Genomic DNA, 57,671 nt, shown 5'->3' on the forward strand with positions numbered 1-57,671 from the left:
ATTCGATTTTTTCGCCTCTACTTCGAGGAGATCCACTTTTTTGGCATACCCCTCTTTGAGCATCTCTTCGGTCGTTGTCTCTAAAGTAGCAATGTTTTTTTGGATAACTTTGAGTTTTTGGATTGAGTGTTCGAGCAGTGCCATATCGTAATAGCTTTTACGGGTTTCATAGATTTTCTCTGCGGTTACATTGGCTGTATCGAGTTGTTTGATTTTCTCCATTTCAGTAGCAATCTTGGAATAACTACTTAACTTCCCACCCGTATAGAGGGGAACCATATAAGTGAGTTTGCTTTGGAAATAGTTTTGGTAACCGGGGTAATTGAGGTTGTTCGGAGGAGTGACATAGTCTGGTGATCCAGCCATAAAATTGTTCATGAACTCTTGTGCTCCGAAGTCACCGAAATTGGCTTCGCGTGAACTGAGTTTAAATCCAAATACGTTGCCGGCATCATTGGATCGGACAACATTTTCGGTAAAATCGAGCGAACCGAAATTATATCCTTGGGCAAGAGAGACATCATTAGAAGCATTTTTTGCCTCTAATGACGAAGCTTTAATCTCCAAATTTTGTTCTTTGAGAAGCGTTATAGCCTCATCCAGCGAGAGGGAAGAACCACTAAGATTGAGAGCACCGAGGAGGAGTGTAAGAGCAAGACTTTGCGTGGGAGATGCCATTCGTAAAGACCATCCTTGTGATATATTTATGATACTTATATTTTAAATAAGGGCGATTATACAATTTATAAGTTTAAAAAATACAAAAAGGTTATCTAGGCAGTAAGACAATACCATAAAAGTGTGTCAGTTTGAAATTCAAAGGGAATTCGGGTAAAATTCACCCAAATAAAGTTTTTCATTAAAAAGGTTTCCTGATGGCAACAATCGGTATGGGTGATATTAAAAAGGGTGTACGTCTTGAGATTGACGGTAATCCGTTTAAAGTGGTAGAGTTTCAACACGTTAAACCGGGTAAAGGTGCGGCGTTCGTCCGTTGTAAAGTAAAAAGTTTTAAAAACGGTAAAGTTATCGAAAAAACTGTTCATGCGGGTGATAAATTCGAAGTACCGAATATGGCACACAAAACCATGCAATTTTTGTATGACGATGGCGAAATGCTTCAGTTTATGGACAACGAGAGCTATGAGCAATTAGGTCTTACCTACGATCAATGTGAAGATGCGATGAAATGGATCAAAGACGGTACTAACGTACAAATGATTTTTCATAACAACGAAGCAATCAGCGTAGATGCTCCTGAAATTATGGAACTTAAAATCGTTGAAACACCGCCAAACTTCAAAGGTGATACTTCAAGTGCTTCTAAAAAACCGGCTACTCTTGAAACCGGCGCAGTGGTACAAGTCCCTTACCACGTCCTCGAAGGTGATATGATCAAAGTAAACACTGTTGATGGTGAATACTTGGAAAAAGTGAAATAATTCACACTCATTCCCCCGTTCGCCCTGAGCTAGTCGAAGGGCAACATCTCCTGTTTTTCTTTCAAAATGACATATTTTTCATTGCTTTTGGTTTTTTGCGTATAATTAATCATATTTAATTGTCACAAGTTGAAAAAGTTGCAAAAGTAAGTAGGAATGCTTATTTAATCTCACTTTGTCATTCCCTCGAAGGCGGGAATCCAGCTAGACTCCCGCCTTCGAGGGAGTGACGGAATATGAAATTATATTTGCCTCATTACTTATCAAACCATTTTCGTGATCTCACGAAAATGGTATAAAAGAAACTTCAATGAACGAAGTTCCTGCTTGTCCCCAGATAGAAATGATGACACCTAACTTATTCTTAGTGTCAACAACAGTGTCACCGTAAATGCACTGATAGAGACAAGGTAATAGATAGAAACAAAACGAAAAAGTTGGATGTTCCCTAAAAAGAAAACCAATCCCATCTTGGCGATGCTGTTAGAAAGTACCGCGATGAGGATAGCGTAATGGGCGATAGAGGGGGATAAACCATTTTTCGCGAGTGATGATAGCGACAAGATAATGGCATCAACATCCGCTACTCCGGAAACTGCGGCAACAGCATAAACTCCAGAACCTCCGAGGTAACGATTGGCTAGTGCTATAAGAGCGAGAGTCGCGCCAAATAATAACCCCATAAGAAGTGCTTCTTTGAGATCAAACGGATTTTTTAGTTCTATGTTTTGGGGGATATTTTCTCGTTTGGAGGTGAGGTAAAGGTAGCCGATGTATCCGTATCCAAAAACCGATCCCATAATTATCGGGAGTATAAGGGGGTGTATGAGATCGGGGTTGATGACCCATATTTCAATACCGATACGGATTAACATCAAAGAGGAGGCGAGGGAGATACCGATGGCAAAATTTTTGGTTAAAAATCCATTTTCGTGAACCCGTCGCGCCATACTCATCGCAACGGCAGTGGAGGATACCAGTCCGCCGAAGAGTCCTGCTACGCCGATACCGTGAGTGGAGCCCAAAAGGCGGATGGTAATGTAGCCGAAAAACGAGATTCCTGCTACGAGTACCACCATCAACCAAATTCGATAAAGGTTAAATAATCCCATAGGATCAATGGCTTTATCCGGTAAGATGGGGAGGATGACAAAGGTCATGACGAGAAATAAAATTGCCGCACCTAAATCTTGTTTTGTAATCGTTTGTTGGTACACTTGAATCGTCTCTTTTAGATTGAGAATCGACAAGACGACAATAGCGATAAAGACGGGAAAGATAGGGGGGACAATGTTGAGCATTGCGCCAATGATAAAGGTGACGAGGGCGGCAAATTCGGTAGTAGAACCTTTTTCTGAGACGGAAATACTGTTGACAATATAAGCGGCGATGAGCAAGAGTCCCAAGAGCAGTGACGCAATCAAAAAGAAATAGGGATAAAAGGGTGTTAGCCACGAGGATAAAAATCCAAAAAGGGCAATCATTGAGAAGGTTCGAGCCCCTCCAAAATCTTGGTTTTTATGGGAATAAATCGTGTGCATTTCCCGCTGTAGACCTATAAGAAAGCCTAGTACTAAAGATAGTGCGCTGTTTTGAATAAATAACGGATCCATAAATCCTCCTCACCGCTTGGCTCGTGTACGGGTATTATTATAGCACTTGATTTAGAATATACGATTGCGGATTGAACGACCGCTTTTATCGAAGGGAAATCGATAAAACCAAAGTATTTTAAGGTTTCAATAACGCATTATGTATTACGCTATTAGTAACCCCATTATGAGCGAGAGTGCACTATGAGCAATGCGATTGCCTTACCATCTAACCGTCTTATCCGTTTTGAATCGTTTGAAAAATATTTCGGTGATCGGATATTTAAAAATTTTCTCCTTTTTAGTTACATTGGTCTTTTTTTGGCTCTTGTTTATATCCCATTTGACTATAAAATGTATGGTGCGACAAATGAATTTTTATATGTTCTTGGAGGGAGGCTTACGGCGGTATTTTTTGCGATTATGGTCATTATCGCTGTAGCCCATCCGTATTTTGAGAATCGTCGTATCGAAGCGATTACAACATTTGGAACGATGGGCTTTAGTTCTGTTGCACTAACTTATCTGTTGTTTGGAAACCCTGTCCATTTTGTTGGTTATTCATGGATGTTTTATCTCACTGCGACGATGATGCTCGCCCCTTTGGTTACTAAAAAACTCTATTTTATAATGGAAAGTTTTCAGATTTTATTTGTCCTATTGGTTATGGGATGGATCGGCAAAGGTGATGATGAGATAGTTACGTATCTCTTTTTTTCGATCCCTCTTGCAGGCTATGTTTTTGCTGTTGTCATTCTTAACCGTAAAAACGGGGTTGAGGCATACAAAAACGCTTATGAAAATCACATTCTTATGTCGCTGGATGGGCTTTCTAATCTTTTGAATCGTCGAACATGGTATGAAGTCTCCAGTCGGCACTGGGACGATGATAAGGGGGTATCGTTTATTATGCTTGATATTGACCATTTTAAACGTGTGAATGATACCTATGGACATGAGTGTGGTGATCGTGTTATCGAGACGGTGTCGGGAGTATTGCTTGATCAGACCAGAGAACAAGATCTCGTAGGGCGACTAGGAGGGGAAGAATTTGGGGTGATACTACCGCAAACCGATCTGAACGAAGCGACAAGGATTGCGGAGAGGATACGCCAAAAAATTGAAGAAACACCAATCACGTATAATGATGAAATAATTCGGGTTACAGCCAGTATTGGCATTATCGAAAACAGTGAACACATTAATGACTTTAATACACTAGTGAGTCTTGGAGATAAACATCTTTACAGTGCAAAAGAGCAGGGACGTAATCGAATTTGTTATTAGTTGAGTGTACAATAGCGCAATAAAATTACTAAAAATTATAGGAAATAAGGATTTTTTATGCCACGTGTTCTAGTGCCGATAGCGACAGGTTTTGAAGAGATTGAGGCGGTAAGTATTATCGATGTATTGCGTCGTGCGGGTATCGATGTGATTATGGGGGCTTTGGATGAGACGTTAGCGGTTCAAGGTGCTCACGGTATCACGATGCTTTGTGATGGTTTGGTAGGTGAGATTGGGGTAGATGAGATTGATATGATAGTTCTCCCCGGCGGATGGGGAGCTACTAAAACTCTTGCACATGATGTGAATGTTCAAAATCTCCTGAAAGCGATGGATAATATGGGGAAAAATATCGGTGCGATATGCGCTGCTCCCTATGCTCTTGAGGCTGCCGGAGTTCTCAAAGAGGGGTACACCTGCTATCCGAGTATCGAAAATAAAATCACTACTGGGGGATTTAGAGGGGATGAAAACGCGGTTGTCGAAAGCGGTAATATTATCACTTCACGCGGGCCGGGAAGTGCAATTTGTTTTGCACTCACTCTCGTTAAGCGATTAACCGATAGAGCAACGTATGAAGCATTAAAAACAGACTTGTTGGCGGAGTGTTGTGATCGTTAAATCTACACTATGGTAGTTGTGGTGATTAAAACTCGCTATAATACGGCTATTAAAACGGAAAAATCCGTTAAGCCGCTCACTATATGCACTCTCTTTTCCCGCACAGTTTGTCTGCTTAAACCAAAGGAACCTTATCAATGTTATTTAGCGATTTAAACCTCTCAGCTCCGATTTTAAAAGCGGTACACGAAGAGGGATATACCACCCCGACCCCTGTTCAGGCACAAGCCATCCCTTATATCTTGGAGGGGCGTGATATGCTCGCCGGTGCTCAAACGGGTACCGGAAAAACGGCTGGATTTACCCTGCCGATGTTGGAGATACTCTCCCGTAAAGTCCATAACCCAAAAGCACCCCGCAATGTGCGCGTGTTGATTTTGACCCCAACCCGTGAACTTGCGGCGCAAGTGGGTGAGAGTGTAAAAACGTACGGGAAACACCTGAAATTTAAAAGTTCGATTATCTTCGGTGGTGTCGGTATGCAACCGCAAGTTGCCGCATTGCGTCAAGGGGTGGATATCGTTATCGCTACTCCGGGACGTTTACTCGATCATATGTCTCAGGGGACGGTTGATTTGCGTCATGTTGAGATGCTGATTCTCGATGAAGCGGATCGTATGCTCGATATGGGATTTATCAAAGATATCCGCCGTGTAATCTCGATATTGCCACAAAAACGACAAAACCTCCTCTTTTCTGCAACCTATAGCGATGAGATTAAAACATTATGCGAATCGATTTTGCGTAATCCTGCCGTCGTCGAAGTAGCGCGTCGCAATACGTCGAGTGAACTGGTAACGCAACGGGTCATTTTGGTCGATTGTGCCCGTAAAAGTGCTCTGTTCGGTCATTTGGTCAAAGAGAACAAATGGGAGCAAGTATTGGTCTTTACACGTACCAAACATCAAGCCAATAAGCTCTCCGATTATCTCCAAAAAATCGGTGTCTCTGCTGCCGCAATCCATGGAAATAAAAGCCAAGCTGCCCGTACCAAAGCGTTGTCGGATTTCAAATCAGGGGCGGTTAAAATCCTCGTGGCGACCGATATTGCAGCTCGTGGACTCGATATCGATCAGCTCCCTCATGTCGTTAATCTCGAACTCCCTAATATCCCTGAAGATTATGTCCACCGAATAGGGCGTACCGGGCGTGCGGGTAATGAGGGGGAAGCAATTTCTCTCGTGTGTGTCGATGAATATGATTATCTCAAAGGGATTGAGAAATTAATCAACCGTAAACTGGATCGTGATATTATTGCAGGGTTTGAGCCTGATCCATCTATCCCTGCTATGCCGATTCTTCAAGGACGTGGCGGCGGTGGAAATAGCCGTGGAAACAGCCCTCGTCCTAGTGGTGGAGGAGGATCATCAAAGCCTCAAGGACAAAAACGTGAGGGGTCAACAAAGCGAAATGAATCCCACTCTCGTGAGGGGAAAAACAACAATCAGCGACGAGAAGATCGAGGTCGCAATAGATAAATAGTAGGGAGTGTAATGGTTGAATCTGTTTTAAAAAAATTGGGACAAACCGATAATTGTGTTTTGGATGATGTATTTGTCCAAGCGGTAAGTGAAGTGCTCACTTCGCTAGAACTGACGATACGAAGCGACTCTCGTTATGAACAATTTGCGATTATAGAACGACTCGTTACCCCTGATCGAATTATTCAGTTTAAAGTGCAATGGCTTGATGATCATAACAATGTTCATGTCAATAATGGCTATCGTGTGCAGTTTAATAACTCTCTTGGACCCTATAAAGGGGGATTGCGTTTTCACCCCAGCGTAACAGTAGATGTACTCAAATTTTTAGCGTTTGAACAGATTTTCAAAAATTCACTCACAGGTCTTCCTATCGGTGGAGCTAAGGGGGGATCTGATTTTGATCCCAAAGGGAAGAGCGATTTTGAGATTATGAAATTTTGTCACGCATTTATGCGTGAACTTCACCCCTATATTGGTGCTCGTATCGATGTCCCTGCGGGGGATATTGGGGTAGGTAGCCGTGAAATCGGTTATCTCTTTGGTGAGTATAAACATATCACCCGTAACTATGACGGTGTTCTTAGCGGCAAACCTTATGCATTTGGCGGTTCGCTCATGCGTCCTCAAGCGACGGGATACGGTGTTGTCTATTTCGCCCGTGAGATGCTAAAAGAGGAGCTTCAAGAGTCATTAGAAGAGAAAGTCTGTACCGTAAGCGGTGCGGGAAATGTTGCCATCCATACGATAGAGAAGCTTCAGCAATTAGGGGCGATTGTGGTGACGTGCAGTGACAGTGATGGAACGATTTATGACCCAAAAGGGATTGATTTAGCACTTTTGCGTCATCTTAAAGATGAGGGGAGACGCCTCTCGTTAGTAGAGTATATTAATACCCATCCTCATGCACTCTATACTCCCAAAACAGAGTATCCCGATGGTGGACATACGGTTTGGCATATCCCCTGTTTTGCCGCTTTCCCGTGTGCAACCCAAAACGAGTTAACCCTTATCGATGCTCAAAAATTGGTTGAAAACGGATGCGTTGCGGTGGTAGAGGGGGCAAATATGCCGACACTCCCCGATGCAATAGAGCTGTTTTTGCGCGAAGGGGTCCTTTTTTCACCGGGAAAAGCCTCCAATGCCGGAGGGGTTGCGGTAAGTGAGTTTGAGATGAGCCAAAATGCTTCGATGGAGAAATGGGAGTTTGAAAAAGTAGATCGTAAACTCGATGAGCTGATGCGTCAAATCTACAAACGTGTTTCACTTACGGCAAAAGAGTACGGTGTTGAGCGAAACTTTGTCGATGGGGCAAATATCGCCGCATTTAAACGCCTCTCAGAGGCGATGATTTTGGAAGGAGTATAGGTGTGTTAACGATGAGTTAACATTTCTTTACCTTCAACGCACTACAATTGCATTATATTTTTCACATAGGTACCCCATGAACAAACTACACTCACTTTTGAGCTCCATGAAAACGATGGCAGCTCTTATGCTAATCTTTGCTGTATCGATCGGATACGCTACCTTTATAGAAAACGATTATGGTACGATGAGTGCCAAAGCCGATATCTACAATGCCCGTTGGTTTGAGATATTGATGGCTCTTTTGGCGATTAATCTTGTATTAAACATCGTCAAATTTAATATGGCACGTAAAGGAAAATGGCTTGTATTTTTATTTCACGTTGCTTTTTTAGTTATTTTAGTCGGTGCCGCGGTAACTCGCTACATGGGATATGAGGGGGTCATGCACATTCGCGAGGGTGAAAGCAGTGATTTTATTATGAGCGCTGAGCCGTATGTGAGCTTTGAGGTTGAAAAAGGGGGAAAAACGGCAACATTTAAAGAACCTCTTTTCCTCTCAAAACGCTCATCTAACCATTTTAATCGAACATTAGCATTTGAGAATGAAAAAATCGATGTCAAGCTGGATAACTATATGGGGGATGCCAGTTTTGAACCAGTAGCTGATCCCAAAGGTTCTCCGATATTAAAAATGATGATTACCACAAGTGGCGGTGGAGAACCGGTGATTCTCAAAGAGGGGGATTCATTTGAGGCAAATGATGTGGTTATCGATTTTGGTTCACACAAAAAATTTGATAAACCGGTGGTTTCACTCAGTGTTGTAGAGGGCAAAGTGGTGATGAACCATACCATCGATTTTAACACGTTGAGTATGGATACTCAGCAAACGGGTGTAGCGCACGCTGGGTCAACCGAGCTCGCGACCAGAACACTTTTCCAAACCTCACAAAGTGGATTCGTATTGCGTGAATTTGTCCCTAAAGGGGTGATGAAGCTGGTCTCTGCCCCTACCAAAGGGGCAAAAGGGCCTATGATGAAGATGGCGGGCGGAAAAGATGCCCTTACCCTTAATCTCTCAAATGGTGAACAAAAAGAGTCTGTTACCGTTATGGGTAGTACAGGAGAAGCGGGAGAAGCAAAAGCTGTCCGTTTGGGCGATACACTTATTAAAGTATCCTACGGCTCTATCGAGCGAAAGTTACCGTTTAGCATTTCTTTGAATGATTTTCAATTAGAGCGTTATCCGGGTTCTATGTCACCGGCATCGTATGCAAGTAAAGTGACTCTTATCGATCAAAGTGCAGGAGTTAATATGCCGTTTCGTATCTATATGAACCATATTTTAGATTACAAAGGATTCCGTTTTTTCCAATCCTCTTATGACCAAGATGAGATGGGAACGGTGTTATCGGTTAACAATGATCCGGGGACGATTATCACCTACATCGGTTATATCCTTTTATCCATCGGTATGTTCGGGGTGTTGATTGTTAAAAACGGTCGTTTTAACGGCTTGAGTGAAAAACTCAAAAAACTTGATGCTCAAAAAGCAGTTGCATCATTAGCACTTGCCGTATTGATGGTAAGCGGAGTAAATCTACATGCTGCCGATGATGAGAACCCTGTCATCAAAATGGCAAAAAGTTTTGATGCAGCTCATGCAGAGAAATTCGGTCATTTGGTAATCCAAGATACCAGTGGGCGGATGAAGCCGATGGATACCCTCTCTAATGAGATTGTAGCAAAGCTGAGTCGTAGTAATGAAATATTAGGACTTACACCTAATCAGGTAATTTTAGGGATGATGCTTCGTCCTGATGCATGGCGTGAGATTGCGATGATCCGTACCGGCGACAAAGAGGTTAATAAACTTCTTGGACTTTCACCAGAGACCAAAACAGCGGCTTTTTCACAGTTTTTCCAAGCACCCGATGAGATGACTGGATATAAGCTTGCTCAGTTGGTTGATGAAGCGACTCGAAAAGCTCCGGGAAAACGGGATAAATTTGATAAAACACTGTTACAAGTAGATGAACGTGTCAATGTAGCCTATATGGTTTATACAGGTACATTAATGCGTATGTGGCCACGCCCGAATGATGTGAATCATAAATGGGATGCAACGATTGAAGCGTTACAAACACTTCCTCCAAAAGAGTCAGAAATGGTTCGTATGATGGCAGTGAGCTATTTTGGTTCCGTAGATGCAGCGCTTAAAAGTGGAAATTGGAGTGAAGCGGATAAAGCGCTCGGTTTGATTGAAAAATATCAGCGTTTTGCAGGAGCAAGTGTCTATCCAAGCGAAAGTAAACTGAATATTGAGATTTTTTACAATAAAACTAATATTTTTGAGCAATTATGGCCGCTCTATTTTCTGATAGGGTTTATCTTGCTTGTATTGTCGTTTGTCAAAATTTTAAAACCTGATTTTAAATTAGCATTTTACAGCAATGCGACATTAGGACTTTTGATCCTCTTTTTTATTGCGCATACCGCAGGTTTGGCAATGCGTTGGTACATCTCAGGACACGCACCGTGGTCAAATGGTTATGAGTCGATGATCTACATCGGATGGGCGACTGTATTGGCTGGTTTTATCTTCTCTCGTAAATCGGCGATTACCCTCGCCGCGACGGGGATTATGACGGGGCTTATCCTTTTTGTTGCTCATCTTAATTGGATGGATCCGCAAGTGACCAATCTCGTTCCGGTTCTTCAATCGTACTGGCTTAGTATCCACGTCTCGATGATTACGGCGAGTTACGGCTTCTTGGGACTTGGTGCATTGCTTGGGATGATTACACTCATCCTCTTTATTATGAAAAACAGTGCTAATGAAGGGCGTTTAAACCTCGCGATCAAAGAGCTTAATGCGATCAATGAGATGAGTCTCCTTATCGGTTTGGTTCTTCTCACTGTCGGGAATTTCTTGGGCGGTGTTTGGGCAAATGAGAGTTGGGGACGTTACTGGGGATGGGATCCAAAAGAGACATGGGCTTTGGTAACGATCCTCGTCTATGCCGTCGTAGTTCATTTGCGGATGATCAAAGGGGCATACAGCGATTACATCTTTAGTGTCGTATCGCTTTTAGCATTTACGGCAGTTCTTATGACCTATTTCGGAGTAAACTATTATCTCGCAGGTATGCACTCGTATGCGAAAGGTGATCCTGTACCTGTACCTGATTTTGTACCGTGGAGTTACGCTGTCGTCGCTATTGTCATCGCGATGGCATATCCGAAACGCTCTACCAATTAATGCAGTAACTGATGTTAAGCACTTTATATCTTAAGTATATCTTCTAGGTTGTATTTGAGTTTCGTCATTCCCGCGAAGGCGGGAATCCAGCTAGACTCCCGCCTTCGCGGGAGTGACAGTTACTACTTTTTATTTAATTGCGCTCGCAAACTATCTAAACTTTTGGTTGTCTCATCATCGAGCGGGACAACCGATATACTCACACTAATCCCCACCTCTTTTAGCCAATCAACATAGAGATTATCGATAATCGGTTTTTGTTCGTCTTTTCGAAAGAGGATAAAATCATCCCCTTGAAAACGGATAATCGGTAAGTGTGGATAGTGCTCTTGTAGCATCTGCGCGTAATGTTTGAGGAGATCATCCCCTTTATCCCAACCGTATGCTTTGTTAAATTGGCTGATATTACCCAAATTAATGAGCCATAATTGTTTGTATTTTGAAAAATCTGGCTCTAAAAAAAGAAAATTGAGGTAGGTAGAGGTGTAGACACCGGTGAGTTGATCTTTGTAAAAATAAGAAAATCGCTCCATCTCCATAGCCGTGGTAGGGCGTTGAGAATGATGAACTTCAAGTGAAACACTGGCTAGTGCAGTTAATGCAGCTTTGAGGACATCATAACGAAATTGCGTTTTGCAACTGAAGTTGAGTTCATGAACTGCTTCTTCTAATGTTTTTCTTGCTTTATAGATGCGATTGGTCGTCATTGCATCAAAACAATCGGCTATGGCTAAGATTTGTGACATGATTGGAATTTCATCACCAATCAATCCCAGAGGATAACCTGTTCCATCTGCACGTTCATGATGATAACGGATTATTTCAGCAATAGAAGCAAATATCTCCACTTTACTCAAAAGCTCATAACTCGCATTTACATGTTCTTCGATTAACTTTTTCTCTATCGGCTCTAACCTACCGGGTTTGAGTAATATGGAATCAGGTATCGCCACTTTTCCGATATCGTGGAGTGCCCCCGCACGGTAAATCTCCTCTTGTTGCTCTTCGCTCATCCCCATCTCTTTAGCGATCAGTCGTGAGTACTCTCCTACCCGTCTTCCATGTCCGGCAGTATAGTTATCACGTTGTTCGATCAACGATACGAGGGAGTAAAGATTTTGCTCATAAAGATCAATTTTTTCACTGATACGTCCATGTGCATTGCGATATCCCCAATATAAGCCGATTAGTCCGATTATCCAAATACAAATTACGAGGATTACATTAGGGCGGATTCCAGAGGCAAAAATTTCTTCGTATCGATCGAGTGGAATTTCAACCGACAATCCTCCACGAATATCACCGAGTTTATACCCTTGATTGGCGTGGCATTTCATACATTGTTGATCGATAAAAAACGGTTGCATGTAGTAGAGATTTCTTTTTGAAATCTCATAATGTTCTTTACGAGTAGTTTCGATCAGTTCTAGGGCATTTTTTTCCCATTTTTTTGGTTGGTTATTAGGATTGAGAAGCTTGAGACTGGTTAGATGCCCTTGGATACCGGAGTTTTGTGTATAGAGTTCTGAGATTTGTCGTAGCGCGTAAGCGGGGTTAAAGAGGGTAAGTTGTAAACCGTTAGTGGTATTGAGATCACGATTGGGGATAGTGAGATAGGGATTAGGTTGAGAATTGTTGTGATCGGCAACAACATAGACTCCCCCCTTGGAGGCTATCCATGAACGTAATGCAAGGTCTTTATTGATGCCGGTACGAGCTTCTAGAAGTGCCAATGACTCTATAAGACGATGCTTTTGGTAAACCATTATGGCAATAAAAATTGCTATTAAGACAGTCCATATAATGGATAATAAGATAAAAACCTTAGCAAGCTGTCGCTTTTCCAATAAAACTACCTTATACTATTAAGTATACGATAGTAACGCGATATTATTTAAACCACCCTTTGACTTTTTCAAAGGTTGATTCAAATAAAGATTCATGGGGTTTGGATTCAATCCCGAAACTCTCTTGAAGTTTTTGGAGAAGCTCCTCTTGTTCTCCTGTGAGACGATCTGGGTAGGTAAGGGTGATTTGGGCGATTAAATCCCCTTTGGCTCCTCTGCCGTGAACATCAGTGATTCCTTCGCCACGGAAGCGGTACTGTTGTTTATCTTTTGTCCCTCGCTCTAATTCTAGGGTCACCTCGCCATTGAGCGAGGGGATGGTGATATCTTCACCCAAAACTGCTTGGGTAAAAAATACCGGAACTTCGAGATAGACGTCATTGCCGTTACGGATAAAGTGGCTATCTTCTTCGACTTCAAATGTCACGTAGAGATCACCGCGTACACCGCTTTTACCTGTATTTCCACGACCTGAAACACGTAAACGGTTGCCGTTATCGATACCGGCAGGGACTTTTACGGTTACTTTTTCTTTGGCTTCAGTGTAGCTTTTACCTTTACAATCGGTACATTTTTCACTCGCCATTGTCCCTTCACCATGACATGCAGGACAGGTTTGGGAGAAGGTCATAAACCCTTGGCGCATGTAGACTTGCCCTTTACCGCCACATTGGCTACAAGTGGTTACTTTGCCATCTTTTGCCCCCGTACCTTTACACGTTTTACACGATGTTTTAGCGCTAAATGAGACCTCTTTTTCGCATCCGAAAACTGCCTCTTTAAAGCTGATACGCATCTCCACACCCATATCGAGCGGGAATTTGTCGCTTGGTGCGCGTGATTGACGACCTCGTCCACCACCCCCAAATCCATTAAACATCTCTTCGAAAATAGAGCCTAGATCATCAAATCCACCACTACTTCGACGACCACCGCCCCCTTGGAGACCCTCTTTCCCGTAGCGATCATAAATCGAGCGTTGTTGATCATCGCTGAGAACTTGGTAGGCTTCGTTACAGAGTTTAAACTTATGCTCTGCACTCTCATCACCTGGATTACGGTCGGGGTGGTAGAGTTTCGCCATACGGCGGTACGCTTTTTTAATCTCATCACCATTAGCATTTTTAGTGACTTCTAAAATTTCATAATAACTCAAATTTTCCACGAATTTACTCCGAAAAGACTATTTTTTTTGGAATTATACCATGAGAAAAAGAGTGTTAGCTTAATTGAGTCAAAGAGCATCAAGTTTTGATAAAAGAAGCAGAGAAATTTCGATAATCAAGAAGATAATTTTATGTAAAGAGATTTAAAATCGTAAATTATGGTAGTGTAGTACTAGAATTTATGGGAGTATAGGGTAGGAAATTAATTTTATCAATAGGCTATTTATTACAAGATCAAAAAATTATTTGATGTATCAATGCAATTTTATTGTATGAGTTTTGAGATTATTAGAGTACTCATAAAATGAAATTTTTAGTCTCATTGGCGTAGAATATACAACACTAAACATTTACGTGTTAATAAAGAAATAAAATGAAATACCGAATAATTAATTAAAGAGAAGCGATATGGAAGAAGAAAGTAATATTATCATCTACAATACCGCTGACGGCAAAGCTTCTGTTTCGCTCCTTACTAAAGATGGAACGGCATGGCTAAATCAAAATCAACTTGCCGAACTTTTTGTAACCTCTAAACAAAATATTAGTCTGCATATCATTAATATATTTGAAGAGGGAGAACTCGACGCGAATTCAGTTGTCAAGGATTACTTGACAACTGCCGCTGATGGCAAAAATTACTCCGTTTCTCATTATTCCCTTGAAATGATTTTGGCTATCGGATTTCGGGTGCGAAGTAAACGGGGAACACAGTTTCGACAATGGGCAGGTAAAAATCTAAGCGAGTATATGATTAAGGGCTTCGTGATGGATGATGAACGGCTCAAAAATCCTGACGGAAAACCAGACTATTTCGATGAACTTTTGGCACGTATCCGAGATATACGAGCTTCCGAAAAACGGTTCTATCAAAAAGTTAGAGACCTTTTTATGATTAGCCGTGATTATGATGCCAGCGACAAAGCAACTCAACTGTTTTACGCTGATGCTCAAAATAAACTCTTATTTGCCATTACGGGGCAAACTGCTGCCGAAATTATTGTCAATCGTGCGAATGCATCAGAAGCGAATATGGCACTTACCAGTTTCAAAGGTTCCATAGTCCGTAAGCAAGACATTTATACCGCAAAAAATTATCTCACAGAGGATGAAATCGATAGTTTGAACCGTTTTGTAGTGGTCTTTCTCGAAACCGCAGAACTCCGAGCAAAAAACCGTCAAGATGTGACAATGGATTTTTGGCGGGAAAATATCGACCGTATTATCGAATTTAATGACAAAGAAGTGCTCCAAGGGTATGGAAGTATCGGACATGAACAGATGAAAAAAATGGTTGAAAAAGTCTATGAGACCTTCAATGCAAAACGCAAAGCTATTGAGGCTATTGAAGCTGATGAACAAGACCTTGCCGAATTGAAACAGATTGAAGAGAAAGTAAAATCGCGATGAGTATCCAATCCGAAACAATCCCCGAAGGAAACTTTCTCATATAAATTGTATCGTATAGATGGTTTGGAACATCCTTTGCTACAATACGACTATGAAACGTTCCTTAGAGAAATTTAACACCCTTGTGGATGCATTGCAACAACTCCCCTCCATCGGTCAGAAATCGGCGACCCGTCTCGCGTACCATTTGGTAATGCACGATACGTTTGGTGCATTAAAACTCGCTCATGCTATCGAAAATGCGATTACCAGTCTCAAAAAATGCCGTTCATGCGGTGGGATTAGTGAGGATGAGATTTGCGAAATATGCAGTGATGAGCATCGTAATCATGAAATACTCTGTATTGTCGAGAATGCCAAAGAGATTTTGATGTTCGAGGAGAACGGACTTTTCGACGGTCGTTATTTTGTGCTTGGGTCTATCGAGGAGCTCGATATTGCCCATCTGCGCTCTATCGTCCAAAGCGGTATCAAAGAGGTGATTTTTGCTCTCACCCCCTCTATTTCGAACCAAGGGGTGATGCTTTACATCGAGGATAAATTACTCGATTGTGATGTTCGCTTTAGCCGTATCGCTCAGGGGGTTCCGACGGGGGTGAGTTTGGAAAATGTCGATATCCTCTCGCTTATAAAAGCGTTAGAAGATCGGGTGAGTATCTAAAGATTATCGGGTTTTCCGATGTGAAAGCCTTGGGCATAATCGATACCGAGTTGTTTGCATTTTGTGTATACCGCTTCATTACAGACGTATTCAGCTACTGTTTTAACATGAATTTTTTTCGCAAAATCGATAATCGTTTCTACGACAATAGCATGTTTCTCTTCGGTATCGATATTTTTGATCAACGAACCGTCAATTTTGATGTAATCAATGTTGAGTTTTAAAATATTTTCGAAACTCGAATATCCTGTACCAAAATCATCAATAGCTATTTTGGCTCCCATGGATTTCACTTGTTCAATAAAATGGGATACGATATCAAAATTCTCAATTCCTTCTGATTCTAATATTTCAAAAACTACCCTTTTTGCCGTCTTTGTCTCTTGAATGGAGTGTAAAATGAAGTTAACGGTAGATGGATTGGTTATGTCACTAATGGAAAGATTGATAGAGAAACTCTCGGAGCGGTTGGCAAACGCTTCACAGGATTGTTTGACAACACTTCGGGTGATTTCGGGGTAATGTTTGGTTTTTTGAGAAAGTTTAAGAAATGTGTTGGGATAAACAATCTTATGATCTTTGGTTTTTAATCGAACTAAGCTTTCGTATTTCGTAATCTCATTGGTCTCAAATGAGGCGATAGGCTGATAGTGACAAATAACATTTCCGGTTGCAACAGCATATTTAATCGTATTAGCCATTATGATATTATTTTCAAAATTTGTTTTTATTTGCTCATTTTCTTCGAAAAGAGATAGTGGTATTTTTTTCTCTTTTGACTGATGCAGGGCAATATCTGCAGAGATTAAATTTGCATGATTTCCATAAGCTAAACCGATAGAGGGGCGAATACTGATGGTTTGTTCATTAATGCTAAACGATTCGTCTTCTATTTTTAAAATCAGTAATTCCAGATGTTTGACGATATCTTCTAAACTAAATGATTTGTCGTAAATAAGTGCAAATTCATCACCGCTTAGGCGATACGTTAGATGATATTCATTTATAAAATTGGCAAATTGAATTAATATTTCATCTCCTGCTTTAATACCAAAAAAATCATTTATCTCTTTGAAATCATCAATATTGACGATGGCAATAGCGTTGATCAGTTGTGTTTGTAAATCTTCTTTGAGCTGATTGCGGTTTGGAAGATTGGTTAGAGAGTCATGATAAAATTGTTCTAACAACTCATTGGTTTTGTCACACACTTTTTCTTGGAGAAGGGAGTTAATCTCTTGTAGCTCTTTTGTAGCTTCATCAATTTTTGTTTGAAGGATGGAGTTGTCTTTTTTAAACATTTTTAGAAGATAGAGAATCGGAGAAAGCGATAGTAAAATAAGAAGTGCACCGGTCACTTCTTTGAGAGCAGCATTAAAAGATAGTGAACGTATAAGGGACAAATCAACATCTACTCCGATAACATACACTTTTCCTTTGTATGTTGTGTAGGGAATATAAATACTTCTAAATTCTCCCCATGCATCTTCAGTGAAGTCTTCATAAACAACATGTTTGGTGGTCAATGCTCTAAAAATGTGTTGGTTAGGTTCATAGATATCATAATATCGTGTGAGTTTCTTTCCTGTTTCAATCTCATCATCTGTGCCACTACTGGAGATAAAACGTAAATTTTTTTTCTGATCGAGTATCATCAGATAGATGTATTTAACACCAGACGCTTTTGCAAATTTGGAGAGAGCAATGATATTGTTCATATCTTCTGTTGCAGAAATTGAGGTTAGTGCTTGAGCACGATCGATGAAATCATCCCCAATAATTACCTGTGCTGCTATAGCAGTAGAGATAAGCTTTTCATCAATCGATTTTATAATGTTGTATTTTTGATTTTCGTAACTAAAAAACCCGTATCCGAAAATGACAAAAAAAGAAAAAACAATGGAGACGATGATTCTGTTTTTATGTAAAAATTGGAACAAGAATATCTCCTCACATCTATGAAATAAAATTAATTTTAATAAATCTTAATGATTATAATATGTTGGAGTAATGATGTCAAGCGGATTAAAAATTATTTTTTCCACGGTAGCATAAAGCGTTGCTCTTCAACTCCATGTATGACAAAATAAAGTTCATAATAGTGGTTGACGATAGTGGTAAAGATTTCCAAACTGTGTTGTGTCGTAGCAAATAAAATACACTCAGGGGGTTCTGATGGGGGTGAGTTTGGAAAATGTGGATGTTCTATCGCTCATACGAGCGTTAGAAGATAGAGTAAGTATTTAGGATGCAGGTTTTTCGATAATTTTCTCAGCTGTTCGTTGCAGTTTTATGAGTCCCGCACCAGTATAAACGTTACGAGGATTCCATAAAATCCATCCACAGCTTCCGAAATCTTCACTTGCGCGGATTTGGTCACGAATCTCTTTATCTCCGTAGATACGGCGATCAAAAGCGTAGTCTTTAAACGCTTGGAGCCAAGGTCGATAACACAATGGCGAGTTTGCCGATTTTGTTAATGCTTTATCGAGCGAATTTTTGACAATCTCATAGTTTGCTTTTACAGGATTCGGATAACCTGGGATTCCTGCGTTAAATCCTGATGGATAAAGCATCGGTGAGAGATAATCGACGAACGGAGCGAGGGCATCAACGCGTTGACCGATGTCGATGTCGGCATCATGCCAGCTGACGTAACCGAAAATATCGGCAGAGACAAAGACGTTATACGGTGTTAAGCGGGTACGCGCTGCTTCGAGGAATCCTGCGATTGCTTTTACACGGTTTGCTTGGGTGTTTTCAACCGAAAATTTGATTCCTTTGCGATCAGGGAAACGGACGTAGTCAAATTGCACTTCATCAAATCCTGCGGTTGCGGCATCAGCGGCGATATCGATTATGTATTTGTGTGCATCGGTACGGGAAGCATCAATCCAATAAAGTCCCTCTTTGTCTTTAAAGAGTGTTCCATCATCTTTTTTAACACCGTATTGAGGATATGCCGTAACAAATGGGGTGTCTTTAAAAGAGACGATACGCGCGATTACGTAAATCCCCTCTTTATGCAAGTCTGCAATAAAGCTTTTCATATCTTTGAATAAGATGATTTGTTGCGCACCGATTTTGTTAGCGATAGGGTTGGCTGTTTTAAAAGCGATTTGACCGCGATCCATTTTAACGTCGATAACGAGGGCATTGATTTCGGTAGAGCGGATAAGATTTTTAGCATTTCCCATAATTTTTCCACTGGTTGCACCGAAGCTGGATAGGTAGAGCGCTTTTGGGATAAAACGGTTCAAATACATTTTTCCGCCACTGGTATAAAATTTTCGTTCATACCCGACAGCGCGCACACCGATAAGTGATGCAGGTGGGACGCTAAAGCTTCCGTTGCTATCGGTGCGGTACTCTTTGTTTCCAGAGATAATTATGGCATCTTGGATAGGTTTAGAAGTGGCTTTGTCATAGACGGTGCCGGTAGTCATTGCACCCCAGCTTAAGCTTAGAGTGAGAGCCAATATTGCGAGTGCTTTCAATAGGTTTTCCTTGTGGAGTTTCAGTTGCGCAATAGTAGCAAAAAAAATGCCAAAAATGGGAGGTCTGAAGCGATTAAATGCTATTATTAATCTATCAATACCAAAAAGGTAATTATAAATATGTCATTTACGACTTTAGGGCTTAGCCCGCACCTTCTCGACACCCTAAATGAGATCGGATATACCGAACCGACACCGATCCAAAAAGAGGTGATTCCGATTGTATTACGAGGACGCGATATTCTCGGAGCGGCACAAACGGGGACAGGAAAAACGGCAGCGTTCGCCCTCCCGATACTCCATAAACTCATCAGTGCTAGTGATACAAAACAAAGCAGTGCCAGAGCATTGGTAATCGTCCCTACGAGAGAACTCGCCTCCCAAGTCGCCTCCGCGATTGAAACCTATGCGCAAGGGTTGGAGATTACAACAATTGCCCTCTATGGCGGAGCCAATATGGCACGTCAAGCCAAAGAGCTAGGGGAGGGGGTTGATATTATCGTTGCTACTCCGGGTCGTCTTATTGAGCTGAACAAACAAGGGCATATTCCGTTGTCTCGTATCGAGTTTTTGGTGTTTGATGAAGCCGATACCATTTTCGATATGGGCTTTATCCGCGAAGTGGGACAGATTATCGATCTTCTCCCCCTTAACCGTCAAAACATGCTTTTTTCAGCGACGATGACCCCTGCGGTGAAACAGTTGAGTGAAAAGATTCTTAAAAAACCGTTGTTAATCGAAATCGACAACCTCAAAGCTGCCGATATGACACTGCGTCAAGTGGTTCATCCAGTCGAAAAAGAGCGTAAAAAAGAGCTGTTGTCGTTTCTCATCGGTTCCAACAACTATCCTCAAGTCCTCGTCTTTACCCGTACCAAAGTTGAAGCCGATGAGGTAAGTGCCGATTTAGCGGCAAGTGGACTTAAAAACGTCGTCATCCACGGCGATAAAAAACACGGAGCGCGTGATCGTGCCCTCAGTGAGTTTAGAGAAGGGTCCGCCCGTATCCTCGTCGCTACCGATATCGCCGCACGAGGACTAGATATCGAGGGGCTAGACGTCGTTATCAATTACGATATCCCCCATATCAGTACCGATTATCTCCACCGTATCGGACGGACGGGTCGTGCAGGGAATGACGGACTCGCCATCACCCTTCTCTCCTCACAAGAGCATATCTCGTGGTCAAAAATTATCGCGATGCTCGGTAAAAACGTTGAGACTATTTTAGTTCCCGGATTCGAACCGCCAGCTGATAACGCACTCGTTAAAACACGAGGAAAAAGCCTCTCTAAAGATGCAGAGAAAAAGGGTAAAACAGAAGGTGCGTTCGGAAACAAACGTAAAAAAGCTCCCGTTCAGTCAAAATTTGCCACTAAACGTGGTCCTCGCATTGCGCGTGACGAACTTCCAGCTAAAAGCGACTCTTCAGCCAGAAGCAGTGCCTTCGGCAATGCTAAAAAACCTTCTCCTAAAAAATCGGGTGGACGGGGGAGATAACCCTCTCAACTATGATACAAATCTCCCACACCGTTAGTATCCAAGACTCTGAAATCGAGATAACCGCTATCCGCTCCCAAGGAGCTGGCGGGCAAAATGTCAATAAAGTCTCCACCGCGATCCACCTCCGTTTCGACATCAACTCCTCATCACTCCCTGATTTTTACAAAGAACGGCTCCTAGAGATCACCGATCACCGTATCACCAAAGAGGGTATCATCAACATCAAATCCCAAGAGTCACGCTCTCAAGAAGAGAATAAAGAAGCGGCATTGGAGCGGCTCAAGGAGCTTATCAAAAGCGTCACTATTGTTCAAAAAAAGCGTAAACCGACCAAACCGACTCGTAACTCACAGAAACGTCGGATGGACAGTAAGACGAAGCATGGGAATATTAAGAAGATGCGTGGGAAAGTTGATAAGGGGGAGGGGTAAGTAGCCTCACCACTTAAAAACATTACGCGGATAGAGCATTCTCCCCATCACAACCACACCAAATAGTATTCCGACATGACTCCAATCAAATGTGGCTCCGATTATCATAATAACTAAACAATAGAGTGCCATTACCGCTAAAAACCATCCGATGAGTAAAAGTATTAACAACGCTACGACACGGTATATCGTTCCGAGTGTATTGCTCATCGTTGCTCCTTTAACGCTGCTATGATTGCTTGGATTTGACGGCGGTGGATGAAGGTGTGCATGTACATAAACGAGTTCCAGTCGAAGTTGTTGAATGAGTAGAACCACGGATGGGATTTGGTCATTTTGGAGTGATGTTTTGGTAAATCGTTGAAAAAGGTTTTGTATTCATCGATAAAGGCTTTGAAATCATCGAGTGTACCGGAACGGTTGGCGAACGGTTTTACCCCTGCTATCGTAACTATTTCACTGTATTCTCTCTCCTGTGAGAGGGCGGTGATAACCTCCATCACTTTGCGTCCCGTGATGCAGAGGTGCTCGATCACCATGTTAAGGGAAAACTGGCGGGAATGATCTTCGATGGCGAAGGTTTTGTCGATAACGACTTGTTGTAGACGCTCCTCTTCACGCAACTTCTCCAAAAGAGAAATGATGATACGTGCTTCGCGCTTGAAAAGCCAAAAAGCGATTTGCCATGTAAAAAATGTCCTTACAAGTGGAATCAACAACAGCCGTATGAGTAAAAATTCTCCTCGCGGTAATCCGTCCCCCGGTTTTCCCTGTACCATATTAGCTCCTTACCCAATCAGATAGGTGCATGGTAGTATCAATCTTCTAAATTAAATCTTAAAATTAGTGTAAATACTCTAATTTATAAAATATTATTCGTATATGTACTCTAAATATGGTAGAATTTTCCCATGACAAAACCAAAAAAGATAACGACAAAAGAGCGGATTAAAAGGGCGGCAATAGAGCTGTTTAATGCCTATGACTCACTCTCTATCACGACCAACCATATCGCTAAAGCAGCGGGAATGTCTGCTGGAAATCTCTACTACCATTACCGTAATAAAGAGGAGATTATCCGAGAAATTTATTCGGATATATCACAGCAAATGGAATTATCAAAAAGTTTTGAAAAAATGGTTAGTTCCGATAACCCTTTGAGGGTATTGGATGAATCGCAAGAGCATTTTGGCGATCTGTTTTGGGAATACCGATTTTTTATGCGGGATGCTCCTGTGTTGATGGCTCTCGATAGTGAGTTAAAAAAGGTGTTCGTTGCTAATCAAGAGAAACGGATTATTCAGATAACAGGGCTAATTCGATTTCTTATCAGCGAAGAGATTTTAGAAAACATCGCTAAAGAGGATATTCCTCTGCGTGCTAAGCTCTATTGGTTCGTTACGGCATACTGGCAAGTGTTTGCCTCGATGGATGGTGAAGTGAGCCGTGAGTCGATACGGGAGACAAAAGAGACAATGTTTAAAATCCATATTGCCCCGTTTTTATCGGAGAAAGGGCGGGGGATGATTGGTGGATTGGAAGTCATCAACTCCATTTAGCTTTTTTAAACAAAAAAAAGTTACAATTTATCATTATCAATAATAAAAGGGTGTGTATGAAAGCAATAGGCGGAATTTTAGCGGCAGTTATCATTGGAGCAATCGTGATGATGTTCGCGGGGCATATGAACAGTGTCCCAACATTGGATGAGTCGGCAAAAGCCTCATGGGCGCAGGTACAAAACCAGTATCAACGTCGTGCCGATTTGATTCCGAATATTGTCGCTACGGTCAAAGGGTACGCCTCACATGAAAAAGAGGTTCTCGTCGGTGTTACTGAAGCGCGTGCCAAAGTGGGACAAATGAACATCACTCCGGCCGTTTTGAATGACCCTAAAGCATTTGCTGCGTTTGATAAGGCTCAGGGGGAACTTAGCAGTGCACTCTCACGGCTGATGGTGGTAAGTGAGCGTTATCCAGAGCTAAAAGCCGATAAAAATTTTATGGCGTTGCAGGTGCAGTTGGAGGGGACGGAAAATCGTATCACCGTTGCCCGTCGTGATTACATCCAGAGAGTACAAGTCTACAATCTTGAACTTCGTACGGTTCCGGGGCGTTGGGTAGCCGCAATCCTCTATCCCGATGCAACGGTAAAAGAGACCTTTAGCGCAGAGCCTCAGAGTCAAAAAGCACCAACCGTAGCGTTTTAATCGATGTTTCGGTTACTCATTTTATCCCTAGTTTTTATAGGGGTTTATGCTTTTGCGGAGCCGAAGTTTCCTGAACTCACGGGTCGGGTTGTCGATGAAGCGGGACTGCTTTCCAAAGCACAGGAACAGTCTCTCGCCGATATGTCGGGGACGATTGAACGTGACAGCACCGTACAGGTGGTGGTCGTTACTCTCAAATCACTCGATGGGTATGATATCGCTGAGTATGGCTATCAACTCGCCCGTTATTGGAAAGTGGGGCAGAGAGACGAAGACAACGGTATTTTAATCATGATTGCTCCGAAAGATCGAAAAGTACGGATTGAAATCGGTTATGGGTTGGAAGCGTTTATCACCGATGCCGAAGCGTATGAGATGATCCAATCAAAAATGCTCCCCCGTTTTAAAGAGAAAGATGTTTACAGCGGGATACGTGACACTATCGATGCCATCGGGACGATTGTTTCAAAAGAGTATCAGCATGATTACGGTGCTTATAAACCTGTACACATGAATACTTTTTATATTGTTGCTATTGCTTTGATTCCGTTTTTACTGATAGTATTTTTGGCGGGAACGTATTATTTTTCAAAACAAGTAACCATTGCTTTTAAATTGGTTGTTTCTGTCATTATTGGTGGAATAGCCGGATTCTTGGTATGGGCGTTTAGTCATATCATTATTATCAGTGGTATTGTTGCTCTGATTGTTGCGATAATTGCCTATTATTCCGATAAAAATACCGATTATGGGTCACTTATTACTGATTTAGGGGATAGTGCTGGCAATATAGGAAGCGGAGATTCCTTCGAGATATTTAGCGGTGGCGGTGGCGATTTCGGCGGAGCGGGTGCGAGTGCCGACATCGGAAGTGTATTGGATGGATTGGGGAGCTTATGAAACAGTTGAATGAAACGTTAAAAAATCAGATCAAAGAGGCAATTCAAAACGCCGAGAAAAACAGTTCTTGCGAATTTGTCGCGATTATTACCCAAAAAAGTAGCGATTATGGGATATATCCTTTTTTCGTATCGGCGTTGAGTGCGTTGTTGATTCCTCATTTGATGCTGTGGCTCACTGATTGGCTCACATTGGGGGATATTTTTCGCTTACAGATAGTGTTATTTATTGTATTGCTGATCGTAACCCGTTTGCCCCTCATCTCCAAACAGTTAGTGCCAAATGTCGTGATGCGACGGCAAGCAACGCTCGTAGCGCAGGAGAGTTTTCGTAAATTCGGTTTGTATCGTACCACGGAACGGCGCGCTATTTTGTTTTTTGTCTCAATCGATGAGGGGTATGTCGAGATACTCACCGATATCGGGATCGATGCGAAAATCTCTTCTGAGAAATGGCAACCGATTTTAGAAAAATTTCGTCATCGTTTGCATACGAAAAGTGTTGGGGAAGGGTACCTTGAAGCTATAAAAGAGTGCGCTGAAATTTTAGCATGCGAATTCCCCGCCGAAGAGGGAGATATTGACGAGTTGCCGAACGAGTTGATCGTAGAAACTTCTAATTAATTTGTTATTTGTTTAATCTTCTCAATCCACGGATACCCTAAAAATCCCTTATGGAGATAGACTGTAATGTGATCATTTTCATTATATTGATGATAGAGGGTTGAATCGACTTGGATACGGTGTTGCATAGGCTGATTATTCCATCCGTAGAGATTTAGAAAATAGGTAGTTGATCTTTTGCGTCCGCTGTGCATCTCCTTTGAGGTAATGGAGGAAGCAAAGGTAGTTGCATCAGAAGTATCGAGATAGACATTGACCTCTTTAATCTCTACCAATGCGCTGAGAAATAATCCTAAAGACCCTAATGTGAATAGCTCAAACAACACCGGAGAGAAACGGGAGCTTTGACGCAGATATTTGTAAACGATAGCGATGATGGCAATGAGAGAGATTATTGTGACTGCAATACCCATAGGGAGGATACTATAAGAATCACTCAGTTGAGGGAAGGTTAGATAGTTATTATGTTCAAAATAGAGCATCATTCCGCCATTAACGATGAGTGCAACGATTAGAGTGTGAAATACAAAAGCGATCTTTCCTGAATGTTCACGATAGATAGGATCGTGTGGAGTTGCTTTGGAGGGGAGATGCTCTATAGCTTGTTCCATCAAGGGGACGATGGTTTTAAATAACCCTTTTGCCTGATCATCGGTGAGGGTCTCCGTTGTATTTTTGGTTTTTAAAAGAAACCGACCGTCAAAACACTCTATTTTTTCTACTTTAATACCTTTTTCATGATGAGACCAGAATAGGGAATAAAGAGCATCTCTCAAAGAGTTATTATTGCTTAATTCGTTGCAGAGCCATTCATCATCGGAGATGATATAGATAGTCTCATCAAATCGACTGTCTCCACTTTGACATTCGGTGCTAAGTCCCAAAGATTTGAAAAAACGTTCAAACGGTGTTTCGAATTTGAGAGAGAAATCGTATCCATAGATGTTTTCAATCGAGACACTTATAGATACTATCGAATCATTTTTATTATGTTCAAGTGTATAATAATAGGTTGTCCCCTCGATCATTCCACTCATCAACTTTATATCTTCGAAATAGCCGTTATGTCTATCGCTATACTTTTTACGAAAGGTTGAAAACCATAGATAAATTCCTGCAATCATAACGATTAAAGCAATGCGGAGTTGTGGAATGTACATATATTCAGCACCAAAAATAAGTCCGGCGATAATAAAAGGGAAAAAAATGATGGATAAAGCAAGCAACGGTAGAGCCAAAAAACACCTCATTGGTTTAATAAAAGAATAATATATCATTTTTTTGATATATTAAGTAACAAAAAATAGGTGGTCGATTATGTATTTGATAGTTGAAACAGGATTATTTATATTTGCATTTTACCGTGGACGTGGATTGGAAGCTCTTATTGCTTTATTAATCTTTGTTGGAACAATATTCGGATTGACTGAGTTTGGATACGATCATAGCCTATTTATCCATCTAAGCGATATTTTGTTCATGGTAGCATTAGGGGTAATGGGACTTTTTCCGAAAAAAGAGAAACGCCCTCGATGTCCTCAATGTAATGAACTAGTCGATGAGAGTAAATTGAGCTGTGTATCATGTGGTTATGTTTTTGATGTGAATAAAGAGAGATCGGAAAAAATTACGGATAATGGGTATATCAAAACTGTGGTTATTAAATCTCCTAATGAATTTGAGAGTATTAAAAAATCGATTATCGAACAGTATGGAATAAAGGGCTATACGACAAAAGCAATAAATAAAGAGGACTCTTTGATGCTAAAAAATCCTGATATCTCTAATTCATATATTGTTGTTAAGCGAAATGGATATGAAGTAACGATAGAAGTGTTTAATGTCATTGAATAAACTGATTGTTTTGAATCAATCCCTCTCTTTAGCACTCAATTCTCGCGATAATTTTAAAAACAGCTCACCATAGCGTTCAAATTTCACCTCCCCGATACCGCTGATATTTAGCATTTCCCCTTTGGTAGTTGGCAGTTGTTCGGCGAGGTAGTAGAGGGTTTTGTCTCCGAATACGATGTAGGCGGGGATATGGTGCTCTTTGGCTATGCTAGCGCGGAGAGCTTTGAAATCTTCAAAATATTTTGGTGCGTTTAGATTATCCGTTTTAATTTTTACAGAGGATTTTTTAGGGGTGAGGCGCTCTTGACGGATTTGGACGCTCTGTTTACCTTTTAGGATATCCGCACCGCTCGCGGTGAGTTTTAACGCTTTGTATTCGTCGGGTTCGATGGCTCCGAGTTCGATAAGCCTTTTGGCGATGGTGCTCCATGTGCTCTTGCTCAGCTCTTTTCCGATCCCGAAAACGCTTAACTTGTCATGGGCATTAGAGAGGATTTTCTCTTTTTCATCTCCGCAAAGCACTTCTGAGATATAAGTGGCACCGAAACGTTCTCCTGTTTTATAGAGACAGGAGAGGAATTTTTGGGAGGGGACGGTGATGTCGGTTTTTGGACGGTCTGAGTCTTTGCAATTATCGCATCGATCACCACATGCTTCTACGTTGTCGCTGAAATAAGAGGCTATCAGTCGATGACGGCACTCTTCGGCAGTAGCGTAATCCATGGATGAACGGAGTTTAGCGAGGATCATTTCACGATATTGGGGGTCGCTTCCCTCGTCGATGAGTCTTTTTTTATTGTGAAAATCAGCCCCCGAATAAAAGAGTACCGCTTCGGAGTCGATCCCATCACGCCCCGCACGTCCAATCTCCTGATAGTAGTTCTCGATGGTTTTGGGTAATGAAGTGTGTATTACGAACCGAATATCCCCTTTGTCTATCCCCATTCCGAAAGCGACGGTGGCGACGATGATTTGAGTCTCGTCGTTTAGAAACGATTGATGGGTATCGTGTCGCAAAGAACCGCTCATCCCCGCATGATAGGCTAAACATTTAATCCCTTTTTTAGAGAGAAATTCTGCGAGTTCTTCGGTCTCTTTTCGTGAGAAGGCATAAACAATCCCGCTCTCTCCCTCATGCTCTTTTAAAATATTCATCAAATCATTGCGCCATCCGCTATCTCGTTCGCGAACGCTAATCGTGATGTTTTTACGCAGTACGGGAGCGCGGAGAATCAGAGGTTCATGTAGTCTTAGCTGGGAGAGGATATCTTCACGTACTTTTTGGGTAGCGGTGGCGGTGAAGGCGGCGATAGGGGTATGAGCGAATGAGGAGCGTAACTCGCCCAAACGTCGGTAATCGTCGCGGAACTCATGCCCCCATTCACTGATACAGTGTGCCTCGTCAATGACGAAAAAATTGATATCCAGCGTTGTGAGCCATGAGAGAAATGAGCCGTTTGCAAGGCGTTCGGGAGCAATGTAGAGGAGTTTTAAAATACCGTTTTTAGCTTTGGTAAATGCCTCTTGCTGTTCCTGCGACGATTGTGAAGAGGAGATCATTTCGGCTTCGATCCCAAGCTCTTTGAGAGCAATTACCTGATCGTGCATGAGGGCGATGAGGGGAGAGACGACAATTGTGATTCCTTCCATCAGGAGGGTAGGGAGCTGATAGCAGAGTGATTTCCCTCCTCCGGTAGGGAGTAACATCGCCAAATCACGTCCACTTAGGATTGCATCCACCGCCTCTTCTTGCATCTCTCTGAAATCGGAGAAACCAAAGGTATGTTTGAGGACTTTGTATTTTTCGCTAACGCTCAAGGTATTTGCCTTTAAAAAATTGTTTGTTTGATCATCTTTATTATACAATGGCTGATAAAATAGAGGATAAAAAGAGGGCAATATGCAATATTTTAGATATTTTTTCATTGTTTTAATGATGTCAGCTACAGTTGAAGGTGGGATAATTCGTGATTGGATAGATGCAAGATCTCTACAAAAAGAGTTACAGAGTAAAAAATTAACAGATATCTCTTACGGTTCAGACAAAAAACAGCGTCTTGATGTCTATCTTCCCTCATATTCTAAAAATGCTCCGGTAATCGTAATGGTACACGGTGGTGCATGGAAAACAGGAGATAAAAAGTCGGATAACGTTGTACAAAACAAAATGAACCGATGGGTATCCAAAGGGGCGATTTTTGTATCACTCAATTACCGATTAATCCCAAATGCATCTCCAACTCAGCAAGCTGAAGATGTGGCAACGGCACTAGCGTATGTGCAGACTCATGCCGCATAATGGGGTGGTGATCCACAAAAAATTGTTTTGATGGGACATTCGGCTGGTGCTCATTTGGTTTCGTTAATCTCCTCCAATCCTCATAAATATACTTTATTTGGTCTCAAGACATGGCTTGGTACGGTATCACTCGATACGGCGACGATGGATTTGGTACAGACAATGGAGAAAAAACATTATGACTTTTATGATGTGGCGTTTGGAAATGATAAAAATATTTGGATTCAAAATTCTCCTCTCTACCAGCTTGATCATTCGGCTGTACCAATGTTACTGATTTGTTCCAGTATACGTGATGATAAACCGTGTGAGAATTCTAAACCGTTTATCCAAAAAGGGATAAATATGGGTATTAGAATCGAGATGAATGAGCAGGCAATGAGTCATGGGGAAATTAACGATGAACTTGGTAAACCAAGCAGTTATACTGAGAGGGTAGAGCAGTTTATCCGTTCATTAGGAGTAAGTATATAATTGCCTTAGTGTGTAATATCGAAATCAAAAGAAGATAATGGGAGTAGTAATAACGCACCTAGTGCATGGATAATCTCTACATCATCATCGTATAGTGTCCCCTCACTGCTTAATACTGCAATCGATTGTTCGAGAATCAGCGTACGGATAGCCGTTGAGGCTTGGCGGATATCATTCAGAGTTTTATTGAGTAAGTCATGTGAAATATTTGCTTTGTAAGTGAGTGTTGGGAGAGCGAGAGAAATTCTGAGTGTTTCTATTGATTTATTAATACGTTTTTCATCGCTAAACTGAGTATAAATCAGTAGTGAAAAAAGTGTAGTAACAGAATCTTCTAGCTCTTCTATTTTTTTATAACGCTCTTTTGGCACTTTAGTCAAGCCAAACTCACGATCTAACGGTGTTATTACAATCGCATGGAGTGACCATTCCCATAGTGAAACCACATTATCCATGTCGATCAAGTCGATAACCATTTGACGAAAAACATTATATTGTTGTTTGGACATCATCCGAAGTGAGGGAAGTGAGAGGTTGAGTAGATCAAGATGGGCACTTCGGGGAAGTTCGAACATCTCTTTGTAGGTGTTTTGGATATTTTTATACATCATCGGTGAACTGTTTTCAAGATATTCTTGCTGTTTGAGGAGGGTAGCTTTCTCTGCACTTAGGAGGAGTGCTAAGACAATCCATTGAGCACTCAGGGCATTCGCACTCATAGTATGTAAAGAATTAGGGAGAGCATCCAGTCGAGTTCGGATAGTGCTGATATTTTGATTACCCGGTTGTTGGGCGATACGTGAGAGGGTGTCAAAAGCTATGGGGCTTGTCAATGTTGACGCAATGTTCTCATGCTCAGAAAGTGACGACTCAGGGGTGCTTGAAGAAACTTTTGGTTTTGAAGATGACTTTTCAGGTGTAAACTCTCCATTCCACGAGGGGTCTATTCGGCGTATACGATCTTCGAGTCGTGGGTGTGTTGAGAACAGATGATCCCAAAAATTGGAGATACCATCGGCAAAAAAGAGGTGAGCATAAGTTCCGCCGGCGGAGGATTGGATAGATGAGCCTTGGGCATTGGCTCCGATTTTAATCAAAGCATTGGCAAGCCCTTTGGGATATCGGGTGTATTGAACGGCGGAGGCATCTGCGAGGTACTCTCTTTGTCGTGAAATCATCGCTTTTATCCATTCGCCGATAATCGTACCAATCCATCCTAAAATCATTAACCCTAACCCCAAAAGGTAGAGGGCGACAATAGGATCTCCTTTTTTAGAATCAGAACTGCTAGAGGAGTAGTGACCAACACGTGATTCATGAAGAGCTTCGAGTAAAAAGCGACCGATTGCTCCGATAAATACAATGCCGGAAACCATGCCGATGAGGTGAAGGTTGAGACGCATATCACCATTAAAAATATGGCTATATTCATGGGCTATAACCCCTTGCAACTCTTCACGATTGAGTTGGTCTAATGCCCCTTGTGTCACACCGATAACCGCATCATCGTAGTTAAATCCGGCAGCGAAAGCGTTGATACCGCTATCGGGGAGAAGATAAACATTTGGCGGGGAAATTCCGGATGCTATCGCCATCTCTTCGACAACGTTCAAAAGGATGCGGTGCGATTTATCATGCGATAAGGGGGTAATGAGTTTACCTCGAAGTGAGAGGGCAATCACTTTTCCCCCCTCTTTAAGGGTAAAAAATTGGAAAAGACTGGCTACAAATACGATAAATGCGATAGTAATAAAAAGACGCATAAATGCATCGCTATTAAATGTACTAAACGCAATGCTATTATAAAAATAATAGTGATAGACCCCCATCACCAATAAACTGACACTCGTTGTAAAGAGGGCGAGACCGATTAAAAAGATAATGACGAGGTAGGTTGTAGAACTCTTGGCCTGTTTTTGTGCATCAAAAAAATTCATGTCGAACCGTTAAAATGCCATTTTAGGGGAATTTTGAATCTCTTTCGCATCATTAAACTCTATCATGGTGGCATCACTAGTATGACCGAATAATGAAGCAAAGAGAGTTTGAGGAAAGGATTGGCGATAGATATTGTATTCCATGACCGAATCATTATAAAATTGTCGCGCAAAAGCAATTTTATTTTCGGTGGTAGAGAGCTCTTCTTGGAGGTTTTGCATTGCCGTATCGGCTTTGATTTGAGGGTAGCTTTCCATGACCATGTTAAAGTTAGAGATTGCCCCGCGTAGTTTGTTTTCCGCTTCAGAAATATGACGGATAGCGGTAGAATCGGATGGGTTTTTCTGTGCTTCGTTTAAGTGTACAGAAGCATTATTGCGTGCAGCAATCACACGCTCTAATGTACTTTTTTCATGTTCCATGTAGTGTTTTGCCACTTCGACTAGATTGGGGATAAGATCGTAACGACGTTTTAGCTGTACATCGATTTGTGAAAAGGCATTAACGTATCTATTTTTGGTATATACAAGACGGTTAAAAATTGAGATAATATAAAAAATTAGACCAAAAATGGCTATTCCAACGACGTAATTACCCATATAATATTCTCCTGCATAATTGATAATTGTTAGTATACAAAAAAATATTATATTTTGGTAGTTTAAATGATTGAAGTTAGAATAATTTATTCAAGATAGAAAAAACTGTACACTTCCGTTTGATATTAAGAGTACAGGATAATTATGACCACTTTAATCGATCATCTCAGCCAAAAAACAAAAATAACTCCCAATAATGTGACCAATATTTTAAAGCTCCTTGAAGAGGGGTCTACCATCCCTTTTATCGCCCGCTACCGAAAAGAGATGAGTGGAGGTGCAACCGATGAGCAACTGCGAGAGTTTGAGGAGATCTATCTTTACAGTAAAAAACTCTTTGATCGCAAAGAGGAGGTGCTACGACTGATTAGTGAGCGGGGGCATTTGAATGGTGAGGTACAATCTCGTCTTGTTGCGGCAGAAACATTGCAAGAGGTTGAAGATATTTATCGCCCTTTTAAAGAGAAAAAAAATACCAGAGCCGGTACTGCAATAGCGGCAGGATTAGAACCGTTGGCTAATCTACTGGAGAGTGGGCGATTAGAGAAGGGTGAGTTTATAGCAAAAGCATCAAGCTTCGTAAAAGGTTCTGTTGCCTCGGTTGAGGATGCGGTGCAAGGGGCAAAAGATATTTTAGCCGAGCGTTACAGTGATGATCCGCGTGAACGAAACCACTGGCGTCGTCAGATGTTAGAGTACTCTTCGTTTGAGATAAAAGGGGCAAAAGGGCTTAAAGAAGATGGCCTTTATGCCAAGCTCTCAGGTAAAAGTGAGAGGATTTCCTCTATCCCATCTCACCGTTATCTTGCACTTATGCGTGGTGTTACAGAAAAAGAGTTGAGTGTTAAAATATCTATCGAGATGGAGAGGGTCATACAGTCGATTGAACGTTTTAGAGTTCCAAAGGGTGCTAAAAGTTCAGCAGAACTGTTGATGGAAGCGTACAGTGATGGATTTAAACGGTTATTATTCCCCTCTTTAGAGAGGGAAGTGCATGCTTTGATTAAAGAGCGCTCTGATGCTCAAGCGATAGCCACGTTCGGCAAAAATCTTTCTCAACTCCTAATTATCCCTCCCGTGACTAAAAAAGTGATTTTAGGGGTCGATCCGGCGTATCGTACTGGGTGTAAACTTGCCGTTGTGGATGAAAACGGTACATACGTGACCCATGCAGTCATCTATCCAACTCCACCTCAAAGTGATTATGAAAAATCGGCGAAAACAATCAAAGATTTTGTTCAACGTTACCGTATCGATGCCGTTGCTATCGGTAATGGAACCGGTTCGCGAGAGACACAGGAATTTTTTGCACGGCTCAATCGCGATGAGGGGATGAATATCGCTTATACGGTTGTTTCCGAAGCGGGGGCATCGGTCTATTCGGCTTCCAAAATTGCTCAAGAGGAGTATCCACAGCTCGATGTGACGATACGCGGAGCCATCTCGATTGCACAGCGTTTGCGCGATCCAATGGCGGCATTGGTGAAAATCGATCCAAAATCGCTCGGTATCGGTCAATATCAACACGATGTCGATCAAAAATTATTGGAAAAGAAGTTGGGCGATGTGACGGAAGATTTGGTGAATCGTGTCGGGGTTGATCCCAACAGTGCCTCTGCATCACTTCTCTCCCATGTCTCCGGAGTCGGGAATAAAGTGGCAAAAGCCATTATCGAGTACCGAGAGAAAAGCGGTGTTTTTAAAAGCAAAGGGGAATTGTTAAGTGTAAAAGGGTTGGGGGCTAAAGCGTATGAGCAGTGTGCGGGATTTTTTCGAATACGGGAAGGGAAAAGCCTTCTTGACAACACGGGCGTCCACCCTGAGAGCTATGAGATAGCAAACATCTTATTAAAACGATACCCCCTCTCTTCGATTAGAGAGGAGGATATTTCTACTATTGCGATAGAATTGGGAGTGGGTGAAATAACGCTTCGTGATATGATTACGGAACTACGAAAACCGGGGTTTGATCCCCGCGAGAGTTTGCCGCCGATTATGTTTCGTTCCGACCTCACCGATATCAAAGAGCTTCGTGAAGGATCTATTGTCTCAGGAGTTGTCCGAAATATTGCCGATTTTGGAGCATTTGTCGATATCGGACTCAAAAACGATGGATTAATCCATATCTCACAAATGTCAGACAAACGGATATCGCACCCGCTCGAAGTGCTTAGTATCAATCAGCAACTCACCACTATCCGTGTCGTCGAGGTAGATGTTGCAAAAGGGAAAGTGGGATTGAGTCTAAAAGAAGTGTAGAATCGTAATTTTATAACTGTTATATATAATTATTTTAAACAATATAAATGTTATATAAGTGTAACTATTGTATTGTATTTAAAATATTTTTGGAAATCTGAATGAAGTTAAGTTTGAGTATTGTATCGAGTGTAGTGAGTATTGCTTTTTTATTTAGTGGTTGTTCTATCCATATAATAAAAGATAAATCGCCGGTGGTCGTTCCGATTCCGAAAGAACCAGAGCCTATTATTGAAACTCCAACAGTGGTTGAAATACCAGTAATGATTGAAAAAAAAGATGAAATAGATATACCAAAAAAACAAATTACAAAAAAACAAGTACCCAATAAAAAAGTAACTAAAAAAGATGAAACCAATGAAGAATCCGAAGTTACTACGACAGTAATTGAAAATTTAAATCAAAAAATGAGCGAAAATAAAACTCGTGAAGTTCGAGAAATTCTTAAAGAGAACCCTAAAGCAATCGAAGCAGTAGGAAATTCTTCTAATAAATTGTTTTATATCGGTCCAAGCGGGTGGAGAGTTATCGATATTATTGAAGGGTTTCGAAATAAAAAACTGCAAGAAAAACTTGTTGTAGCCCATATCAAAGAGTCAAAAATCCCTTATAAAGTTTATACGTATGAAGAGATACAAATCCTCTTAAAAAATAAAATTCCCTATAAAGTAATTAATGCGATGATGATTGTGTCACGGTAGTCATGTTGTCTTTAGCATGGCTCTCATCAAAACTCTCAGACGGACGGATTGCGTGTGAAGCGTGTTCTCAGCACTGCAAGCTCTCCGAGGGTGAATACGGCATTTGCGGTATCCGCAAAGTCGAAAACGGTGAGCTTTATCTCCTCACTTACGGTCTTGCGGCGGCGGTGAATGTTGACCCCATCGAGAAAAAACCGATGTTTCATTTTTTACCCGATTCGAGCGTCTTTTCGTTCGGTACGCTCGGGTGCAATTTCTCCTGCACGTTTTGTCAAAATGCCGATATTTCCCAATACCCTAAAGAACATCATCATGAAATCATCGGACGTCCACTCTCACCGAAAGATGCCGTAGCATTGGCACTCGAACACGGATGCAAAAGCATCGCTTACACCTACAACGAGCCGGTCGTTTTTTTCGAGTATACCTATGACACCGCAAAACTTGCTCACGAAGCGGGGTTGAAAAATATCTACGTCACCAGCGGCTATGAGACCCATAAGGCGCTCGATTTGATAGCGCCGTATCTGGATGGTATGAATATCGATATTAAATCCTATAGTCAATCATTTTACAAAAATATTTGCGGAGCCTCGCTCAAGCCCGTGTTAGATACGATTGAATATGCCCACAAAAAAGGGATATGGATTGAGACGACGACACTCCTGATTCCAGGGCTGAACGATTCGGAGGATGAGATACGCTCCATTGCAGAGTTTCAAGCCTCGCTTGATCCTTCGATGCCGTGGCATATCAGTGCCTTTCATCCGATGTACAAAATGAGCGATGTTCCCCGAACCCCCGCTTCAACGCTTAAACGTGCTTATGAGATCGGAAAAGAAGCAGGGCTGAAATACGTCTATGTCGGAAATATCGATGATGAGTCACGTGAATCGACCTATTGCCCGACATGTCATAAAGTGGTTATTGAGCGTCACGGTCATATCGGTCAGTATGTCACCAACCGTCTCGATAATTTGAATATGTGCCCCAATTGTGGTACCTCTATCGAAGGGATTTGGGACTAGGCTAAAATAGAGAGAAACTATAATTCTCAAAAACGTCGTAAACTCAGTGTTAATGATGATGAGAATGTTCTAATACCTCTTTGACCTCTTCGGGTGTTGCTTCATGGATATCTAAAACTGTCCCCTCAAAAATCATATCGATACCGGCAAGTGGATGGTTTCCATCGAGAGTAGCATGGGTATCGGTAATCTCTGTAACGGTGTAAATAACGATATCTTCCGGTGATTCATCGAGATAACCGTCTATCTCCATCCCAACTTCGAGTTCTTCCGGTAATTCATCCAGCTCTTCAGTAATGACACGTTCATGGTCGTATGGACCGAATGCATTATCAGCTGACAAAAAGACTTTGAACGTATCCCCGATACTTTTTCCTTCCAACGCTTCTTCAACAGCTTTAAATATATGACCGTAATTACCTTGGAGATAGATTAGCGGTTCCTCTTCCTCATGGAGCAGATTTCCCTCCGTATCGTTGATATGGTAGTCGATAGTGACGATACAGTCTTTGGTGATAGTCATGGGGAATCCTTAGTTTATGAATTTTATATTAACTGACGTTATATCAAAAATACGATAAGCAAAACATTAAGTTAATCTACGTGATACTTTCATCAACCGCAGACATTCACATTATATTTAAAGGAATGTCATGAAAACCAGTGCACGTAATGAGCTTAAAGGCTCAATTAGCGAAATCAAAAAAGGTCAAATCAACAGTGAAGTAGTTCTCTCTATCGGTGGGGGAGTGGTCATCAAATCGGTGATTACCAATGAATCGGTTGATGAGATGGAACTTAGTGTGGGTGATACCGCTTATGCGATTATTAAAGCTCCGTTTGTAATGGTCGCCAAAGATAAACCGACGAACATCAGTACCCGTAACATCATCGAAACTAAAGTAACGGAAGTAAAAAATGGATTGGTTAACAGTGAGCTTAAACTTGCTATGGGTGACCAAACATTGACTGCTGTTATTACTGAAGATGCGGTAGAAGATTTGAGCTTCTCTGTAGGCGATACAGTATACGCTCTTATCAAAGCCAACTTTATTATCCTCGCTAAATAACTTCTCTTTTCTCGGGCTTTGCCCGAAAATTCTATTTTTTCTATATTTTAAAATAATTTTACATTTTTTTAAGAAAATTACCCTATAATTACGTTATATCAACAAAGACATAACGAATGTTTGTCGTGACAAAGGGGATAATATGACTCAAATTATGCAATGTAGTTTTACTAATATTACACCGGAAATACCACCGTTGCCCTCACTTCAACTCTATATGATTTGGGGTGAAGATAAGATTAGACAGTTGGTACGTTATCACCATAATTTGCTTCTCCTTGGAGAGATTAGTGATTTTTTACCGCACAATTCTATGCAATTTGAACATGCTACCCGTAAAACGGCTGATTTTTTTGTTAATGTATTTTCGCATGTCAAATCGACCAATACCCCTTTAGGGTATCCGGCGATGAAAATGCGCTATTTTAATATTACGGTTGATGAACATGCCCGATATGTGTGGTTAGAAACGTATAAAACCGCCATTATGGATATGAAAATGCCCTCGGAATGCATAGAGGAGTTTTGGAGTTGGATTGAGCCATTATCCCTGTGGATGATTAACCGTCATACGATGTCGGTAACTCCTCGATATCATTATAAAGATATTTGGGAAGATTTTATTGATTTTAAGATGGTTAGAAAGTGCAGTTAATTTGATCATTATTTGTAACGCTTCAGTCAAAAGTGTTTAGGCAGAATTGACTGAGGCGTTTACGCCTCCAATTGCAACTATTTTGGACCGTTAGCTTGTTGAATAGCTCCTCAATCTATCTTTACGTTTTTTGCGAATAACCAGCCCCAATAACGTCGCAACTAACGGTCTAAAATGATCTTCCTTTGTATAAAATTTCACCAATTATTATGACTAAATTAAAGCAAAAATAAATAGAATATAGTAGAAACTTTCAATATGGAGTAGTTAAACTATGAATTCTCAAATTATACTTGATCCCCAAACACTTATCGTTAGTCGAACGGATACACATGGTATTATAGAATACGTCAATAAAGATTTTTGTGAAATATCAGGTTATAAAAGTGAAGAGTTGATTCATCATGCACATAATATTATTCGTCACCCTGATATGCCGGCGGTGATTTTTAAATTAATGTGGAGTCGTTTAAAAGAGAATCATGATATTTTTGCGGTTGTGAAAAATTTGGCGAAGAATGGTGATTATTACTGGGTGACAACCCATTTTGAGATTCGTAAACATCCGTTTGAAAACAAAATTGTGGGTTATGTCGCTCATCGTCGAGCGGCAAGTGAACATTTAGTACAAGAGATTTCAAAACTCTATACTGAGCTTTTACAGATAGAAAAAGCTGAAGGATTAGATGCTTCTGAGAAATATTTGATGGATTTTTTAGAATCTAAAAATATGACGTATGATGAATATATTGACAAAATAGCGGTAAAAGAGAGTATGTTTACATCCCTCTTTAAAAAATTGTTTGGTCATTAATTTAGATTTAGTTTATGTGTAAATTAAACTAAATATTAATAGAATATATTACAAATTCATGTTAAGGAATTTCTTCTGATGAATAATCAAATAAAGATTGATGCTGATACAATAATTGTCAGTAGGACAGATATAGCCGGTTATATAGAATACGCAAATAGAGATTTTTGTAAAATCTCCGGGTATAGATCAGAAGAGTTAATGTACCAACCACACAGTATTATTCGTCACCCTGATATGCCTGCGGTTATTTTTAAATTGATGTGGGAACGGCTTGGAGAAAATAAAGACATTTTTGCGGTTGTCAAAAATTTAGCGAAAAATGGTGACTATTATTGGGTAACGACCCAATTTGAGATCCGAAAGCACCCTTCTACCGGTCGTGTTGTAGGTTATGTAGCACATCGTAGGGGAGCGGATGAGCATTTGGTTCAAGAGATTTCAAAACTCTATGCAGAACTTTTAAGTGTTGAGAAAGCTGAAGGTATTGAAGCATCTGAGAAATATTTAATGGACTTTCTAGCCTCAAAAGGGATGAGTTACGATGAATATATCGAAAAAATTGCATTAAAAGACGGTTTTCTAAAATCAATATTTAAAAAATTATTGGGAAAAACGAATTCCTAACCACCTCTTAGTGGGCAGGGATTAGAATCGGGTTGAACGCTTTTGTTGAGATAATAGCATGTTTTCCTATGTGAAGCTGTGACGCTTCTGTACTGCTTAAGACGGTGCGAACAACCGATGAACCTACCAGTAAGGTTACTATAGTAATCGGAAAATCCTCTTCTATCTTTAATACTTCTCCGATCAGTTGAAGTTTTCCACTCAAACTTTGAGGGCTAAAGAACTCCATAGGGCTAGCAGTTTTGACAATGTGCCCTAACTCTACGGATGCCATACGATTGGATAATTTGACCGTTTCTGCAATATCGTGGCTTACGAGTAAGGTTGTGATGTTGAGCCGTTTGTGTATGAGGCTCAACTCATCTTGAAGTTTTTGGCGCATAGTGGGATCGAGTGCTGAGAGAGGCTCATCGAGAAGTAAGATTTTAGGACGGCGTACCAATGCACGGGCAAGGGCAACACGCTGTTTTTGACCTCCTGAGAGGGTATCAGGTCGGCGGTGTGAGAGTGCTGAGAGTTCCACCATCTCGATCAATGCATCGACAAACGATTTTTGCTCATTGTTTTCGGCAGCGAAGAGGAGGTTTTCGCGGACACTCATGGTGGGGAAAAGGGCATAGTCTTGAAATACAAATCCGATGCTCCGTTGTTGAGGAGGGAGGTTGATTTTTCTCTCACTATCAAACCACGCCTCACCATCGACGCTGATAGTACCGCTAGAGGGTGTTTCGAGTCCTGCTATCATTCTAAGTAAAGTTGTTTTGCCCGCCCCTGATGGACCAAAAAGGGTGAGAAAATCACCATCGTCGATTGTGAGGTTAAAATGGGCATTAAGCGAGCCATCAGCAGTGTCGAGACGTTTGGTAACATTAATCGCAATCATCAAATCCCCTTTAATGATTTTTTATTGAGAGTATAGACGAGGAGCAGAATCGAAAACGTCACGACGAAGAGGGTGAGGGCGTATTGGTGTGCCATGGCATAGTTGAGCGATTCCACTTCGTCGTAGATAGCGATGGAGGCGACACGGGTTTCATCAGGGATATTTCCACCAATCATCAATATTACTCCAAACTCTCCGACGGTGTGGGCAAAGGCTAAGGTTATCCCTGAGATAAGTCCGTGTCGGATAGTGGGGAGGATAACCCGTATCATGGTCTCTAGTTTTGATTTGCCCAATGTGTAAGAGGCTTCGAAAATCGATAAAGGTACTTGAGCGAGTGCTGATTGGATTGGATGCACCATAAAGGGGAGGCTAAAGAGGACGGAGCCGATTACCAACCCTTCAAAACTAAAGGCTAACCGAATCCCATGGGAGGTTAAAAACTCTCCGATAGCGGATGCAGGGCTGAACGTGAGGAGGAGATAAAATCCCAACACTGAGGGTGGTAATACGAGAGGCATACTCACGATGGTCTCAATGATACTTTTAAATCGCATTTTGGAGAAGACTAAAAATGCGGCGAGAGGGATAGCAATAAAAAGTAATATAAGCGTTGTAATGGATGCGAGTTTAAAGGTCAGTACCATCGTACTTAGAAATTCAGATTCCATGGCTCTCTCTTAATAAAGATATTTCAGACGGTTGCACCATCCAGTATATTTCATCCCCTTCATGTATCGCGAGGGTATTAAATGTCAGTGTCGGCACCAATGCAATGAGACTCGTCTCGTGATAGGTGAGGGTGATTTGAGACAATACGCCCCCTTGGTCGATTTTACTTACGATAGCACGTTGAATATTCGCAGTAGTAGAGGTGTGTGTCGAGGTGAGGATCACTTCGGTCTCTTTAAATGCCAGTGTAACGTTTGTCCCTACTAAATCGTCGGCATCGGATGCTTCAGCGAGGAGAAGGTGAAAAAGATTATTGTTAACCGATACAGTGAGAATACTCAGATGTTCTGAAGAGGTGATAGCGGTGATTGTTGCTTGTAGAATATTCATTAACTATTGCATCCCTTTTTTGTAGAGTTTAATGGCAGAGAGGGAGAGAATCACTGCTAAAAATATGTGTAAATGTCCGCTTGAAAAGTGACCTAGCATCGATTTCCCTACCCAAGCTCCTAAAATTGATCCCGCTGCCATCCATCCGATAAGGGGGATATTCGGTTTGACCATGGCAAAAGGTTCTTTGTTTCGGTATCGATAAAGTCCCACCATAATAGTCGGTAAGCTAACCATCAGGCTAAGGGTTCCGGCTATTTTGATATCAACTCCATAGAGCAGTGCAATTGTGGGGATAATGAGTTCTCCTCCCGCAACACCAAGCATACTGCTAAAAAGTCCGATAATAACACCTGCACTAAAACCAAGAAAGCTCATTGCAATAAAATTTATTCGCAAAGGGTCAAAATGAATCAGTGATTCTGTAATCATAACAAGTGCTATTATACCTAACAGCAGTGCAACAATACGGTCAAGTCTTTTTTCATCAATACGTGATGCCAAAGAGGCACCGAATGAAGCACCGATAAGGGAACCAGAGAGAAGCGTTAAAACGATTGTCCAGTACGGTTCTATGGCAGCCCATGACTCCCATCTAAATATTAGTGATGAGATAACGGTAACCCATGAAATGATGAGATTAATCACCACTGCATGAAGGGTTGCAAAATCAAAGATAAAGGTGAGAATAGGGAGGCGGAACTCTGCACCGCCTAGCCCCATCAATCCCCCTAAAATACCGATAAGCGCTCCGTAGAAAAATGGTTTTATCAAAATAGCGGCTCAATTTTCACTTTGATGTCGGCAGGTTGTGCACTATACGGTGATGAAGTGACGATCATATCGACTCCCGTGCTCGCATATTCGGCGATGTTTTTGGTACTGATCCCTCCTGTGGCAATCAACGTAATATGGGGATAATCGGCGCGGAGGATTCGTATTGCATCGGAAAGTTTCGTTAGGGAAAATTTTTCGAGTTGGAGGATGTCGGCTCCCATGCGGGCAAATTTCAATGCATGGTCAATATCTTCAGCTTCCATAACGATTTTTTTCTCAGGGTTGGCTTTTTTAGCACGGTTGAGTGCTTCGGCAAATGCTTCCTCAGCGGGGAAAAATATACGGTGATATTCAAATACGAGGATGGATTCTGAAAGACCTAATCGATGGGCAACACCTCCACCCGATTCGACCGCTTTGATGGCAATTTTTTTCGTAAACGGGGTCGTTTTTCGGGTGGTGGCGACAACAATATCGGGATTGATGGTACGGGCTAATAAAACGGCTTCACGGGTGTAAGTAGCAATACCGCTTGCGTAATCGATGAGGTTTTGAACACTTTTCCAAATACGGTGGATATTGCCCGCTTCACCGTGGGCTTCAAGAAAGATGCTTTTAGGGGGGACAAGGGTTCCTGATTTTACAAACCCGTCAATCTCTAAACCATAAAGTCCGCACAGACGTACCGCCTCTTCCATGCAGGAGACGACGAGGGGGCGTTCACGGGTTGAAAAGGTGATACGTGCGCGTTGGGTATCGATACCGAGACTTTTGGTGGTTAAATCACCATAGGGGACATCTTCGGCTAACAGTGCTTCGAGTTCAAAGTCGTTGAGAATAATCATTTTGCGCTCTCCCATCCGATAAATGCCCAGTTGACCATGCGAGGAGGGCGGTTTTGTCCTACAATAATCTCACGGTAGTATTGGCGGGCTTTGTTTTTTTGCTCTTCGTCTAACGTATGGACGCTCCAAATGAGTGATTCGACAAATTCATCCTCACTGTTTGCTCGGACACTTCCCCGTCCTGTTTCGATGTAATCGATACGGGGAAGATAGCCATGGGAGTAGAGAATAATCGGAATATACCAGTAATCGGGTTTGGTTTTGACTGATTTTCCGATGTAGTCGAGGATGTTCATATCGACGAAACTCCCTCCTACTTTATAGGTGAGATAGCACGCTTTTAATGCATGAGCGGACATTTTTGTAAGAGCCGCTTCGATGTCGGAGACCTCCATCGAGCGGGATGCTACGACAATATCGGCTTGTGGCAAATGACTCCAATCATCGTCCCAACCGATATGGTAGGTGCGTATGTTGGTGACCCCTTCGCGCTCGGCGTAGGCACGAAGTTGTTCAAGCATTTGAGCGGAGAAATCGATAGCAATCACCTCTTTAACCTGTTTTGCCAAAGGGATAGCAAGTGTTCCCGGTCCGCATCCGATATCGAGAACCACTTCATCTCCCGTGATATTCATACGGGAGATGAAATCGTTCACGTAGGGGCTATTAATGACGGATGCCGCCATATCTGCCGATTTTTCATCCCAATCACTACTGGATTTGCCTTTGAAATCGGTAGTGGCTTTATGGGCGCGGTACATCGCGGGAAAGTTTATCGATTCTAAAAACATTGTTTCTCCTGATATAGTTATTATTATACTGAAATATTGGGGAGAACAACTCCCCAAAGGTGATTAAAATTTGTATCGAGCATTTCCAAATACAACGCGTCCTGCTTCCGGATATCCGTAACTAAAATAGTAGTTGCGATCAAGTACATTGTTGATACCGAGATCAAAAGAGAGTGCTTTGGTTGCATTATAAGTTGCTTTGGTATTCCATACAGAGACACATCCGGTTACATCATAAAGATTTTTCGTGTTAGGTGCGGTTCCACTCGTTCCGATAGCGGCATAACGCTGTGAATCGTATTCATAGGTGTTAAACCATGTAAAGTTTTCGATTGGAGTATAGGCAACAGTCGCGATGAATTTTTCTTTCGGTACGTCGGTGATTTTTTGACTCTCATCGACTTCGTTGGTCATTTTGAGGTAGGTATAACTTCCTTCAAACGATAAAGATTCTAATGGGGCATAAACGGTTGAAAGTTCAAACCCTTTTTGAGTTACTTTTCCGACGTTTTGGAGTTGTTGTTGTTGGGTGTAGGTAGTACCGCTTTTGTACCATAATGGAATATAAGCATTTTGGATGTAATCGCTTACATCTGCATAAAATACGGCACCACTGAATGAGGCATTTGCTAATGATTTAGTTCCGCCCACTTCGTAGTTAATTGTTTTTTCAACATTTAAATCGGGATTGGGGACGAATGAATTAAATTTAAACGAGTATCGGTCTTTGATGGATGGAATACGACTTTTTCCAGATACCCCTGTATACCATGATAGTGTTGAATCAATATTACCGCTGAGTTTAATCATCGGATTAAATGAGGAGGTGTCTCCATGGGCAAACTCTTGATCGGTGGTATATCCTGTCGTTGTATTTTGGCTAGTTCCCGTAGCATCATTATAATAATTGGTATTAGCTTTTCCGTATTGGGTATTTTGTGCGGTATCGATTTTTTCTTTATCGTAGCTCGCTCCAATGGTAAGTTTTAGTGCATCCGAAAAGGTGTGGGTATCTTCAAGCCCTAATGAACTGATGGTATCTTTCATCTCATAGACTGCCGCTTGGTTTTCACCCCCTTCTTGGTGATCATCGATTTTGTAATGAAGTGCCATTTTAAGGGTATTTGAAGAGGAGAGTTTCACGCCGCTCTCAACAGAAGCACCTTTGGTATACTCATCATACCAGCTTGGATTACCGACACCGCCGTATGCAAAAGTGTTATATAAGCCGTTGTTAGTATAGATTGCGAGTGAATTTTGGAACTTATCGTAAAACAAACGACTTTTTACATACCAATTGCCAAAATCGGTTTTAGAGAGGAAATAGAGACTTTGTTTGTCCCAATATCTCCATTGCCAAAAACCGCGTCCAGCTAAGTTCGCAGCTACATCAGGAGGTACCCCTTTATCTGCATTTTGACGAATATAGTTGAGAGCGTATTCATCAGTAGCATTCGGTGTAAATCCTGCTTTTAGATTGATTTTATCGTCTTTGGCATAGGCGTTGTTGCGATCACCACCCTCTTCATTTGTTGCATTTTTAACCGTAAAGTCATCGGAGAGAGGATAGGTATCACGCTGAGTCTTCGAGGCTGATGCTTGAACATAATAGCTCCCTTGATTAGATCCTAAATTGATGTATCCGGTTTTCCCGTTACCGCTAAATGCGCCGAGTCCTACTTCTCCTTCAAAAGCTTTTGTCGGTTTTTTGGTAACGAGATTGATAGCACCGGCAAAGGTATTCGCACCCAATAATGGAGAGGCAAGACCTTTTGAAACTTCGATTTCCGAGAGATCAAACGTCGTAAATCGTGAAAAATCAACATATCCGTCATACGGTACGGCGATAGGGATACCATCGATAAAGAGAGGGGCGTGTTTGACGTCAAATCCACGTATCATAATCATTTGCTCATTTCGAGCACCAAAACTTTGAATGGAAGTACCCGGTATTAGATTGAGTGCTTCAACAATGGTTTTAGCATTGTAATTTTCTATGGTTTGCGCATCTATGATGGTAGTCGCTCCGGCAGATGTTTCTGTGGTTGCGGATACGTCAACTTTACCAAGTTCGAAAACCCCGTTATCGGCTCCATAAAGAGCAGAGATTGTAGCGAGTGAGAGAATCATTAGGTGTTTTTTCATTTTTTCTTCCTTTTGTTTTAAATATGGGGTCGGATTTTTACATTGAATTCACAAAGCATCAACCGATTTTGACCCGAATCGGCGGATGAGGGTTTGAGAATTAAGTGGACGTTGGTAAGCTCCTTTTGGATGGTTTTAATGGTGGCAATACACTGCTCAGTCGTTCCTAAAATAGCATTGTCAAAAAACTTTTCTCCATCAAAAAAAGCTTCACGTTCGGCGAGTATTGCATCGTATTTATCTTGATCATAAATCGGTGGGGGGATTTGGGCAGAGGCGGCGCGCATCGATTTGACGAAATGATCGACGGAGGGTCTGGCAATAGTATACGCTTCATCATAGGTATCTGCGACACAAAATACCCGCATGAGGACTATTTCAGGATCAACATCGGCGATAGAGCGATAGAGTTTTTGTGCTTCGATACACTCATTTATGCTCGCGCCTTGCGACATCAATAACCCATAACCGTGTCGCGCGGCAAAACGGATTGTGTCGGGATTAGCGAAGGTCGCTACGAAAAAGGGGATTCGTTTTTGAAACGGTTTTGGTTGGAGATTGACATTCTCAAATGACGCAAAAGCTCCGTTATATGAGGAACTTTTAGTATGCAAAAGCTCATCTACCGCTTCGGTAATCTCAAACATCGCATTACGGAGATTATCGGGATCACGACTAAAGTGTTTGTTATCGGGGGCGAATCCCCCTTTTGCAAATCCTGCATTAATCCGTCCATCACTGATATTGTCTAGTACAGAGATGCTTTCAGCCAGACGAACGGGGTGATAAAACGGGGCAAGAAATCCAGCCGTACCCAGTCGGATACATCCGGTACGCGCCGCTGCATACCCAATCATAAGTGCAGGATCGGGGATGACACTAAAGCCGTTAAAATGGTGTTCCCCAAACCATGCCTCATCAAATCCCAATTCATCGGCAAGTTCGACGAGGCGAAGTTGCTCCATAATGCTCTCTTGAACGCTTCCACCGAAATGCTCGGTAAGACAAAATAGACCTATTTTCATGGACAATCCTTATTTAGTGATAACAGCCCAAAAGCCGCTTTCATCGTTGATAATATAAAAACTAGTCGGGTTGAGGGTGGTAAGAATACCCGGAAGGGCTTCACGTTCAGGTCCGATTCGGTCTTTGAACGAGTTACGCCAATCAGGGTTATTTTCACTCATTGTTTTAACGATTTGATCTCGAAGTTCAGCATTACCGAACCCACCTCCGATATACGCTATCCCATCCGATTTTAATACCCGTAGAATCTCACTGTAGGCTTTGTGCCAATCCTCCCAAAAGGGGGATGAACCGCGACTGATAACCAGTTCGACACTCTCATCCTCTAATCCTATTGCATGAATATTCCCTTGGAGAAAGGTGCTTCGGTCGCCCAATTTTTCATCATCGGCATAGCCGCGTGCGAGGCTAAGCATCTCATCAGATTGGTCAAAAAAGAGAATCTCTAAATCACTTATCCTCGCCATTGCACGTCCTAATGCTCCCGTACCGCATCCCGCATCGAGACATTTTCCCTGTGTGATTTTGGTTCTCTCCTTTATCTGTTCGGCTATCGTAGGGTAGATAGGGGCGAAAACTTCACGGACGATTCGATCGAAATTTTTGGGATTGGTTGCACCTTTCATGATTTTGGTGTTGCTCCGTCAATTTTCTTTTTGTATTCGATGGTTGGATGGAGAACCTCTTGTAACTGTTTATCGGTGAGGTTTACATTCATAAAGAGTTTATAGAATTCTTTGGTCTCTTTTTTGATATCGATTTTGGTCTCTTTAGGATAAAGCGCACTCATTAACCATTTAAGTCCCATAATCCGCATAAATGAGGGCGGACGGTCGAACCAGTTAAACGGTGCTTTTGGAATCAGATAGACACGATTGTTTTTGACGGCATTGATATTTTTCCAGATAGGGAGGGTGTTGATTTTGTCATAAAACATCTTCTCTTGAACAATCATAACATCAGGGTTATAGGCGAGAATGGTTTCCATCGACATCTTCTCAAACCCTTTATGATTGGAAGTATGGCATCGGTGGACATCGACATCACCTGCGAGTTTGAGCAGTTGTACGTGGATGGAGTCATCACATTCGGTACTCAGACCGTCTAATCCTTCGGCATAATAGACTTTAGGTCGTTTGTTGGCGGGGACTTTAGCTACCGTATTACGTACATCGGTAAAGGTTTTTTCGCTATAGGCGGCGAGTTTGTTTCCCCGTTCCTCACGGTTTAGAGCTTTTCCTAAGAATTTGAAAATATTGGTATAGTCTTCGATACTCTCATCGACAGCATAGACGAAAGGAGCATTGAGTATTTTGAGTTTCTCTGCCTCTTTGACGTTGAACTCATTGGTGTGTTGCCACATCAAAATTAAATCCGGTTTGGCGGCAAGGAGGATTTCGAGGTTGGCACTTTCCCCTGCACCGAAAACTCTCCCGATGGTAGGTAGCGTTTTCATAGTTGGATGGAGATAGGGGAGATTCTCGTTATCAATCTCGAAAATCCATCCCGCCAATAGTGTTGGATCCATCGCGTAGAGTGCATACGAACCATAGGGTGAGGGTGCATAGACTTTTTTAGGGTTTTCAGGGACGTCAACTTTGCGTCCTAACATATCGGTGGTTTCACGAGCAGATACTTCAAGCCCGAGCGATAGAGCTAAAAGCGTTGTTAACAATAATCTTTTCATCTGTTTTCCTTGAAACGTAGTGTCATATTTGATATAACAATAATTTGTTTTATGCAATAAAAATTCCATTAAAATCGTAACAATTACGTTATAGCTTATGAGATATAACGTATTATAAAGAAAATATCTTTAAAACTTATACAAATATGTCGTATATTGTCTTTTAAATAGAATCAATATATTCTGATATTTTAGTGATTTTATATTACCCCTCTATGGGGTCCAGTCATAGAGGAATAAGCTTTAAGAAAGAAAGAAATAGTCATGAGGTTCAAACGCACAGGAAGATGTGCTCCCTAGTAACTATTAACTGATGTTACGCAGTGTTTTGTTTTTCTCTTTAAAAACAACCTTTTCATTCGTCATTCCCGCGAAGGCGGGCATTGTGCCCCCTGTGGGTAAATCCAGCTCTGCATTTAGGGGGATGGATCCCCGGATCAAGTCCGAGGATGACGGGGAAAAAGACTACTGCGTAACATCAGTTATTAAAACGCCATAGAGAGTTCTAAACCGAGAGTACGTCCACGATCATAGTAATAACCGGTGGTATAACGAGTTGCGTATTGCTCATCGCCGAGATTTCGTCCGTAAAGTTTTGCAGTGAATGTTAAATTACTAAGTTTGAAATCACCTGCTATATTTGCATCAACACGGGTATAATCACCAAGATTTACCGCATATGCAGTCCCCATAGCACTGGTAGATTGGTGATATTCACTGACCCGTTTTGCACTTATATTGGCACGATAGTTATTCCATGTATAACCAACTTTTCCAGTAAAACTATCTTCAGGATTTTCAATTGCAATGTAATCTGTCGTAACTCCTGATACATTGGTTGTAGAAATATCAGTCATGTGTGTCCACGCAATAAGATAATCAAATCCGTTTGATTTTCCTTTGAAGGCAAGTTCTATTCCGCGACGGAGTGAATCGGCTTCAGTGTAGTAATAATAAATATTGCCATCAGTGTCAGTGTAGGTATTACTCGAAGCACTTTTTTGATTGTTAAAATCGACATTAAACCATGTAAGCGTTGGTTTGAAATACGATGCGATTTTAGCTTCTAATGCTATTTCGGTACGTTTTTGTTTTTCAGCATGGAGAACTGAACCATCTTGAGTTTTGAGATCGAAGTCACCTCCTGTCCCTTCTGTTCCTTGGAAATAGCGACCATTTAGAGAGAACATAGGAGTAATATTCCACAATGCTCCTAATGCGATGACACGTGCAGGTGCCATGTCAACGTCATTGTTTGCAGAATCTTTAGTGGTACTTGTACTAGAGTTATTAATGTGTTTTTGATCTTGTCGGTAACCTGCATCGAGTATGACATCACCACCAAATAATTTTTGTTCTATAGATGCTGACCAACCTAATACGGAAGTATCAAATCGGTTGTAACTACTACTGAGATTTGGTCCAAAACCTTTAGAATTGGTTGATTGTCCACCGAGCTGGATAAGTGTATCGCCAAAACGGGCACTGTGGCGTAAACTGTAGCCATTAGTTTTTTCTTCATATGTTTTTTCAGAATGAGAGTTATTAGCAAAACTTTCTGCAATCTCTTTTTGATTATATTGTGTAGAGAATATAGAAAAAAGGGTGTTTTGTGATTCACTCCATTGCATTCCCATATCAGATGAAATGATTTTTGTATTTATAGGGTCGTAATACCATTTTGAATTATCTAGTGCCCCTGTTACGGTAACTCCGCGCTGCATCTCAAAACGACCTTCGTCTTTATACCCCATTAGATTGATGTTAAAACGACCGAACGTTACTCCTCCTGTAATCATTCCTGATTGTGCATCACTTCCGTCGAACCATGTGTCTTGGCTAGGTCGGTCATAACGAGAGACTAATCCGCCAATGTATCCGCTAAATCCTGATTCAACTGATCCTAGATGAGTTCCGACAAAAATATTTTCACCATTTGCGCTCGGATGATCCCCCGCTTTTTCAGCGTAGGCACTGATTAAACCCTCTGTTTTTTTTGGCTGTTTAGTACGTATAACGATAAAACCGGTATTGATTCCCGACCCGCTATTAGATGCACCGATACCGATGGATGGTCCGAGATAAAGAGCTGTAGAACCACGAATGACTTGAATCTCTTCGATAGCTGACATCGGAATTTTTTGTAAAATACGATTGCTCGTAGAGGGAAGAATAGCACCATCGATGATATAGGTGATATTTCCGCCACCACGCATGTTTAGAAAAAATGGGCTTTTTCGTCCTTGATACGTCAAATCCAATCCTACGGCTTTATCCATGAGATCGAAGAAATCTTTCGGTGCATAGGCATCAATATCAGCTTTCGTAAAAACTTGTGTTCCTGCCTCAGCCGTTTTTTCGACGCGATATAGATTTGTAGGACTGTCAAGTTTGATGTCATCACGCTCATGAATCTCAGACGCGGTTACTTTTACCGGTTCTAGTGCGGCGGTTTCATTTGCTTGTAATGATGATGCCAATAGTGTGGCAGCCAATAGGCTGAACAGGGTTTGTTGTTTCATTTGATGTCCTTAGTGTGGTTTGTAAAAAATCCCTCATACTCTTTATCAGTGAGGGTGTAGCCGTAAAACTTTTTATAAAAATCTTTCGTTTCACGTTTGAGATTAATATCTTTCATTGCTTCGGGGTATAAGATTTTGCTTAACCACAAAATCCCAAGTATCGATTCGGGAGAAGGGCGATCCCACCAAAATGTTCCGATAGGTGCTTGATAGAGTTGTTTCTCTTTTACCGCTTTAAGTTGCGATAATGCGGGGTCTTTTTGAATCCCTTCCACATTTAGGTTGTTTTTTCCGTTGGTTGTCGTGATGATGACATCAGGATTCCAAACATTAAGAACCTCAGAATTTACACCACCTTGAAACGGGATTTTTGCCGCGACATTGATACCGCCGGCAGATTCGATAAACTCATCGCCCCAACTTTTAGGACTCTCTGCTCCCATTTTTCCTGCTGCACTGGTGTAAAACACTTTTTTACGTTTAGAAGGCTCAATTTTCGCGAGGTGTTTATCGATAAGGGCAAGGGTTGTATTCCAATAATTGATAATGGCATCTGCTTTTTGTTTTTTGTTGAGAATGGCACCTACGTGATCGAATTCCTCGAGGAGAGATTTAAGTGAATGTTTTCCTATCCCCAGCGTATAAACGGGAATTCCGGCAGAATGGATACGTTCATTCATCATAGAGGAGGTGATACCGGCAAAGACTATAGTTGGTTGAAGTTTGAGAAGTGTTTCGAGGTTGACATCGTTAAACGTTCCGACACTGGGGACATTTTTAAGATCTGGATAAATCTTTAAAAACTCCTCGAACGCTTTGGTGTCTGGATGGGCAATAATTTTATCTGCACCCATAAAAAGTGCGATTTCCTGAGAGCCTCCACCGTAGCAGGTTATAATGATTTTATCGATTTTTGGAGGGATACAAATCTCTTTGCCGGTGAAATCGGGAACTTTCTTATCGCAAGCTTGATTTGCTAGGGAAGAACTCCCTAGTAAAGCAACAATAATAAGAGAGAAAAGCACATTTTTATACATCATTAATACTTATACTGTACCGATGCGAAAAGAGCTCTTGGTGAGCCAACGGTATAGGTGGTTTCAGGTACGATATTGATTTCTGATGCTGAAAATGTTGAGATATATTTTTTATTCAAAAGATTGGTAGCAGAGAGTGATAAATCTATACTATGCCCATTTCCTAAACCAAATTCTTTGTTGAGTGAAAGGTCTACGAGAGTATAAGGATTAACACTGTATTGCCCTAATGTATCGACATAAAGTTTCCCTACATATCGTACAATCGGAGTAATTTTATATCCGCTTAAATCGTATTGGGCAGAGATATTTCCAAAATATTCCGGAGTGTTTGGATGTTGATGACCTTTACACGCGATATAGGCAGTCGAGGAAGATTGGATATCGGTGGTAAAGGTATAACGGTTATACGTTGCAGCTGCATTTAGTGTGAGATTATCCAAAACGTTGTAACTCGCTCCGAGCTCAACTCCATACGACTCTGCTTCTGCCGTATTTTGGGCATACGTTGCATTTAAAACAGGGTCATAAAAACTTCCCCCTACATGTTTCACCAACGAATAAAAAAGTGTCGGTGAAAAAGAGAATTTACTATTTTGATAGGTATAACCTAAATCAAAATTATCCGATTCTTCCGGTCTTAGCCCAGCCCAATATTGTTTTGCAACACTGTCGCTAAGGGTTGTACTGAATCCGCTATAACTTAGGGTATTCCAGTTGCGTCCATAGCTGGCTTTAATGTTTGAATAATCATCCAAAAAGTGGGTAAATCCAATATTCGGTAAGAACACTTCAAACGAATGGGACGGTAAGGTGTACGCTATATTGGTCGCTTGTGATAGAGCGTCTTCGTAACTTACGTCACCGATACCGGTTGTTTTGTAAGTAACGAGGGTCGGTGATGAGAGGAATAAATATTTAACTCCTGCTTCAACCACCGTATTTCCAAATGCTTGTTCATAGGTTAAAAATGGGGCATCAAATTTATGTTTTTCTTCAACATTGACAAGTCTGCTCCAACTATCAAAGGCTAATGTCCCTGCAACTCTTAATTTTTGACTTGTTGGTGGTCCCGGTGGTTCGTCCTCTTCATGCCAATAGCCAAGTTTAATTTTTGCATCACCCAGTTTGGTCTCAAATTCAACGACTCCACCATATGTGTTATGCTCAACCAACCAATCTTGGACTTTTGTTCCGCTTGTTGAATAACTATACCCTTTATCATTGAGATAATAAGGTCTAAAAGTTAAGGATGAAACGGAGGAGAGGGGAACTCTGAGTTTACCGAAGAGTGTCCATGTTTGGAAATCTTGTTTGTTATCATCGTAATACGAAGAAGATGAAGGATTACTCGTTTGGTAATCTAAATCTCTATAAGTAGAAAGGTTTTGACTCTGTGCGTAGGTCAAACCTGCGTAGTTATGTTGAAATTGATCGTTATAAATACCATATACTTCCCATTGGATAGGTTGTTTGGATGTACTGGAAGCCCCAAATTCAAAATTATTACGATCGATAGCTTTCCCTTCTCCTTTCCATTTATCAGCGTCAGTTACTGACCCTGAGATGAAAAATTTGGCAGTATCGGCAATCTCACCGCTATCAACGCGCATATAGCTTTTGGTAAAGCTGTCACTGCCGATGGCTTGTTTGAGAGTTGCTTCCATTTTATCGGTAGGACGTTTAATATGCATATTAACCATTCCGTTGTCACTACCGTATCCAAATCCGCTATCGGCTTTAATCGCCCCTTTTTCGACACTGATCGATTCAATATTTTCAATATCGACCATGCTTGCCAATCCACCACCTGGACCGATTCCTTTTAGTGGTAACCCTTCTAAAACTTCACCGATGTTACGGTCATCTTTACCCCGAATTTTATGCGATATACTCATCCCTAATGGATCATTAAAACGTATGTCAACCCCCGGTTCGAGTGAAATCGATTTATAAGGGTTAATAAGTTCAGCGGTGTTATAGATTTTAATCTGATTTTCTGAAACGACATTTTTTGAACCGATAGTTGAATCCTCAATAATCGCTGTGCTATCAACATTGACGGTATTGAGTTCTTTGGTCTCAGTATCAGCATAAAGTTGAATATTGCAGATGATGATTGATGCTACAAACGAGAGGGTTAATTTACTATTCATATTTTATTCTCCACTTTTCAGTAATTCTTTTTCCACATCCGCCCAATGATGACGTTTAATCGCCTCCATATTGGTACGACGGTTAATCATGCGGATAGAGAGAGGTTCGATCCAGTTCCAAAACTCTTGGAGATGCTCTTGTGGAAACGCTAGTTCTTTGAGGGTTTTTTTATACATTGCGAGCCATATTTCACGATCATTTTCATCGATAGGGATTTTAAAATGGCGCATACGCAGATGAGGTTCACCGTGTTGTTCGGTAAAAATTTGATCACCGCCGAGAGCTTCTACAAAAAAGTCGGCACTTTTATCGATTGCCATTTTCAAAGCTTCTTCATTTCTGGGGAAAAGATCACCTACTTTTGTCTTAAGAAGTAGTTTGTGGTGATGCCAGACCATTTCACGGATTTTTACTTCTCCCAGTGCATTGAAAATCTTATTCGATGGAAAAGGGACAGGGGGAAATATGATATCGATCATCGCATCGACAACACGGATATTCTCACCACCAAAACGGGGTTTATTGGGTTGTTGCTCCATTTGAGCTAATTGGGTAAAAGAGGTAATTCGGCCATTTTGGCAACTGTTTGATTTGTGTTCGTGTTCACTCATTTTTTTATCCTTGCATTGAAATTGCTATTTTTGTTTATCGGTTACGATATAGAGCTGTTCATGTCCTAAACGTTTAAGTACATCCATAACACCGACGAAGTTTTGAAATGCCGACTCTTTATCACTATAGAGGACAACACTCATCTCTTTGCCACCTGAAACCACTTTTTGTTCAAACTGCTCTAAACTCACTTGAGTGGTTTCATCGACCCACAGGGTTCCATCTTTTTTGATGGTGAGTTTTAGTTCGGTCGGTTTATGCTCTGTTGCTGACCCTTTTGCTTCGGGTAACTCAACAGGGATTAATCCTGTTTTGATAAAAGTAGCGGTTGTAAGAACCATTACCAATAAAACGAGCATAATATCGATGAACGGGATGACGTTAATCGTATCCATACGTTTCATTTTCATGAAACACCTTTACTTTTTAGGGTATTTATTTCCCATGCAGTGAGTAAACGCTCCATTTTTCGGAGTAAAATGTTATAAAATACGATGGCAGGAATTGCCACGATGAGCCCCATTGCGGTTGCTTTGAGTGCTAAAGCTAGCCCCGTCATGATTTTTTTAGGATCAACCGCCCCTATATCACCGAGACTATAAAAGGTAATCATAATTCCTAAAACTGTCCCTAATAGCCCGATATAAGGTGCATTCGCACCGATAGTAGCGATAACTCCAACATGATTTCCTAAATCGAGTTCCAGTTCCTCTTTGCTTTTATACTCACCGATTCGAAGTGAGCCGTATACCATCAGTCGCTCGATAAAAAGGGATAAAGATACGAAGCTCATCAAAAGCAAAAGTCCGATAATTCCATAATCAACTCCATTACGGGCAACTTCCAGCCAATCACTATTTACCATTTATAATTTCTCCTTCGTTTAGTATTAATATCAAATTTGATATAACGTAATGCAATTTTTTTACCCTCACCCTTTATTGAAAATAGGGAGACAGCGGGTGTGGGTATCGTGGACGATGAGATCGGCTTCAATCCCGTAAACGTCACGGATCATATCGGGAGTAATCACCTCTTCAGGCAATCCGTCTGCGATAATTTTTCCATGGTTCATCACTGCGACACGACTGGAGACCAGTAGCGCATGATCGGGGTAATGGGTTGTTTTGAGAAAGGTGTAGCCTTGGGCACTCAGTGAGACAATCAGCTCCAAAAGGCGTATTTGGTTACCGTAATCGAGACCCGATACCGGTTCATCCATGATAAATATGTCAACCCCCTGAGTAAGAGCGCGTGCGAGAAGCACCATTTGTTTTTGTCCGCCGCTGAGCTGACCGAAAGGTCGCGTGGCTAAATCGGAAATTCCGACTCTCTCAAGTGATTCTTGTGCAATGACGTGATCACGAGCTGAGGGAGCAGCGAAAAATCCGAGTTTGGAGATACGACCCATCAGTACCATTTCCAACACACTGTAGTTAAAAGGGACATTGTGGTATTGGGGGATATAGGCGATATGCTCTGCAATCTCACGGTGCGAATAGCGGTGAAGGGTTTTTTCTTGGAGCCATATTTCACCCCGCGAAGCATGGATGAGTTTGAGGATAAGACGGATGAGGGTACTTTTACCGCATCCGTTTGGTCCTAGCAGGCTTACCACTTCGCCACGACGGAGAGTAAAATCAATCCCTTCTAAAACACTACGCGTAGGGTAAGAGAAATGGAGGTCATTGACCGTTATGATAGGTTTTAGTTCCATGCTGCCCTCGCATTTTTAAGTACGATGATAAAGACGGGAATCCCGATGAGTGACGTGAGAATCCCGATGGGGACTTCGACAGTGAATGCCAGTCGTGAGATGGTATCGGCAAGGAGTAAAAATGCTCCCCCCACTATCGCCGAAAGGGGCATGAGTAGACGATGTGAAGGTCCCACTGCCATACGGATGATATGGGGGATAATAAGCCCAATCCATCCGATAATCCCCGCCATAACAACCGAGAGTGAACTGGCTAGTGTTGCGAGTGTGATAGCCCCCAGACGAATCATCGTGACATTAATCCCCAACGCTTTTGCCTCTTCATCTCCCAAGCTCATAAGATCGAAGTATTTGCCCAATACAATCATCCCGATGACACTGGCAAGTATCGGAATCGAGATAAGTAATACTCCATGTAAATCTGCCATAGTCAAACTCCCCATCAGCCAATAAACGATAGCGGGGAGGGTGCTGTAGGGATCAGCGAGGTATTTGATGATGGAGAGGAGCGAGGTAAACAGCGCACTGCTGATAACTCCCCCCAAAACCAACATGACGGTGGAACGGGAGTTGGTGACCATGGTACCGATGAGTACGGCAACACCGACCGCGACAAATCCGAACGCAAAGGCGAGCAACTGGACGACATACCACTGTTGAGAGATAAGCATCCCCATTGCCGCACCGAACGATGCCCCTGCCAATACCCCTAAAATCCCCGGTGAGACGAGAGGATTGACAAACATTGCCTGAAACGCGGCACCCGATGTTGCGAGTGCGGCTCCGATGAGGATAGCAAGCAATACACGCGGAAGACGGATTTGTAAGATAATATTATCGAGTAGGGTA

At 41.6% G+C, this 57,671-nt stretch carries 54 protein-coding genes and 1 pseudogene (2 of these 55 only partly in view); 24 read left to right on the top strand and 31 right to left on the bottom strand.

Features of this window, described 5'->3' with window-relative positions:
* Positions 1–678, bottom strand: the 5' end (the start) of a protein-coding gene (locus PHC76_RS03970; RefSeq protein WP_299971214.1) for a TolC family protein. It extends 690 nt beyond the left edge of the window; only the first 678 of its 1,368 coding nucleotides appear in the window; its start codon is at positions 676–678; the stop codon falls past the left edge of the window.
* A 197-nt stretch (positions 679–875) separates the two neighbouring features.
* Between PHC76_RS03970 and efp the strand changes: the two genes are divergently transcribed.
* Positions 876–1,442 carry an elongation factor P gene (efp, locus tag PHC76_RS03975; protein ID WP_299971211.1) on the top strand — a complete coding sequence of 189 codons (567 nt, stop codon included), beginning with the start codon at positions 876–878 and terminating at the stop codon, positions 1,440–1,442.
* Between the two features lie 353 nt (positions 1,443–1,795).
* Here the strand turns inward: efp and PHC76_RS03980 are convergent, their stop codons facing one another.
* Complete coding sequence (locus tag PHC76_RS03980) at positions 1,796–3,055, bottom strand: MgtC/SapB family protein (protein ID WP_299971208.1); 1,260 nt, start codon at positions 3,053–3,055, stop codon at positions 1,796–1,798.
* A 183-nt stretch (positions 3,056–3,238) separates the two neighbouring features.
* Here PHC76_RS03980 and PHC76_RS03985 point away from each other — a divergent pair, with 183 nt between their 5' ends.
* From PHC76_RS03985 to ccsA, 5 genes are all read left to right on the top strand, one after another.
* The gene (locus PHC76_RS03985; RefSeq protein WP_299971205.1) at positions 3,239–4,321 is read left to right on the top strand and encodes a GGDEF domain-containing protein; all 1,083 of its coding nucleotides are present in this window, start codon (positions 3,239–3,241) and stop codon (positions 4,319–4,321) included.
* 57 nt (positions 4,322–4,378) lie between these two features.
* Positions 4,379–4,942 (top strand): DJ-1 family glyoxalase III, encoded by a 564-nt coding sequence (locus PHC76_RS03990; RefSeq protein WP_299971202.1) that lies wholly within the window; start codon positions 4,379–4,381, stop codon positions 4,940–4,942.
* Positions 4,943–5,079: 137 nt separating this feature from the next.
* Positions 5,080–6,420 carry a DEAD/DEAH box helicase gene (locus PHC76_RS03995; protein WP_299971199.1) on the top strand — a complete coding sequence of 447 codons (1,341 nt, stop codon included), beginning with the start codon at positions 5,080–5,082 and terminating at the stop codon, positions 6,418–6,420.
* 15 nt (positions 6,421–6,435) lie between these two features.
* On the top strand, positions 6,436–7,791 hold the full coding sequence (gdhA, locus tag PHC76_RS04000) for an NADP-specific glutamate dehydrogenase (protein ID WP_299971196.1): 1,356 nt from the start codon (positions 6,436–6,438) through the stop codon (positions 7,789–7,791).
* A 76-nt stretch (positions 7,792–7,867) separates the two neighbouring features.
* A complete protein-coding gene (gene ccsA, locus PHC76_RS04005; protein WP_299971193.1) occupies positions 7,868–10,996 on the top strand; it encodes a cytochrome c biogenesis protein CcsA in 3,129 nt (1,042 codons plus the stop codon).
* 122 nt (positions 10,997–11,118) lie between these two features.
* On the opposite strand, the gene PHC76_RS04010 is transcribed toward ccsA, so the two are convergent.
* On the bottom strand, positions 11,119–12,762 hold the full coding sequence (locus PHC76_RS04010) for an HD domain-containing phosphohydrolase (protein ID WP_300209807.1): 1,644 nt from the start codon (positions 12,760–12,762) through the stop codon (positions 11,119–11,121).
* A gap of 124 nt (positions 12,763–12,886) precedes the next feature.
* Positions 12,887–14,008 (bottom strand): molecular chaperone DnaJ, encoded by a 1,122-nt coding sequence (gene dnaJ, locus PHC76_RS04015; RefSeq protein WP_299971187.1) that lies wholly within the window; start codon positions 14,006–14,008, stop codon positions 12,887–12,889.
* Positions 14,009–14,417: 409 nt separating this feature from the next.
* Here dnaJ and PHC76_RS04020 point away from each other — a divergent pair, with 409 nt between their 5' ends.
* Together PHC76_RS04020 and recR are read left to right on the top strand one after the other, a co-directional pair.
* Positions 14,418–15,419: a virulence RhuM family protein gene (locus PHC76_RS04020; RefSeq protein WP_299971184.1), complete on the top strand. Its 1,002-nt coding sequence runs from the start codon at positions 14,418–14,420 to the stop codon at positions 15,417–15,419.
* Between the two features lie 91 nt (positions 15,420–15,510).
* Complete coding sequence (recR, locus tag PHC76_RS04025) at positions 15,511–16,080, top strand: recombination mediator RecR (RefSeq protein WP_299971181.1); 570 nt, start codon at positions 15,511–15,513, stop codon at positions 16,078–16,080.
* Here the strand turns inward: recR and PHC76_RS04030 are convergent.
* Entirely contained in the window at positions 16,077–18,020 is a 1,944-nt protein-coding gene (locus tag PHC76_RS04030) for a bifunctional diguanylate cyclase/phosphodiesterase (protein WP_299971179.1), read from the bottom strand. The genes recR and PHC76_RS04030 overlap by 4 nt on opposite strands.
* Before the next feature lie 303 nt (positions 18,021–18,323).
* Positions 18,324–19,577, bottom strand: coding sequence for a putative glycoside hydrolase (locus PHC76_RS04035; RefSeq protein ID WP_299971176.1), 1,254 nt, complete (start codon positions 19,575–19,577; stop codon positions 18,324–18,326).
* 120 nt (positions 19,578–19,697) lie between these two features.
* Here PHC76_RS04035 and PHC76_RS04040 point away from each other — a divergent pair, with 120 nt between their 5' ends.
* Together PHC76_RS04040 and arfB are read left to right on the top strand one after the other, a co-directional pair.
* Complete coding sequence (locus tag PHC76_RS04040; protein ID WP_299971173.1) at positions 19,698–21,077, top strand: DEAD/DEAH box helicase; 1,380 nt, start codon at positions 19,698–19,700, stop codon at positions 21,075–21,077.
* A gap of 20 nt (positions 21,078–21,097) precedes the next feature.
* Complete coding sequence (gene arfB, locus PHC76_RS04045; RefSeq protein ID WP_366943495.1) at positions 21,098–21,511, top strand: alternative ribosome rescue aminoacyl-tRNA hydrolase ArfB; 414 nt, start codon at positions 21,098–21,100, stop codon at positions 21,509–21,511.
* A gap of 6 nt (positions 21,512–21,517) precedes the next feature.
* On the opposite strand, the gene PHC76_RS04050 is transcribed toward arfB, so the two are convergent.
* Entirely contained in the window at positions 21,518–21,721 is a 204-nt protein-coding gene (locus PHC76_RS04050) for a hypothetical protein (RefSeq protein ID WP_299971166.1), read from the bottom strand.
* Entirely contained in the window at positions 21,718–22,290 is a 573-nt protein-coding gene (locus tag PHC76_RS04055) for a hypothetical protein (RefSeq protein WP_299971163.1), read from the bottom strand. Before PHC76_RS04055 ends, PHC76_RS04050 begins: the two co-directional genes overlap by 4 nt.
* A 132-nt stretch (positions 22,291–22,422) precedes the next feature.
* On the opposite strand from PHC76_RS04055, the gene PHC76_RS04060 reads away from it, so the two are divergent.
* Genes PHC76_RS04060 through PHC76_RS04075 form a run of 4 tightly spaced genes read left to right on the top strand, consistent with a single transcriptional unit; the run spans position 22,423 to position 25,243 of the window.
* On the top strand, positions 22,423–23,070 hold the full coding sequence (locus tag PHC76_RS04060) for a TetR/AcrR family transcriptional regulator (RefSeq protein ID WP_299971160.1): 648 nt from the start codon (positions 22,423–22,425) through the stop codon (positions 23,068–23,070).
* 56 nt (positions 23,071–23,126) lie between these two features.
* The gene (locus PHC76_RS04065) at positions 23,127–23,720 is read left to right on the top strand and encodes a LemA family protein (RefSeq protein ID WP_299971157.1); all 594 of its coding nucleotides are present in this window, start codon (positions 23,127–23,129) and stop codon (positions 23,718–23,720) included.
* Between the two features lie 3 nt (positions 23,721–23,723).
* Positions 23,724–24,620, top strand: coding sequence for a TPM domain-containing protein (locus PHC76_RS04070; RefSeq protein WP_299971154.1), 897 nt, complete (start codon positions 23,724–23,726; stop codon positions 24,618–24,620).
* Positions 24,617–25,243 (top strand): TPM domain-containing protein, encoded by a 627-nt coding sequence (locus PHC76_RS04075; protein WP_299971152.1) that lies wholly within the window; start codon positions 24,617–24,619, stop codon positions 25,241–25,243. Before PHC76_RS04070 ends, PHC76_RS04075 begins: the two co-directional genes overlap by 4 nt.
* Here PHC76_RS04075 and PHC76_RS04080 read toward each other — a convergent pair.
* Positions 25,240–26,481, bottom strand: a complete 1,242-nt coding sequence (locus PHC76_RS04080) for a hypothetical protein (RefSeq protein WP_300209809.1) — start codon at positions 26,479–26,481, stop codon at positions 25,240–25,242. The two genes, PHC76_RS04075 and PHC76_RS04080, sit on opposite strands and share 4 nt — an antisense overlap.
* A gap of 79 nt (positions 26,482–26,560) precedes the next feature.
* Between PHC76_RS04080 and PHC76_RS04085 the strand changes: the two genes are divergently transcribed.
* A complete protein-coding gene (locus PHC76_RS04085; protein ID WP_300209811.1) occupies positions 26,561–27,097 on the top strand; it encodes a hypothetical protein in 537 nt (178 codons plus the stop codon).
* A gap of 15 nt (positions 27,098–27,112) precedes the next feature.
* On the opposite strand, the gene recQ is transcribed toward PHC76_RS04085, so the two are convergent.
* A complete protein-coding gene (gene recQ, locus PHC76_RS04090; RefSeq protein WP_300209813.1) occupies positions 27,113–28,915 on the bottom strand; it encodes a DNA helicase RecQ in 1,803 nt (600 codons plus the stop codon).
* 82 nt (positions 28,916–28,997) lie between these two features.
* On the opposite strand from recQ, the gene PHC76_RS14905 reads away from it, so the two are divergent.
* Together PHC76_RS14905 and PHC76_RS14910 are read left to right on the top strand one after the other, a co-directional pair.
* Complete coding sequence (locus PHC76_RS14905; protein WP_366519974.1) at positions 28,998–29,396, top strand: alpha/beta hydrolase; 399 nt, start codon at positions 28,998–29,000, stop codon at positions 29,394–29,396.
* A gap of 15 nt (positions 29,397–29,411) precedes the next feature.
* A pseudogene (locus PHC76_RS14910) lies at positions 29,412–29,870 on the top strand (hypothetical protein); the annotation flags it as partial.
* 5 nt (positions 29,871–29,875) lie between these two features.
* On the opposite strand, the gene PHC76_RS04100 reads toward PHC76_RS14910, so the two are convergent.
* Positions 29,876–31,807 (bottom strand): M48 family metallopeptidase, encoded by a 1,932-nt coding sequence (locus tag PHC76_RS04100; RefSeq protein WP_299974599.1) that lies wholly within the window; start codon positions 31,805–31,807, stop codon positions 29,876–29,878.
* 9 nt (positions 31,808–31,816) lie between these two features.
* Positions 31,817–32,407: a LemA family protein gene (locus PHC76_RS04105; protein WP_299974602.1), complete on the bottom strand. Its 591-nt coding sequence runs from the start codon at positions 32,405–32,407 to the stop codon at positions 31,817–31,819.
* Between the two features lie 144 nt (positions 32,408–32,551).
* On the opposite strand from PHC76_RS04105, the gene PHC76_RS04110 reads away from it, so the two are divergent.
* The 3 genes from PHC76_RS04110 to amrS all read left to right on the top strand — a co-directional run bounded on the left by PHC76_RS04110 (position 32,552) and on the right by amrS (position 36,395).
* Entirely contained in the window at positions 32,552–34,666 is a 2,115-nt protein-coding gene (locus PHC76_RS04110) for a Tex-like N-terminal domain-containing protein (RefSeq protein ID WP_299974605.1), read from the top strand.
* A gap of 101 nt (positions 34,667–34,767) precedes the next feature.
* Positions 34,768–35,367: a hypothetical protein gene (locus PHC76_RS04115; RefSeq protein ID WP_299974608.1), complete on the top strand. Its 600-nt coding sequence runs from the start codon at positions 34,768–34,770 to the stop codon at positions 35,365–35,367.
* 2 nt (positions 35,368–35,369) lie between these two features.
* Entirely contained in the window at positions 35,370–36,395 is a 1,026-nt protein-coding gene (gene amrS, locus PHC76_RS04120) for an AmmeMemoRadiSam system radical SAM enzyme (RefSeq protein WP_299974611.1), read from the top strand.
* Between the two features lie 49 nt (positions 36,396–36,444).
* Here the strand turns inward: amrS and PHC76_RS04125 are convergent, their stop codons facing one another.
* Positions 36,445–36,918, bottom strand: a complete 474-nt coding sequence (locus PHC76_RS04125) for a peptidylprolyl isomerase (RefSeq protein ID WP_299974614.1) — start codon at positions 36,916–36,918, stop codon at positions 36,445–36,447.
* A gap of 130 nt (positions 36,919–37,048) precedes the next feature.
* Between PHC76_RS04125 and PHC76_RS04130 the strand changes: the two genes are divergently transcribed.
* The 4 genes from PHC76_RS04130 (at position 37,049) to PHC76_RS04145 (ending at position 39,561) form a co-directional block, all read left to right on the top strand.
* Positions 37,049–37,465: a TOBE domain-containing protein gene (locus PHC76_RS04130; RefSeq protein WP_299974616.1), complete on the top strand. Its 417-nt coding sequence runs from the start codon at positions 37,049–37,051 to the stop codon at positions 37,463–37,465.
* A gap of 142 nt (positions 37,466–37,607) precedes the next feature.
* The gene (locus tag PHC76_RS04135) at positions 37,608–38,120 is read left to right on the top strand and encodes a globin (protein WP_299974618.1); all 513 of its coding nucleotides are present in this window, start codon (positions 37,608–37,610) and stop codon (positions 38,118–38,120) included.
* Between the two features lie 274 nt (positions 38,121–38,394).
* The gene (locus tag PHC76_RS04140; protein WP_299974620.1) at positions 38,395–38,934 is read left to right on the top strand and encodes a PAS domain S-box protein; all 540 of its coding nucleotides are present in this window, start codon (positions 38,395–38,397) and stop codon (positions 38,932–38,934) included.
* Positions 38,935–39,012: 78 nt separating this feature from the next.
* Positions 39,013–39,561, top strand: coding sequence for a PAS domain-containing protein (locus tag PHC76_RS04145; protein WP_299974622.1), 549 nt, complete (start codon positions 39,013–39,015; stop codon positions 39,559–39,561).
* Between the two features lie 7 nt (positions 39,562–39,568).
* Here PHC76_RS04145 and PHC76_RS04150 read toward each other — a convergent pair whose 3' ends face one another.
* The 18 genes from PHC76_RS04150 to PHC76_RS04235 all read right to left on the bottom strand — a co-directional run.
* Positions 39,569–40,444 (bottom strand): ABC transporter ATP-binding protein, encoded by an 876-nt coding sequence (locus tag PHC76_RS04150; RefSeq protein ID WP_299974624.1) that lies wholly within the window; start codon positions 40,442–40,444, stop codon positions 39,569–39,571.
* Positions 40,444–41,115, bottom strand: a complete 672-nt coding sequence (gene modB, locus PHC76_RS04155; RefSeq protein WP_299974626.1) for a molybdate ABC transporter permease subunit — start codon at positions 41,113–41,115, stop codon at positions 40,444–40,446. The genes PHC76_RS04150 and modB overlap by 1 nt, the downstream gene beginning before the upstream one ends.
* Positions 41,105–41,506, bottom strand: a complete 402-nt coding sequence (locus PHC76_RS04160) for a hypothetical protein (RefSeq protein WP_299974628.1) — start codon at positions 41,504–41,506, stop codon at positions 41,105–41,107. Before PHC76_RS04160 ends, modB begins: the two co-directional genes overlap by 11 nt.
* Positions 41,507–41,509: 3 nt before the next feature.
* Entirely contained in the window at positions 41,510–42,280 is a 771-nt protein-coding gene (locus tag PHC76_RS04165) for a sulfite exporter TauE/SafE family protein (protein WP_300209815.1), read from the bottom strand.
* Positions 42,277–43,128, bottom strand: coding sequence for a ModD protein (gene modD / locus PHC76_RS04170; RefSeq protein WP_299974632.1), 852 nt, complete (start codon positions 43,126–43,128; stop codon positions 42,277–42,279). Before modD ends, PHC76_RS04165 begins: the two co-directional genes overlap by 4 nt.
* The gene (locus tag PHC76_RS04175) at positions 43,125–43,919 is read right to left on the bottom strand and encodes a class I SAM-dependent methyltransferase (protein WP_299974634.1); all 795 of its coding nucleotides are present in this window, start codon (positions 43,917–43,919) and stop codon (positions 43,125–43,127) included. The genes modD and PHC76_RS04175 overlap by 4 nt, the downstream gene beginning before the upstream one ends.
* 63 nt (positions 43,920–43,982) lie before the next feature.
* Positions 43,983–46,064, bottom strand: a complete 2,082-nt coding sequence (locus tag PHC76_RS04180) for a TonB-dependent receptor (RefSeq protein ID WP_300209817.1) — start codon at positions 46,062–46,064, stop codon at positions 43,983–43,985.
* A 17-nt stretch (positions 46,065–46,081) separates the two neighbouring features.
* A complete protein-coding gene (locus tag PHC76_RS04185) occupies positions 46,082–47,089 on the bottom strand; it encodes an LLM class flavin-dependent oxidoreductase (protein WP_299974590.1) in 1,008 nt (335 codons plus the stop codon).
* 9 nt (positions 47,090–47,098) lie between these two features.
* Positions 47,099–47,716 (bottom strand): class I SAM-dependent methyltransferase, encoded by a 618-nt coding sequence (locus PHC76_RS04190; protein ID WP_299974587.1) that lies wholly within the window; start codon positions 47,714–47,716, stop codon positions 47,099–47,101.
* Positions 47,713–48,777, bottom strand: a complete 1,065-nt coding sequence (locus PHC76_RS04195) for an ABC transporter substrate-binding protein (RefSeq protein ID WP_299974582.1) — start codon at positions 48,775–48,777, stop codon at positions 47,713–47,715. The genes PHC76_RS04190 and PHC76_RS04195 overlap by 4 nt, the downstream gene beginning before the upstream one ends.
* Before the next feature lie 485 nt (positions 48,778–49,262).
* Positions 49,263–51,299, bottom strand: coding sequence for a TonB-dependent receptor plug domain-containing protein (locus PHC76_RS04200; protein WP_299974579.1), 2,037 nt, complete (start codon positions 51,297–51,299; stop codon positions 49,263–49,265).
* The gene (locus PHC76_RS04205) at positions 51,296–52,339 is read right to left on the bottom strand and encodes an ABC transporter substrate-binding protein (RefSeq protein WP_299974576.1); all 1,044 of its coding nucleotides are present in this window, start codon (positions 52,337–52,339) and stop codon (positions 51,296–51,298) included. The genes PHC76_RS04200 and PHC76_RS04205 overlap by 4 nt, the downstream gene beginning before the upstream one ends.
* Positions 52,339–54,492, bottom strand: a complete 2,154-nt coding sequence (locus PHC76_RS04210) for a TonB-dependent receptor (RefSeq protein ID WP_299974573.1) — start codon at positions 54,490–54,492, stop codon at positions 52,339–52,341. Before PHC76_RS04210 ends, PHC76_RS04205 begins: the two co-directional genes overlap by 1 nt.
* 3 nt (positions 54,493–54,495) lie before the next feature.
* Positions 54,496–55,104, bottom strand: coding sequence for a globin (locus PHC76_RS04215; RefSeq protein ID WP_299974570.1), 609 nt, complete (start codon positions 55,102–55,104; stop codon positions 54,496–54,498).
* Between the two features lie 24 nt (positions 55,105–55,128).
* The gene (locus tag PHC76_RS04220) at positions 55,129–55,515 is read right to left on the bottom strand and encodes a biopolymer transporter ExbD (RefSeq protein WP_299974568.1); all 387 of its coding nucleotides are present in this window, start codon (positions 55,513–55,515) and stop codon (positions 55,129–55,131) included.
* Positions 55,512–55,970 carry a TonB-system energizer ExbB gene (gene exbB, locus PHC76_RS04225; RefSeq protein ID WP_299974565.1) on the bottom strand — a complete coding sequence of 153 codons (459 nt, stop codon included), beginning with the start codon at positions 55,968–55,970 and terminating at the stop codon, positions 55,512–55,514. Before exbB ends, PHC76_RS04220 begins: the two co-directional genes overlap by 4 nt.
* Positions 55,971–56,036: 66 nt before the next feature.
* On the bottom strand, positions 56,037–56,822 hold the full coding sequence (locus tag PHC76_RS04230; RefSeq protein ID WP_299974563.1) for an ABC transporter ATP-binding protein: 786 nt from the start codon (positions 56,820–56,822) through the stop codon (positions 56,037–56,039).
* On the bottom strand, positions 56,813–57,671 hold the 3' portion of the coding sequence (locus tag PHC76_RS04235) for an iron ABC transporter permease (RefSeq protein ID WP_299974560.1). Its footprint extends 161 nt past the window's final position; the window shows 859 of its 1,020 coding nt (coding positions 162–1,020); its start codon lies beyond the right edge, outside the window; its stop codon occupies positions 56,813–56,815. Before PHC76_RS04235 ends, PHC76_RS04230 begins: the two co-directional genes overlap by 10 nt.

Origin of the sequence: Sulfuricurvum sp. (assembly GCF_028710345.1) — a bacterium.
GTDB lineage: Bacteria > Campylobacterota > Campylobacteria > Campylobacterales > Sulfurimonadaceae > Sulfuricurvum.

What these genes read in the sequence shown, in the direction of transcription:
- efp (WP_299971211.1), top strand. Translation starts at nt 876, where the DNA reads ATGGCAACAATCGGTATGGGTGATATTAAAAAGGGTGTACGTCTTGAG.
- modD (WP_299974632.1), bottom strand. Translation starts at nt 43,128, where the DNA reads ATGATTATTCTCAACGACTTTGAACTCGAAGCACTGTTAGCCGAAGAT.
- PHC76_RS04110 (WP_299974605.1), top strand. Translation starts at nt 32,552, where the DNA reads ATGACCACTTTAATCGATCATCTCAGCCAAAAAACAAAAATAACTCCC.
- recR (WP_299971181.1), top strand. Translation starts at nt 15,511, where the DNA reads ATGAAACGTTCCTTAGAGAAATTTAACACCCTTGTGGATGCATTGCAA.
- modB (WP_299974626.1), bottom strand. Translation starts at nt 41,115, where the DNA reads ATGGAATCTGAATTTCTAAGTACGATGGTACTGACCTTTAAACTCGCA.
- PHC76_RS14905 (WP_366519974.1), top strand. Translation starts at nt 28,998, where the DNA reads ATGCAATATTTTAGATATTTTTTCATTGTTTTAATGATGTCAGCTACA.
- PHC76_RS04020 (WP_299971184.1), top strand. Translation starts at nt 14,418, where the DNA reads ATGGAAGAAGAAAGTAATATTATCATCTACAATACCGCTGACGGCAAA.
- PHC76_RS04100 (WP_299974599.1), bottom strand. Translation starts at nt 31,807, where the DNA reads ATGAATTTTTTTGATGCACAAAAACAGGCCAAGAGTTCTACAACCTAC.
- PHC76_RS04010 (WP_300209807.1), bottom strand. Translation starts at nt 12,762, where the DNA reads ATGGTTTACCAAAAGCATCGTCTTATAGAGTCATTGGCACTTCTAGAA.
- PHC76_RS04175 (WP_299974634.1), bottom strand. Translation starts at nt 43,919, where the DNA reads ATGTTTTTAGAATCGATAAACTTTCCCGCGATGTACCGCGCCCATAAA.
- PHC76_RS04205 (WP_299974576.1), bottom strand. Translation starts at nt 52,339, where the DNA reads ATGATGTATAAAAATGTGCTTTTCTCTCTTATTATTGTTGCTTTACTA.
- PHC76_RS04185 (WP_299974590.1), bottom strand. Translation starts at nt 47,089, where the DNA reads ATGAAAATAGGTCTATTTTGTCTTACCGAGCATTTCGGTGGAAGCGTT.
- PHC76_RS03995 (WP_299971199.1), top strand. Translation starts at nt 5,080, where the DNA reads ATGTTATTTAGCGATTTAAACCTCTCAGCTCCGATTTTAAAAGCGGTA.
- PHC76_RS04055 (WP_299971163.1), bottom strand. Translation starts at nt 22,290, where the DNA reads ATGGTACAGGGAAAACCGGGGGACGGATTACCGCGAGGAGAATTTTTA.
- PHC76_RS03990 (WP_299971202.1), top strand. Translation starts at nt 4,379, where the DNA reads ATGCCACGTGTTCTAGTGCCGATAGCGACAGGTTTTGAAGAGATTGAG.
- PHC76_RS04105 (WP_299974602.1), bottom strand. Translation starts at nt 32,407, where the DNA reads ATGGGTAATTACGTCGTTGGAATAGCCATTTTTGGTCTAATTTTTTAT.
- PHC76_RS04215 (WP_299974570.1), bottom strand. Translation starts at nt 55,104, where the DNA reads ATGAGTGAACACGAACACAAATCAAACAGTTGCCAAAATGGCCGAATT.
- PHC76_RS03985 (WP_299971205.1), top strand. Translation starts at nt 3,239, where the DNA reads ATGAGCAATGCGATTGCCTTACCATCTAACCGTCTTATCCGTTTTGAA.
- PHC76_RS04190 (WP_299974587.1), bottom strand. Translation starts at nt 47,716, where the DNA reads ATGAAAGGTGCAACCAATCCCAAAAATTTCGATCGAATCGTCCGTGAA.
- gdhA (WP_299971196.1), top strand. Translation starts at nt 6,436, where the DNA reads ATGGTTGAATCTGTTTTAAAAAAATTGGGACAAACCGATAATTGTGTT.
- PHC76_RS04115 (WP_299974608.1), top strand. Translation starts at nt 34,768, where the DNA reads ATGAAGTTAAGTTTGAGTATTGTATCGAGTGTAGTGAGTATTGCTTTT.
- PHC76_RS04210 (WP_299974573.1), bottom strand. Translation starts at nt 54,492, where the DNA reads ATGAATAGTAAATTAACCCTCTCGTTTGTAGCATCAATCATCATCTGC.
- PHC76_RS04160 (WP_299974628.1), bottom strand. Translation starts at nt 41,506, where the DNA reads ATGAATATTCTACAAGCAACAATCACCGCTATCACCTCTTCAGAACAT.
- PHC76_RS04180 (WP_300209817.1), bottom strand. Translation starts at nt 46,064, where the DNA reads ATGAAAAAACACCTAATGATTCTCTCACTCGCTACAATCTCTGCTCTT.
- PHC76_RS04150 (WP_299974624.1), bottom strand. Translation starts at nt 40,444, where the DNA reads ATGATTGCGATTAATGTTACCAAACGTCTCGACACTGCTGATGGCTCG.
- PHC76_RS04050 (WP_299971166.1), bottom strand. Translation starts at nt 21,721, where the DNA reads ATGAGCAATACACTCGGAACGATATACCGTGTCGTAGCGTTGTTAATA.
- PHC76_RS04140 (WP_299974620.1), top strand. Translation starts at nt 38,395, where the DNA reads ATGAATTCTCAAATTATACTTGATCCCCAAACACTTATCGTTAGTCGA.
- amrS (WP_299974611.1), top strand. Translation starts at nt 35,370, where the DNA reads ATGTTGTCTTTAGCATGGCTCTCATCAAAACTCTCAGACGGACGGATT.
- ccsA (WP_299971193.1), top strand. Translation starts at nt 7,868, where the DNA reads ATGAACAAACTACACTCACTTTTGAGCTCCATGAAAACGATGGCAGCT.
- PHC76_RS04195 (WP_299974582.1), bottom strand. Translation starts at nt 48,777, where the DNA reads ATGAAAAGATTATTGTTAACAACGCTTTTAGCTCTATCGCTCGGGCTT.
- PHC76_RS04230 (WP_299974563.1), bottom strand. Translation starts at nt 56,822, where the DNA reads ATGGAACTAAAACCTATCATAACGGTCAATGACCTCCATTTCTCTTAC.
- PHC76_RS04040 (WP_299971173.1), top strand. Translation starts at nt 19,698, where the DNA reads ATGTCATTTACGACTTTAGGGCTTAGCCCGCACCTTCTCGACACCCTA.
- PHC76_RS04065 (WP_299971157.1), top strand. Translation starts at nt 23,127, where the DNA reads ATGAAAGCAATAGGCGGAATTTTAGCGGCAGTTATCATTGGAGCAATC.
- PHC76_RS04135 (WP_299974618.1), top strand. Translation starts at nt 37,608, where the DNA reads ATGACTCAAATTATGCAATGTAGTTTTACTAATATTACACCGGAAATA.
- PHC76_RS04130 (WP_299974616.1), top strand. Translation starts at nt 37,049, where the DNA reads ATGAAAACCAGTGCACGTAATGAGCTTAAAGGCTCAATTAGCGAAATC.
- PHC76_RS04075 (WP_299971152.1), top strand. Translation starts at nt 24,617, where the DNA reads ATGAAACAGTTGAATGAAACGTTAAAAAATCAGATCAAAGAGGCAATT.
- PHC76_RS04125 (WP_299974614.1), bottom strand. Translation starts at nt 36,918, where the DNA reads ATGACTATCACCAAAGACTGTATCGTCACTATCGACTACCATATCAAC.
- PHC76_RS04145 (WP_299974622.1), top strand. Translation starts at nt 39,013, where the DNA reads ATGAATAATCAAATAAAGATTGATGCTGATACAATAATTGTCAGTAGG.
- PHC76_RS04060 (WP_299971160.1), top strand. Translation starts at nt 22,423, where the DNA reads ATGACAAAACCAAAAAAGATAACGACAAAAGAGCGGATTAAAAGGGCG.
- PHC76_RS04070 (WP_299971154.1), top strand. Translation starts at nt 23,724, where the DNA reads ATGTTTCGGTTACTCATTTTATCCCTAGTTTTTATAGGGGTTTATGCT.
- PHC76_RS04200 (WP_299974579.1), bottom strand. Translation starts at nt 51,299, where the DNA reads ATGAAACAACAAACCCTGTTCAGCCTATTGGCTGCCACACTATTGGCA.
- PHC76_RS04085 (WP_300209811.1), top strand. Translation starts at nt 26,561, where the DNA reads ATGTATTTGATAGTTGAAACAGGATTATTTATATTTGCATTTTACCGT.
- PHC76_RS04220 (WP_299974568.1), bottom strand. Translation starts at nt 55,515, where the DNA reads ATGAAAATGAAACGTATGGATACGATTAACGTCATCCCGTTCATCGAT.
- PHC76_RS03980 (WP_299971208.1), bottom strand. Translation starts at nt 3,055, where the DNA reads ATGGATCCGTTATTTATTCAAAACAGCGCACTATCTTTAGTACTAGGC.
- exbB (WP_299974565.1), bottom strand. Translation starts at nt 55,970, where the DNA reads ATGGTAAATAGTGATTGGCTGGAAGTTGCCCGTAATGGAGTTGATTAT.